The sequence below is a fragment of the Variovorax rhizosphaerae genome, assembly GCF_037889975.1.
Lineage (GTDB): Bacteria > Pseudomonadota > Gammaproteobacteria > Burkholderiales > Burkholderiaceae_C > Variovorax > Variovorax rhizosphaerae.
This window is the reverse complement of record NZ_JBBKZT010000031.1, coordinates 1-56543: the sequence shown is the minus strand read 5'-3', so window position 1 is coordinate 56543 and position 56543 is coordinate 1. Positions and strand designations below refer to the sequence as shown.

Below are 56543 nucleotides of genomic sequence, written 5' to 3'. Positions count from 1 at the left end.
TGGGTGTGCGCGGTGCTTGGCAGTCTGCTGGTGGTGGTGTTCTCGGTGCTGCGGGCGAGCCAGCACGGCCATGGCTTCAGCTTCGAATGGGCGGACCTGATGCTGGTCGGCGCCGTGGTTTGCGCGTCCGTCGGGTACGTGTTCGGCGCGCAAGTCACGCCATCACTGGGGGCAGAGCGGGTGATCTGCTGGGTCTGCGTGATGGCGCTGCCTTTCAGCCTGCCGGCGACGCTGGCGCTGTGGCCGCAACAACCGGTGGCGGCATCGGCCTGGATCGGCTTCACCTATGTCGGCATGTTCTCGATGTGGATGGGCTTCTTCGCCTGGTACCGCGGGCTGGCGATCGGTGGCGCGTTGCGGGTCAGCCAGACGCAGTTGCTGCAGCCCTTCCTCTCGATCCTTGCCGCCGTGCCCTTGCTGGGCGAAGCGCTCGATCTCGTGACGCTGGCCTTCGCAGGCGCCGTCGTGGCAACGGTGGTGGTCGGCAAGAAGCTCTCGCAACCGCGTGCGATCGCGCGCCCCGTCACCGCTGAAGGAACAGCATGACCGCCGAAACCTGGCTGGCCTTCAGCCTCTTCGCCCTGGTGAGTTCGATCACGCCGGGCCCGAACAACACGATGATGCTGGCCTCCGGCGTCAACTTCGGCTTTGCGCGCTCGGTGCCGCACATGGTGGGGATCACCGTCGGCTTCTGCATCATGGTCCTGCTGATGGGCCTGGGCCTGGGCGCGGTGTTCGAGCGCTTCCCGGTGCTGTACACGGTCATGCGCTATGCCGGTGGTGCCTACATGCTGTACCTGGCCTGGAAGATTTTCAGCAGCCGGCCCGCGGGCGATGCCGCACAGTCCGACGCTGCCGAAGTCCGGCCCATGGGCTTCACCGCCGCAGCCGCTTTCCAGTGGATCAATCCCAAGGCCTGGGTGATGGCGCTCGGCGCGATCACCACCTACCTGCCAGCCGATCATTCGCTGTGGCAACTTCTCGCCTTGACGGGCGTGATGGCGGTCATCAACATGCCAAGCACCGGCTCCTGGGCGCTGTTCGGCAGCAGCATGCGCCGCTACCTGCAGCAACCCGCCTTCCTGCGCGCCTTCAACACCGTCGCTGCCCTTGCGCTGGTCGCCTCGCTCTACCCTTTGCTCACCCATTGACTCAATACACAGAACGGAGAACAACATGACCACCACCTGGAAACTGGCCACCCGCGCCGAAAAGATGAACCCGTCGGTGCTGCGCGAGATCCTGAAGGTCACCGAGCGCCCCGGCATCATCAGCCTGGCCGGCGGCCTGCCCTCGCCCAAGACCTTCCCTATCCAGGAATTCGCCGACGCCTGCGCCCACGTCCTGCACACCGACGGCCAGGCCGCGCTGCAATACGCCGCCAGCGAAGGCTACGGCCCGCTGCGCCAGGCGGTGGCGGACATGCTGCCGTGGAACGTCGACCCGGCGCAGGTGCTGATCACCACCGGCTCGCAGCAGGGGCTGGACCTGGTGGCCAAGGTGCTGCTCGACCCGGGCAGCCGCGTGCTGGTCGAGACGCCGACCTACCTCGGCGCCCTGCAGGCCTTCGCGCCGATGGAGCCGGTGCCGGTGAGCGTGGCCAGCGATGACGACGGCGTGATCGTGGACGACCTCGTGGCCAAGGCCGCGGGCAATGCTTCGCAGGAGGCGGCGCGCTTCGTCTACCTGCTGCCCAACTTCCAGAACCCGACCGGCCGCACCATGACCGAGGCGCGTCGCCAGGCCGTGTCGGACGCTGCCGCCAAGGCCGGCCTGCCGATCGTGGAAGACAACCCGTATGGCGAACTCTGGTTCGACGAAGCCCCGCCGCTGCCGCTGGCCGCGCGCAACCCGGACGGCGTGATCTACCTGGGCTCCTTCTCGAAGGTGCTGGCGCCGGGCCTGCGGCTTGGTTTCCTGGTCGCACCGAAGGCGATCTACCCGAAGCTCCTGCAAGCCAAGCAGGCGGTCGACCTGCACACGCCGATCTTCACGCAGCGCATGGTGTCGGCCGTGATGAAGGACAACTTCCTCGCGAGCCACGTGCCGACGATCCGCGCGCTCTACAAGCGCCAGCGCGATGCGATGGTCGCTGCGCTGCGGCGCGAGATGAAGGGCCTGGACGTGCAGTTCAACGTGCCCGTGGGCGGCATGTTCCTGTGGGCGCGCATGCCCGAGGGCATCGACACGGTGAAGTTGCTGCCGCGCGCGGTGGAGCGCAACGTGGCCTTCGTGCCGGGTGCGCCCTTCTATGCCGGCCCGGGCGATTCGCGCACGATGCGGCTGTCTTTCGTGACCGCTAACGTGGACGAGATCGACACGGCCATCGCGGCGCTGGCGGCCACGGTGCGCGAGGTGCTGGCGGAGCTTGGGAAGGCCCAGCCCAAGCCCGCACCCGCCCTTGGCTGATCGCCCTCGAAGGACTGCCCCATGCACATCGCCATCCTCACCTTCGACGGCTTCAACGAGCTGGACTCGTTCATCGCGCTGGGCATCCTCAACCGCGTGAAGAAGCCGGGCTGGCGCGTGACGCTGGCCGCGCCGACATCGTCGGTCACGTCGATGAACGGCGTCACGGTGCAGATCGGTTCCTCGCTGGCGGACGCCTGCGCGGCCGATGCGGTGATTGCGGGCAGCGGCATGCGCACGCGGGAAATCGCGGCCGACGCGGCGGTGATGTCCGCGCTGCGGCTCAACGCCTCGCGCCAGCTGATCGGCGCGCAGTGCTCGGGCACGCTGCTGCTGGCGAAGCTGGGCCTGCTCGGCGCTGTCCCGGCATGCACCGACCTCACGACCAAGCCGTGGGTGCAGGAGGCAGGCGTCCAAGTGCTGGAGCAGCCCTTCTTCGCCCAGGGCAACGTGGCCACGGCGGGCGGCTGCCTGTCGTCGACGTATATGGCGGCTTGGCTCATCGCGCGCGCCGAGGGCATCGATGCGGCAGCGAGCGCCATCCACTACGTGGCGCCAGTCGGCGAAAAGGACGAATGGGTGGAGCGCACGCTGCGCAACATCACGCCCTACCTGCCGACGACTTCGGCCGCCGCGCATCTCGCGGTCACCTGACGCACGGAGGCCGAATGTGATCGACCTCGCAACGTGGAGCTTGTTCGGGGTCGCGGTGCTGGCGCTGTTCGCATCGCCGGGGCCGAACATGGCTTTCGTGCTGTCGCACGGCGTGGCGCACGGGCCGCGTGGCGGGTTTGCGGCGGCACTCGGCATCTCGGCCGCGGATCTGGTCCATACCTTGTGCGCAGCCACCGGCGTCACCGCGCTGGTGGCCGCATGGGCGCCGGCCTTCCACCTGCTGCGCTGGCTCGGCGCGTTGTACCTGCTCTGGCTGGCCTGGCAGGCGCTTCGAAACGGCACCGCGCTACCGCATGACTCCACGCGCGACGGCGGCTTCGGCCGCATCGTGCGGCAGGCCTGGCTCAACAACCTGGTCAACCCGAAGGCGCTGCTGTTCTTCATGGTGTTCCTGCCGCAGTTCGTCGATCCGGCACGCGGCCCGGTGACCGTGCAACTGCTGATGTTGGGCGTGGTGTTGGCGCTGGCCGCCTTGCTGTTCAATACTCTGCTCGGTGCATGCAGCGGGCAGGTCGGGCGCTGGCTGCGGCGTGGACCGAAACCCAGCGCGTGGCCCGGCCGCATGCTCGCGGCGGTGATGCTCGGGCTGGCGGTGCGCCTGCTGCTGCTCGACCGCCCCGCCCGCTGAATCCAACAACCTCGAAAGAACCGACGACATGCTCAACATCTGGGGCCGCATCACTTCCATCAACGTGCGCAAGGTGGTCTGGTGCGCGCAGGAACTGGGGCTGGACTTCCAGCGCACCGAAGCCGGCGGCAAGTACGGCGTCGTGCAGACGCCTGAATACCACGCGCTCAATCCGAATGCGCTGGTGCCGGCCATCGACGACGGCGATGGCGACGATGCCTCGCACGTCAAGCTGTGGGAATCGAACGTGATCGTGCGCTACCTGTGTGCCCGGTATGCCCCCGGCAAGCTGTATCCGGAGCCGCTCCCGGAGCGCTTCGACGCGGAGCGCTGGATGGACTGGCAGCAGACCACCTTCAACCGCGCCAGCGCACCGGCCTTCGTGCAATGGGTGCGCACCGCGCCGGCCGACCGCAACCCGGAGGTGATCGCGAGCTCGGTCCATGCCACCGAGCGGCTGCTCACGATCCTCGATTCGCACCTGGCCACGCGGCCCTACATGCTTGGCGAGAGCTTCACCATGGCCGACATCCCGCTGGGCTGCGAGGCGCACCGCTGGTTCGGACTCCCGCCGACCGAATACACGCGGCCGGCCTGGCCGAATGTCGAGCGCTGGTTCGGTGAATTGCGCTCACGCTCCGCCGCGCGCGGCGTGCTGGACCTCGCATTGGAGTGAACGCCTCATGAAAACCCGCGCCTTCCAGCAAGTCGATGTCTTCACCGCCGTGCCGTACCGCGGCAATCCGGTGGCCGTGGTGCTCGACGGCAGCGACCTCGACGATGCCGAGTTCCAGCGCTTCGCGCAGTGGACCAACCTGTCGGAGACCACCTTCCTGCTGCCGCCGACCGAGCCCGGCGCCGACTACCGCATCCGCATCTTCACGCCCGGTGGCGAGATGCCCTTTGCCGGCCATCCGACGCTCGGCAGTTGCCGTGCCTGGCTCAAGGCCGGCGGCAAGCCGAAATCGACGGAATACATCGTGCAGCAGTGCGTGACCGGACTGGTCACGATCCGCCGCGATGGCGCGCGCCTTGCCTTTGCCGCGCCACCCTTGAAGCGCACGGCGCCGAGTCCGACGATGCTGGCCAAGATCGCGCATGCGCTGGGCCTGAAGTCGGCGCAGATCCTCGCCGCCCAGCAGCTGGACAACGGATCGAACTGGCTCGGCATGCTGCTGGACGAAATTGATTCCGTCCTGGCCCTCACGCCGGACCATCGCGCGCTGAAGGAGCTCGGCGTGAAGGTCGGTGTCGCGGCCATTGCGCAAGCGCCCTCGCCCACCCAGTTGATCGCCCGCTCCAACCGCGAGGCCCGGGCTTTCGGCGGCAGCGCACAGGGCACCGTAGACCTCGAGGTGCGCGCCTTCGCGGCCGCCACCGGCATCGAGGAAGACCCGGTCACCGGCAGCCTCAACGCGGGCCTGGCCCAGTGGCTCATCGCCGACGGGCACATGCCCGAACGCTACCTCGTCGGCCAGGGCCAGTGCCTGGGTCGCGACGGGCGCCTCAGCGTAGAGCGCGACGCCGAAGGCCGCGTCTGGATCGGCGGCGATACGGTGGTCTGCATCGAGGGAGCGGTCACGCTCTGAAGCCATGCGCCATGCCGGCAAGACCGCCCTGCTCGACCACCTCGTGATCGCCGCGCGCACGCTCGACGAAGGCGTGCAGTGGTGCGAGGCGACGCTGGGCGTCACGCCGGGGCCGGGCGGCCTGCATCCGCTGATGGGCACGCACAACCGATTGCTCAAGGTCGCGTCGCTGGCCTTTCCGCTGTCCTACCTCGAGATCATCGCCATCGACCCCGACCGGCGCCCCACTCGCACCGGCAAGCTGCACCGCTGGTTCGACCTCGACGATCCGATGCTGCAGCTTGCGCTGTCGCGCGGCGGGCCGCAGCTCGTGCACCTCGTCGCGCGTGTGCCGAATGCCGCCGCCACGGTGCACGCGCTGGCACACATGGCCACGCACATCGACCGCGGCCACCTCATCGAGGCCTCGCGCGATACGCCGGCCGGCCGGCTCGACTGGCGCATCACCGTGCGCGACGATGGCCAGCGCCTGTTCTATGGCGCCCTGCCGACGCTGATCCAGTGGGGCGCGGTGCATCCGGTCGACACCATGCCGGACGCGGGCCTCGAACTCATCGGCCTGGCGGCCTCGCATCCGCGCGTGGACAGCCTGCGCAGCGCGCTCGAGGCCATCGGCTTCGATGCGATGGCCCTGCAGCAGGGCCCGCCCAACCTCACCGCCACACTGAACACGCCGCGCGGCGTCGTCACGCTTGAATCGAAAGGACATTGACCGTGCTTGCCCTCCACGAACTCGCATTCTTCGCCCTGGCCTCGCTGCTGCTCGCCCTCACGCCGGGGCCGAACATGATCTATTGCGTCTCGCGCACGCTGGTGCAGGGGCGGCGCGCCGGGCTGATCTCGCTGGGCGGCGTGCTGCTGGCCTTCCTCGTGCACTTGGTGGCCGCAGCGCTTGGGCTCACGGCCGTGTTGCTGGCGGTGCCGTTGGCCTTCGACGCGATTAGGCTGGCCGGCGCGGCCTACCTGCTGTGGCTGGCCTGGCAGGCCATCAAGCCCGGCGGCACGGCGCCCTTCGAGCCGCGCTCGCTGCCCGCCGACCCGCCGGGCAAGCTGTTTCGCATGGGCTTCGTCACCAACCTGCTGAACCCCAAGGTGGCGATGTTCTATCTCTCCTTCTTCCCGCAGTTCATTCATCCCGATCGCGGCTCGGTGCTGTGGCAGAGCGCCCAGCTCGGCGCGGTGCAGATCCTCGGCAGCGGCCTGGTCAACACCATGATGATCGTCTTCGCTGCGGCCATCACGGCGGTGCTGTCGCAAAGCTCGGGCTGGCTGCGCGCGCAGCGCTACGTCATGGGCAGCGTGCTGGCCGCGCTGGCCGTGCGCGTCGCATTGACGGAGCGCAAATGAACTTCACGCACGAGGAGATCGAGGCCGCGCAACGCACCGTCTACGCGGCCATGCCGCCGACGCCGCAGTACGTCTGGCCATTGCTCGGCGAGCGCCTCGGCTGCAGGCTCTGGGCCAAGCATGAGAACCACTCGCCGGTGGGCGCCTTCAAGATCCGCGGCGGTCTTTGCTACGTCGAATCGCTGGTGCGCGAGCAGCCTGACGTGCGCCACGTGATCAGCGCCACGCGCGGCAACCATGGCCAGTCGATCGGCTTCGCGGCGCGGCGCCACGGGCTGGCCGCGACCATCGTGGTGCCGCATGGCAATTCGGTGGAGAAGAACGCGGCCATGCGCGCACTCGGCGTCACGCTGGTCGAGCATGGCGATGACTTCCAGGCCGCCACAGAACACGCAGCCGTGCTGGCGCAACGCGACGGCCTGCATCGCGTGCCCTCGTTCGCACGCGAACTGGTGCGCGGCGTGGCGACCTGCTGGGTCGAGTTCTTCGAGGCAGTGAAGCAGGCCGGCGACGTGCCCGATGTGCTGTTCGTGCCCATCGGCCTGGGCTCGGGCTTTGCGGCTGCGGCTGCGGCGCGTGTGCATTGCGAGGTGTCGACACGGCTCATCGGCGTGGTCTCTGCGCATGCGACGGCCTATCGAGATTCCTGGATCGCCGGGCATGCCGTCGATGCGCCGGTGACAACGTTGCTGGCCGACGGCATGGCCTGCCGGTCGCCGGTGCCCGAGGCACTCGAGGTGTTGCGCCGCGAGGCCGATGACGTGGTCACCGTCACCGACGATGAGGTGGCGAGCGCCATGCGGGCCCTCTTCACCGACACGCACAACGTGGCCGAGGGCGCGGGTGCAGCCGCCTTGGCCGCCGCGATGCAGCAGCGCGAACGCTGGCGCAACAAGACCATCGGCATCGCCCTGAGCGGTGGCAATGTCGATGCGACGCTGTTCGCGAATGTGCTCACGACACCGCCTCAAAGCAGTCAAAGTTGACCGTTTGGCTGGGGCATATTCGCCTACAACTTAAGTTATAGAACCAAACTAGTCCCTACAATATCCCCGCCGGACAGTGATTCGCCTCAAAACGGGTCCTGGTTTTTTTCTCTACCTCCCTGGAAGAAAGCCGCCGGACTTCGCGGCCGCCTCGTGCGGCCGCTTTTTCTTTGGGGCGTCGCATTTGCTTTCCGGCTCGTCGCTGCCGGGACAAGCACCCCGCCCGTCCTTTGCCAGAATGGTCCGCATGGGAACCCTCTACCTCGTACGCCATGGGCAAGCTTCATTCGGCGCGGCCGACTACGACAACCTGAGCGCACTGGGGCACAAGCAGTCCGTGCGGCTCGGCGAATACTGGCGCGAGCGCGGCATGCGCTTCGACGCCGTCATCACCGGCACGCTGAAACGCCATCGGCAGACCTGGGAAGGCATTGCCGAGGGGCTGGGCCTTACCGACCAGGATGTGCTGCCGTGGCCCGGCTTGAACGAGTACGACAGCGAGGCCATCGTCGCGACCATCCATCCTGGCGCCTTGCCCAAGGCGGACACACCCGAGCTGTACCGCAAGCACTTCCGCCTGCTGCGCGACGGCCTAACCGGATGGATGCAGGGCAAGACCGAGCCGGTCGGCATGCCCAACTACGTCGATTTCCTGGCCGGCGTGACCACCGCGCTCGACCATGTGCGCGACAAGCACCACGGCGCGAAGGTACTGGTGGTGTCGAGCGGCGGGCCGATCTCGACGGCCGTCGGGCACGTGCTGGGCACCAGCGCCGAGACCACGATCGAACTCAACCTGCGCATCCGCAACACCTCGATCACCGAGTTCGCATTCACGCCCAAGCGCCACATGCTGGTCACCTACAACACGCTGCCGCATCTCGACGGCCCGGCGTACGAGGACTGGATCACCTACTCCTGACGCCGTAGGTGCCGCAATCGGCGCGGTTCGGCGCATGATCGGTCGATGCTTTCAGCCTTCGACATCTTCAAGATCGGCATCGGCCCCTCCAGTTCGCACACCGTCGGTCCGATGCGCGCCGCGCAGCAGTTCGCCAGCAGCCTGGAACGCGACGGCCTCCTCTTCGACACGGCTCACGTGCGCTGCGAGCTGTTCGGCTCGCTCGGCGCCACCGGCGCGGGGCACGCGACCGACCAGGGCGTGATCCTCGGCCTGTTCGGCGACACGCCGGATGGCGTCGATCCGGCCAGTGTGCAGCCCCGGCTCACCGCCTTGCGCAAGTCGGGCCAGCTCCTGCTGCTGGGCCGCCATGCGATCGCCTTCGACCGCGTGCGGGACATCCCTTTCCTCGGCGAGGAGTCGATGCCCGAACATCCGAATGCGATGCGCTTCACAGCGTCAGCGGCGGACGGCTCCGTCCTGGCGCAGCGCTGCTATTTTTCGGTGGGCGGCGGCTTCGTGGTCGAGGGCGGTGCGCACCCGGACGCCGTGCCGGACGTCGCGCGCGACTGGCCCTGGCCCTTCGGCACTGGCGACGAACTCATGGCCCAGACCTGTGCGAGTGGCTTGTCGGTCGCGCAACTCATGATGGCCAACGAATGCGCCTGGCGCCCAGAGGCCGAGGTGCGCGCCGGGCTGCTGCGCATCTGGGCCGTGATGCGGGAATGCGTGCAGCGCGGCTTCGGTGTCGACAACCCGATGGCGACCGCGCCGCTGCCCGGCCCGCTGCGCATGCGCCGCCGCGCGCCCGACCTGCAGCGCGAACTCAGCGCGCAACAGGGCGCAGCCGACCCGCTCGCGGCGATGGACTGGGTCAACGCGTTCGCCATGGCGGTGAACGAGGAGAACGCCGCGGGCGGCCGGGTGGTCACGGCGCCCACCAACGGCGCCGCTGGCGTGGTGCCAGCGGTGATGCACTACTACACGCGCTTCGTGCCGACGGCCAGCGATGAGGGCATCGTCGACTTCCTGCTCACCGCCGCCGCGATCGGCATGCTCTACAAGGCCAACGCGTCCATCTCGGGCGCCGAGGTCGGTTGCCAGGGCGAAGTGGGCGTGGCCTGCTCGATGGCCGCCGGCGCGCTGGCCGCCGTGATGGGCGGCACCCCGGCGCAGGTCGAGAACGCCGCGGAGATCGGCATGGAGCACAACCTCGGCCTGACCTGCGACCCGGTCGGCGGCATGGTGCAGATTCCCTGCGTCGAGCGCAACGCGATGGGCGCGGTCAAGGCCATCAACGCGGCGCGGATGGCGCTGCGCGGCGACGGCAGCCACTACGTCTCGCTGGACGCGGTGATCCAGACCATGAAGCAGACTGGCGAGGACATGAAGTCGACCTACAAGGAGACTTCGCTGGGCGGGCTTGCCGTCAACGTCGTGGAATGCTGAGCCTTGTCGGCACGGTCACCATCGCCAGGCCTGCAGCTCGAACATGGCGGCACAGCGGCGGCAGCGCGGTCGTTCTGACCGATCATGAAGAAGAGCTTGGCACTGCGGCAAAGGCCATGCCGATTTCGCTGGCTGAGCCCTTCAAGGGGACGGGCACGCGTCTTCCGCGACGCATGAAACCGGGGCGAGCACAGCGTTGCCCGTTCGTGGGCACCCACGGAATCGGCTTTGCCGGGCCGTTGGGTGCGCCCCCTTGAGGGGGTGCGCCGCAGGCGCTGCGGGGGTGGGTTTAATTTCAGGCCGTCGTCGGCGAAGGCGAACGCATGCCGCGCGCGCCAGCGCGGGGACGCGCGTAGCGGTCGATCGCCAAGCCGCTCGTGCTGATCTCCGGACGCAGCCCAGTCACCATGTCAGCAACCAGCTTGCCCGACCCGCAGGCCATGGTCCAGCCCAGCGTGCCGTGGCCGGTGTTCAGGAACAGGTTCGGGAATTTCGTGGCACCAATCACCGGCGTGCCGTCCGGGGTCATCGGGCGCAAGCCGCTCCAGAACGACGCGCGCTTGACGTCGCCGCCGGGGAACAGATCGTTGACGACGAGTTCCAGGGTGGCGCGGCGACGCGGGTCGAGCCGCAGGTCGAAGCCGCCGAGTTCGGCCATGCCGCCCACGCGGATGCGGTCGTCGAAGCGGGTGACGGCGATCTTGTAGGTCTCGTCAAGCACGGTCGATTGCGGCGCGAAGGCCGGGTCAACCAGCGGCACGGTCAGCGAATAGCCCTTCACTGGATAGACCGGCAGGTCGAGGCCCAGCGGCGTCAGGAAATCGCGCGAGTAACTGCCGAAAGCCAGCACAAAGCGGTCGGCGGTCAGCACCTGGCCATCGACGCGCACGCCGGTGATGCGCCCGCCTTCGGTCACCAGGCCGTCCACCGACTGGCCGAAGCGGAAGTCCACGCCCAGGCCGCGCGCGAGTTCGTGGAGCGAATTGGTGAAGCGATGGCAGTCGCCGGTCTCATCGTTCGGCAGGCGCAGGCCGCCGGTGAGCCGGTCGCGAGCCTGCGCCAGGCTTGGCTCCACCTGCGCCAGTTGGTCGCGGGTGAGCAGTTCGAACGGGACGTTGCACTCCTTGAGCACGGCAACGTCGCGCTGCACGGCGTCGAGCTGGGCCTGGGTGCGGAACAGTTGCAAGGTGCCGCCGGTGCGCTGCTCGTACTGGATGCCGGTGTCGGCGCGCAGTTGTTGCAGGCAGGCGCGGCTGTACTCGGCCACGCGCATCATCCGTTCCTTGTTGACGGCGTAGCGCTCGGGAGAGCAGTTGCGCAGCATCTGCGCCATCCACTGCAACTGGAACAGGCTGCCGTCGAGGCGCACGGCGAGCGGCGCGTGCTTCTGGAACATCCACTTCATCGCCTTGAGCGGGATGCCGGGCGCGGCCCAGGGCGTCGAATAGCCGGGCGAGACCTGGCCGGCGTTGGCAAAGCTGGTTTCGAGGGCCGGGCCGGCCTGCCGGTCGAGCACCGTGACGCTCGCGCCCGAGCGGGCCAGGTAGTACGCGGTGCTGACACCGATGACGCCGCCGCCAAGAACAATGACTTTCATTGCTGATCCCGAATGTGGTGAGGTATTCGGTAAATTTATGCGGTCCCGTGCCGTGGATTTGATTGAATTTTCCTGGATTTGCAGTGAATATTCCTGCCGCCCCACCTGTTTTGACCTGCTGGAAGTGAAATGACCGAACTCGACCGCATGGACCGCAAAATCCTCGACATCCTCCAGCGCGACGGGCGCATTTCGATGACCGACCTGGCCCAGCAGATCGGGCTCTCCACCTCGCCCTGCTCGGAGCGCGTGAAGCGCATGGAACGCGCCGGCGTGATCACCGGCTACAACGCGCGCGTGTCGCCGCAGGCACTGGGCAAGTCGCTGCTGGTGTTCGTCGAGATCACGCTGTCATCGAAATCCGCCGAGGTCTTCGACAAGGTGCGCGAGGAGTTGCTGCACGTGCCGGACGTCCAGGAATGCCACCTGGTTTCTGGCAGTTTCGACTACCTCGTGAAGGCGCGGCTCGGAGGGATGGACGAATACCGCCGGCTGCTGGGTGATCTGCTGAAGAAGCTGCCGGTGACGGCGCAGTCGCACAGCTATGTGGTGATGGAAGAGGTCAAGGAAACGCTGGCGGTGAGGACGGACAGGTAGCGCTTGGACGGGCTGCGCTCATGCCAACGCCGTCGGAATGCGGACTTGGCCGTACGCAGAGGACGAGAAGTTTGCGCGAAGGACGCGAAAGGACATCCGCAAAAAATTCTTTGGCTTCTTTGCCTCCTGGCTTATTTCGCGTCCTTCGCGAAACCTTTGCGTCCTTCGCGTACGGCCAAGTCCGTTCCCGTATTCAAGGCGTCCCGATCACGCCTGCCACACCCCGTAGCCCAGCGACCGCAACCGGATGCCGAGTTCCACCTCCATCAGCGCCGCCTCGTCGCGCTTCATCGGGTTGTAGCGTTCGTACAGCGCTGGCAGCAGCCGCAGGCCGTGGTCGCGCACGAACACGTTGGCCTGGATGCCGGCCTTGTGCTTGTCGAAGCGGATGTCCGGGTCGAGGCCGGTCATGCCGACATAGACGAAGGGCTTGCCGAACTGGTAGTCGGGGTTGGCACGGCGAAAGCGCGGGCTGTTCCAGACCGGGTCGTCCAGTTCGACGACGTAGACGTGATAGCGCGGCTTGCCCAGGACATCCTCCCCCAAACGCCCGCGCGTTCAGCCCTTGTCGCTGGCGTGCTCTTTCATCTTCGCCAGCGCCACCATCAACGCAGCGCCGCCGAGCGTCTTGATCAGGCCCGAATGCTCGGCGTAGAACTGGCTCACCTGGTCGACAACGCCCGGATGCGCCTGCTCGGCATGGGCCGCGATCTCGGTGACCTGCGCTGGCGAGAGCTGCGATGCCTGGTCGGGCGTGACCTGCGTCTGGCCGGGCGCCAGCACACGGCCCAGCGCCCCACCTGCAATCGCGGCGGCCGCAGCCGGGCCGAGGGTGGCCAGGATCTGGTTCAGCACACCCGCCTGCTGGTTCGGCGAGGAGTTGCCGAACATCTGGCCGACCATGTTGCCGAAGGGCGGCGTCTGGTCGGAACGCATGGCTGCCGCGAGGCCGGCCCCGACCTGGTCCTGCGATGCGTGTTGGGTCACCTGGTCGAAGTGCGTCTCGGCATTCGCGGCGTTGGCGCCGCTGCCCGCACCCGACATCACTTGTTGCAGGATGTCCAGCAATCCCATGATGTGCTCCTTTGGCCCCGGCGACGTGCCGGGAGCCTGCCATTCTCAGGCTTTGCGCTTGATCATGCCCCACACGAAAAGCAGCACGATCGCGCCCACCACCGACATGATGAAACCCGCGGCCTCGCCCGGGCCATACCAGCCCATGAACCGGCCGAGGTAGCTGGCGAGCAACGCGCCGGCAATGCCGATGATGGTGGTGAAGATGAAGCCGGCGGAGTCGTCGCCCGGCTTGAGCGCACGCGCAATGAGCCCTGCGATGAAGCCGATCACGATGGTCCCGATGAGTGAAAGCATGGAATTCCCCTTGTGAGCAGGTGGATGGTTCGACGTTGCCGTCGGCGGCGCGGGCCATGATAAGCCGCGTTGGCCGGGAACGGGCCGGGCAGGCGCATGGCGTCGAGCGCGTCCTACAACCAGAAGGGGAAAGCGGGGCTAAAAAGACCCATGCTCGAAAAACTCCCCGACGCCATCGGCCAGGCCCTGCATGAGGTGCGCGCCGGGCTGGACCAGATCGTCTTCAACACGCTGGGCCTGCGCACTGGCATGGCCACCATCGAGGTCAGCAGCTTGGCGTTTGTCGACCATGCACCGATTCCTGCGCGCTACACCGCGGACGGCGAGGGCATGTCCCCGCCGCTGGCTTGGCGCGGCCTGCCGTCGGAAGCCATCGCGGCCGTGCTGCTGGTGGAGGATGCGGACTCGCCGACGCCGCATCCGCTGGTCCACGCCATCGTCGTCGATCTGCCCGTGACGGACGGCGTGATCGCCGAAGCCGCGATGCCCAGCGCCGACGTGGCCGGCGTGGGCCTGCATGTCGGCCGCAATTCGTTCCTGCAGGCGGCATGGCTCCCGCCCGATCCTCCCCCCGGGCATGGGGTGCATCGCTATGCGTTCCAAGTGTTCGCGCTGCGTGATGGCGAGTCGTTTTCAGACACGCCGGGCCGCGAGGAAGTGATCGACCGCCTGCGCGAGCGCGCCGTTGCGAGCGGATTGCTGATCGGTACCTGCGAAAGGGCCGACACGTCCATCCAGGACCCGCTCTCGGATACCGTCGCGTCCGTCACGCAGTTGGCCGGCTGAATTGGCCCACCCCCGCAGCGCCTGCGGCGCACCCCCTCGAGGGGGCGCACCCAGCGGCGTGGCGAAGCCAGTTCCGCGGGTGCCCGCGAACAGGCGGCACCGTGGAAAGCCGGTCAAGCGCCCGGCAGCATTCGCCCGACCTCACGCGGGTCGAGGCCGTACATCTCGGCGAATTCCGCCACCGTCTTGCCGCTGGCGGCAAAGGCGCGCTGCAGTGCCTCGCGCTTGGCCGTTTGTGCCGAGAGTTCGGCGAAGGCTTCGTCGGTGAGTTCGTTGTTGGCCGGGTCCTGGCTGCGCACCAGGGCCTGGTAGTCCTCGCGCGGGAGGCCGGACTTCTCGAAGGCATCGAGGATGCGCTTGCGCGTCTGCGGGCGCAGGTCGTCGGCGGTGCGGGCCTGGCGGCGCTTGAACACTTCGAGGATGGCGTGGTGCACATGCTCGGGCGCCACGTCTTCGACCGGCTGGCCGTCGAGGCCATGGCGCTTGTCGCCGGCGGCCACGCGTTCGAGGTACTTGGTCGAACGGGTGTGCAACGCGAGCGCCACCTTGAGTTCGTCCTTCTTCAGCACCTCGGGATGCTTCTCCAGCAGCGCCTGGAACACGCCGCGCTGCAGCGGCAGGAAGCGGGCGCCGAACAGGTCTGGATAGAGCCCGAACAGGAGTTCAAGTGCCGGGTGCGTCTTGCGCGGGCCCTTCTGGGCTTGCTGCGGCTGCTTGCCTTGTTGCGGCTGTGGTTGGGTTGGAGGCTGTTGCGCGCCTTGCGCTTGTGGCGCGCGGCCAGCCGGGCGCGGCTTGCGCTTCTTCTTGGGCGCGCGGGGCGCTTGGGGTTCGGGGGTGTCGGTCATCATGCGGGCCCGATTGTCGCCGCTCGCGCGCATCCGGGCTCACCCATGCATTTTCCAACGGCGATGCCAGCCGCAACCCATTCGTGGGCACCCGCGGAATCGGCTTTGCCGGGCCGCTGGGTGCGCCCCCTCGAAGGCGCTGAGGGCCGCGGCTCCGAGCCTGCCTGCGCAGGCTTGGCCGGGCCCAAGAGCAGCCGCCTCTGGCGGGCCGCCAGAAGCGCCGCAGGCGCTACGGGGGTGGGCTCAAGCTCACGAGCGTCGACAGGGGCAGGCGCGAAACCTCCGCGAGCAGAAGCGCCAGTTGCGCCGCAGCCGCATCGACCACCTTGCGTCCCTTCTCCGCCGTGGCCGCCGCGGCATTGCCGGCCGCGCCCTGCGGGTTGTAGTCCTGCATGGCCCAGCCGAGCTTGGCACTCTTGCCGTTGCCGAGGATGGCGTAGTCGGCGGCGCGCTGCTGCGAAGTCGACTTGAAGTCCCGTGCTGCATCGGTGCGCACCAGTGGTGCGTGCAACGCCAGCATCATCGAGGTCTCGATCTCGCCGGCATGCACGCCGAAGCGATGCTCCTGCGCGCTGAACTGCGCGTTGGCCTCGCCCAGCGGCAGGTTGAACCAGCTCACGCTGTAGACGATGAGGTCGTGCGCCTCCCGCAGTTCGCGCGCCACGATGTCCATGGCGCCGACATGCCCGCCATGCGCGTTGAACAGCACCAGCTTGCGCACGCCGGCGCGCGCCACGCCAGCACCGATGTCCTTCCACAGCCGGATCAGCGTCTCGGCCGAAAGGGTGAGCGTGCCGGCGAAGCGCGCGTGCTCGGGGCTCAGGCCGATCGCCTGCGTGGGCAGGAACAGGACGGGCAGATCCTGCGGAAGTTGCGGCAACGCGGCGCTGACGATGCCATCGACCAGGCAGGTGTCCACGCCCAGCGGCAGGTGCGGGCCATGCTGCTCCGTCGCGCCCAGCGGCAGCACTGCCACCGTGCGCGCCGGGTCGAGCGCAGCGAAGTCGCGCGTCGTGAGTTCGGCCCAGAAGCGGTGGGGTGTGGTGGCGGTGTCCATCATGCGGCGGATCTTAGGCGAGGGACCTGGACAGTGTGGCCCTCAAGGACGTGTGAAGCTTTCGTAGCGAGGGCGCCGAGGTCGGGTCGAGGCGCGGAACCGTACTCCATTCCGGTGACGACAAAGTGGCGGCAGGGGCTGACAACTGCCCGAAAGCACTTGTCATGCCGGAGCCAACACCGGACGCCCGAGATCGGTGGCCGCAGTAGAAGGTCTCATGCCTTCTTCACCGCTTGGGGCGGTCGCGCTCCACGTACGCAGTGGCGGCGATGACGCTGTCGAACACGGCCGGCGCGATGGTGCGGGTCAGCGCGCGGGTCAACTGCATGCGCCGGAAAGCGCCGCCCGCATAGCGTGATACCCGCGAGTAGAAGCGCTCCTCCATCTCCGCGACCATCCGCGCATAGGCCTCCGCCACGCTGTCGTCGAGCCTGAAGCCGTCGTAGTTGACGATGACCGGGACCTTGCGGCCGATCGCCTCGCAGCACGCCGACACGGCCTCGCGGATCCGCGCCACATCGTCAACGCTGCGCACATGCAGATGCTGGAAGTGCAGGAACAGCAGGTCGCGCTGGGCATCGTGCTTGACGCGCCCGCTCAGCTCCAGGTCGAGCAACTGGCCGCGCAGCCCGATGGTCTCGGTGTGAAAGATGCGCGCATCCATTGTCTTGGGCGTGTCGATGATCGGACGGAAGCTCATGTGGGCCAGGATGTCGCGCTCGATGTCGATGCCCGGCGCCACCTCGGCCAGCTGCAGGCCCTTCGGCGTGAGTTCGAACACGCAGCGCTCGGTCACGTAGAGCACCCGCCGGCCCTGCGCCGCCGCATGCTTGCCGGAGAAGGTGATCTGCTGCACAGCCGAACAGAACTTGCGCGCCCGGCCTTCCTGCACGATGCGCAACTGTCCGTTCTCCACCGCCACCTCCAGCCCGCCGGCCGTGAAGGTGCCCGCCAGCACCAGCGTGCGCGCGTTCTGCGAGATGTTGATGAAGCCGCCCGCCCCAGCCAGCTTGGGCCCGAAACGGCTGACGTTGACATTGCCCTCCGCATCGCACTCGGCCATGCCCAGGCAGGCCATGTCCAGGCCGCCACCGTCGTAGAAGTCGAACTGCTGGTTCTGGTCGACGATCGCCTCGACGTTGAGGCCCGCGCCGAAGTCCAGCCCGCTCGCAGGCATGCCACCGACGATGCCGGGTTCGGCCGTCAGCGTGAACAGGTCTAGCACACGCTCCTCGTTCGCCACGGCCGAGACGCCCTCCGGCATGCCGATGCCGAGGTTGACCACGCCATCCACCGGCAACTCCATCGCGCAGCGCCGGGCGATGATCTTGCGTTCGTCCAGCGGCAGCGGCTTGATGTTGTCGAGCGGCACCTGGATCTCCGAGGCGAAGGCCGCCGAATAGGCCGTGCCGTAGGTCTGGTGATGGTTCTCCGGCTGCGCCACGACCACGCAATCCACCAGCGTGCCGGGGATGCGCACCGCGCGCGGGTCGAGCGAGCCGTTGCGCGCGATGCGCTCGACCTGCGCAATCACGACGCCGCCCGAGTTGTGCGCCGCCATCGCCATGGCCAGGTTGTCGAGCGTGAGGGCCTCGCGCTCCATCGTGATGTTGCCGTGCTCGTCCGCGGTGGTGCCGCGAACGAACGCCACGTCGATCTTGAAGGCCTTGTAGAACAGCCATTCCTCGTCGTCGATCTCCATCACGCGGACCAGGTCCTCGGTGGTCACCGCATTGACCTTGCCGCCGCCCAGGCGCGGATCGACGAAGGTGCCGATGCCCACCTTCGACAGCGTGCCAGGCTTGCGCGCCGCGATGTCGCGGTAGAGCTGCGAGATGCAGCCCTGCGGCAGGTTGTAGGCCTCGATGCGGTCCTCCACGGCAAGCCGCGCGAGTTGGGGGATCAGACCCCAGTGGCCGCCGATCACGCGGCGCAGCAGGCCGTCGTGCGCGAGCTGGTTCAGGCCCCGGTCGCGTCCGTCGCCCTGTCCGGCGGCAAACACCAGGTCCAGGTTGCGTGGCTCGCCGGTCTCGACGAAGCGCTTGGCCAGCGCCAGCAGCAATTCATCGGGCGTACCGATGCCGACGAAGCCCGAGGTCGCGAGCATGTCGCCCGCGGCAATGACGGCCACCGCATCGGCGGCCGAAACGATCTTGTTGCGCATGTTGTGTCTCCGTCTCAGTCTCAGTACAGGCCGGTCAGGTAGTACACCGCGATCGCGACAAAGACCGCCGCGGTCTTGATCAGCGTGACCGCGAAGATGTCCTTGTACGAGGTCTTGTGTGTCAGCCCGGTGACGGCCAGCAGCGTGATCACGGCGCCATTGTGCGGCAGCGTGTCCATGCCGCCGCTGGCCATTGCGGCGATGCGGTGGAACACCTCCAACGGGATGTTGGCCGCATGGGCGGCGCTGATGAAGGTCTCCGACATCGCGGCCAGCGCGATGCTCATGCCGCCCGAGGCCGAGCCGGTGATGCCGGCCAGCGTGGTCACGGTGATGGCCTCGTTGACGAGCGGATTCGGAATCGCCTTCAGCGCATCGGCGATCACCGTGAAGCCCGGCAGCGCCGCGATGACGCCGCCGAAGCCGTATTCCGATGCGGTGTTCATCGAGGCCAGCAGCGCACCCGAGACGGCCGCCTTGGTCCCGTCGGCAAAGCGCGCCTTGACCGGCTTGAAGGCGAACACCAGCACGGTCAGGATGCCCAGCAGCAGCGCCGCTTCGACGGCCCACACCGCCGCGATCTTGCCGATGTCGGTGACCAGCGGCTTGCCCAGCCCGGCCAGGTCGGTGGTGTGGCTCGCGCCGTACCACTGCGGGATCCAGATCGTGAAGACCTTGTTCATCACGCCGACCACGACCAGCGGCAGCAACGCGACGAAGGCGTTCGGCAGCTTTTCGGTGGCGAAGGTTTCGGGTTCGTTCAGGTGGTTCTGGCCGTAGCCTTCACCGGCTGCCAGGGCCTGGCGCCGGCGCCAGCCGAGGTAGCTCATGCCCACGCCGAGGATGAAGACCGAGCCGATCACGCCGAGCCAGGGCGCGGCCCAGGTGTCGGTCTTGAAGAAGGTGGTCGGGATGATGTTCTGGATCTGCGGGCTGCCGGGCAGCGAGTCCATCGTGAAGCTGAACGCGCCCAGCGCGATGGTGCCGGGGATGAGCCGCTTGGGAATGTCGCTCTGTCGGAACATCTCGGCGGCAAACGGGTACACCGCGAACACCACGACGAACAATGACACGCCGCCATAGGTCAGTACCGCGCAGACCATCACGATCGCGAGCATGGCCCGCTCGCGCCCGACGATGCCGATCACCGCCGCGACGATGGCCTTCGAGAAGCCCGACAGCTCGATGACCTTGCCGAACACCGCGCCCAGCAGGAACACCGGGAAGTACAGCTTCACGAAGCCGACCAGCTTGTCCATGAAGACGCCGCTGAACATCGGCGGCACCAGCGAGGGATCGGTGAACAGCACCGCCAGCAGCGCGCACACCGGCGCGAAAAGTATGACGCTGAAGCCACGGTACGCGACGAACATCAGCAGCGCGAGCGCCGCCAGGATGATGAGAAAGCTCAAGGGGTATCTCCCGTTTCATGTAGTTGGTGGTGGAAGCCATGGACAAGGCAATCGACGTGCCAGCCAGGGCATTTGTCGAATGTCGTTATGAATCAACGCCTTGCAGCAATTCGGGCTGCATGCGGTGGTCCGGCTTGCCGGACACTTGCGCAGCGCAGCGCCGCGTCCTTCACTCGTGGCCGCAGGCGATCCGGGATTCCGGACACCGGTCCGCGATCAGCGACGCACGAACGTCACGGCGGTGCCAGATCGGCATGCCGCTTGAGCTTGTCGTAGAGCTGCGAGCGCGAGATGCCGAGCAGGGCTGCGGCCTGCACCTTGGCGCCACCGGCCGCGCGTAACGCGACGGTGATCGCAGCACGTTCAGCGTCCTGCAGGGCCTCGGCCAGCGTCGCGACCGCAGGGCTGGTGGTCGACGCGACCGCCGGACCGGTGTCGACACCCGCGCCCATCGCCTCCGCGATCTGCGCCGTGTCCAGCACGCGGCCCGGTGCGAGCGCGGTCGCCTGCTCCAGCACGTTGCGCAGTTCCCGCACGTTGCCGGGCCAGGCATGGCGCTTCATCATCACGCGCGCCGCATCGGTCAGGAGCCAGCTGCCGCCGTCCACCGGTGGCGGCAGGTCGTCGAGCATCTGCTCGCACAAGGGGTCGATGTCTTCCAGCCGTTGACGCAAGGGCGGCAGGCGCAGCGGCAGCACGTTCAGGCGGTAGAACAGGTCGCTGCGGAAGCTGCCGTCGCGCACCTTGGCCTCGAGATCGCGGCTCGTCGCGGCAACGATGCGCACGTCCACCGACTTGACCTGGTTCGACCCCAACGCCTCGATCTCGCCCTCCTGCAGCACACGCAGCAGCTTGGCCTGGATCGCCAGCGGCATGTCCCCGATCTCGTCGAGGAAGAGCGTTCCGCCGTGCGCCAGTTCGAACTTGCCGGCGCGCGCCTTGCGGTCCGCGCCGGTGAAGGCACCCGGCGCGACGCCGAAGAACTCCGATTCGAGCAGCGCCTCCGGCACCGCGGCCATGTTGACCGCCACGAAGCGTCCGGCGGCACGCGGGGATGCAAGGTGCAGCGCATGGGCCAGCAACTCCTTGCCGGCACCCGTCTCGCCCAGGATCAGCACCGCGCCGTCGCGCGCCGCGAACTGGCGCGCGCGCAGCTTGACGTTGCGCACCACCTCGCTGACGCCGATGAAGTTCGACAAGCGATAGCGCGCCTTCCGTTCATGGGCGAGTGCGGCGTGGGTGTGGTGAAGGCGCGTCTCCAGTGCGCGGAACTTGTCGATCAGCGGGCGCAGGTAGTCGAGCCGGTCGTAGAAGACGAAACCCGCGGCGCCGTCAATTTCACCGGCGGCGTTGCGCAGCGGAAGCCGGCAGACGACGAAGTGCTGTTCGCCGAAGCGCATCAGGTCGAGCAGGATCGGCTTGCCGCTCTGCATCACTTCATTCATGCGGCTTTCCGGGATCACGGCATCGACCGGGCGGCCGACCACGGCGTCCCGCGGATCGAGGCCGAGCAGGCGCACGTACTTGGGGCTGATCCAGGTGATGCGGCCGGCTCGGTCGACGGCCAAAGCGCCCTCGCTCGTCTCGGCCAGCACGGACAGCGCCTCCACCGCGCGCTGTTCGGGCCGCCGCATGGATTCGGCGACCGAGGCGTGCGGGTCTCCGGTTCTCCCTGGTGAGTCTTGCATGCGGTCGATCTTAGGGTTCTGCCACGCTTGAATCAGCAGTCGATACCCTTGGATGCGCCTTGATCGATTGCCGGGTCGCTGCGGCGTTCCTGAACGACTGTGCGCCCACCGCCGTTTCAAGGTTCAATAGCCCCATGGACCTTCAACTCAGCAACCAACACATTCTCATCACCGGCGGCAGCAAGGGCATCGGCTTGGCCTGCGCGCTGGGCTTCCTGCGCGAAGGCGCGCGCGTGAGCCTGGTGTCGCGCGACCTGGCCAACCTGCAGCGCGGCGAGCGCGAACTGGTCGCGCAGTTCAGCGCGGCCGGCGACCATGTGGCGCTGCATGCAGCGGACCTTCGGCAGCCGGCCGGCGCCCTCGCCGCGCTGGATGTCGCCGAGCTGAACTTCGGCCCGGTCGACGTGCTCGTCAATTCGGCCGGCGCCGCCAAACGCACCGCCCCTGAAGACTTGGACGCGACGGCTTGGCACGAGGCCATGGACGCCAAGTACTTCACCTACATCCACATGCTCGACCCGATGATCAAGCGCATGGGCCAGCGCGGACGCGGCGCGATCGTCAACGTGATCGGCGCGGGCGGCAAGGTGGCCAGCCCGATCCACATGGCCGGCGGCGCGGCCAATGCCGCCCTGATGCTGGTGAGCGCGGGCATGGCTGCCGCCTATGCGGCCAAGGGCGTACGCGTGAACGCGGTGAACCCCGGCCTCACGCTCACCGCGCGGCTGCAGGAAGGGCTCATCGCGGACGCCAAGGTGCAGGGCATCGGCACCGACGAAGCCTTGAGCCGCGCGACCGCACGCCTGCCGCTGGGCCGCATCGCCACGCCGGAGGAAATCGCGAATGCGGTGGTGTTCCTCGCCTCGCCCAAGGCCAGCTACATCACCGGCGCCGTGCTGGCGATGGATGGCGCGGTGACGCCAATGATCTGAGCGGGTCGGCGACGATGTTCTCCCACGTCTTCGTCAGCGTCGGCGACTTCGAACGCGCACTGGCCTTCCACGGCGCAGTCATGGACACCCTCGGCGTGGCCCTTCGCTTCTGCGAGCGCGACAAGCCCTGGGCGGGATGGCACAGCGCCGGCAATGCGCGTCCACTCTTTGTGATCTGCCAACCCTTCGACGGCCGGCCGCACGATCCGGGCAACGGGCAGATGGTGGCCTTCGCGGCGCCGGACCGGGCCACCGTGCGCGCCGCGCACCGCACGGCGCTGGCGCATGGCGGCACCTGCGAGGGGCCGCCCGGCCTGCGCCCGCACTATCACGCGAACTACTACGGTGCGTATTACCGCGACCCGGATGGCAACAAGTTCTGCGTCGCGTGTCACGCGCCCGAGGACGAGGGCTCTGGCGCCGGCTCTTCCTGAGTCTCGACCGGCGCCAGCATCGTGCCGCGGCAGCTCGGCGCGCCGCAGCGGCAGGGATAGTCTTCCGGCGAAGATCCCTCGTCAGCCGTCAGGCAGTAGTCGATGAACAGTTCCTCGCCCGCATCGACCGCCTGCAGCGTCTGGAACTTGAGGATCAGCTTGCCTGCGTCGTCGTATTCCTCCACCGCCTCGCAGTTGGGTTCGCACGAGTGGTTGAGATGCCGCGTCGCATTGCCGCCCTTGGCCCCATCGATGGTCTCCTGGTTGGAGAGGGTGAACAGGTAGGTCAACTGGTCGTTCCAGTCCTTGGCCGCGATCTGCTTGGGCGTGTAGCGTCGGCCTTCGTAGAGACCGATCAATGCAAGCGCCGGCAGGGGCCGCGTGGCGAAGGCACCGAGGCCATGCACGCCACTGGGCGAGACTCTGATTAAGGGGGTGGAGGAAGGGGCGTGCTTGGACATGGGCATGGTTCGCTGGACATGCAAGTTTCGCGCACATTGCCCCACTCACGAAGGCGAACGAACGGGCTATTTTTCCTTCGACACCCGCCACACTGCATTGCCCACGTCATCCGCCACCAGCAGCGCCCCGGACTTGTCGAGCGCAACGCCGGCCGGACGGCCCCGGGCCTTTTCATCCGCATCGAGGAAGCCGGTCAGGAAGTCCTTCGGCGGACCACTCGGCTTGCCCCCGATGAAGGGCACGAACACCACCTTGTAGCCCGACTTCGGCTCGCGGTTCCAGGATCCGTGCTCGCCGATGAAGGCGCCATTGGCAAATTCGGGCGGCATCCGCGCATCGGAAAACACCAGGCCCAGCGGCGCGACGTGGGTGCCGAGCGCATAGTCCGGCGCGATCGCCTTGGCCACCAGGTCGGGCCGCTGCGGTTGAACGCGCGCGTCGACGATGCCGCCCCAGTAGCTCCACGGCCAGCCGTAGAACGCGCCGTCCTTCACCGAGGTGAGGTAGTCGGGCACCAGGTCGCTGCCGATCTCGTCGCGCTCGTTGACCACGGTCCACAAGGTCTTTGTCTCCGGCTCGAAGCGCATGCCATTCGGGTTGCGCAGGCCGCTGGCGAAGAGCCGCTTGGCACCTGTCCTGGTTTCGACCTCCCAGATGGCGGCGCGGCCCTCTTCGGCGGGCAGGCCGTTCTCGCCGACGTTGCTGTTGGAGCCCACGCTCACGTAGAGCTTGCTGCCGTCCTCGTTGGCCACGACGTTCTTGGTCCAGTGGTGGTTGATGCCGGCGGGCAGGTCGGTGACCTTCACCGGTGCGGCGCTCGCGGTGGTCTGGCCGCCCGTGTACGGCACCTTCACCAACGCATCGGCATTGGCGATGAACAGTTCGTTGCCCACCAGGGCCATGCCGTAGGGCGACATCAGGCCCTTCAGGAAAATCGTGCGCACTTCCGCCACGCCGTCGCCGTCCGCGTCGCGCAACAGGGTGATGCGGTTCGGGCTCGGCACCCCGGCGCCGGCGCGCTTCATGATGATCGATTGCACCTTGCCCTTGATGCGGACCGCGAGACCGTCGCCGCCATCGTGCGCCCCTTCGGGCTTGGGCGGCGTGTTGCTCTCGGCCACGAGCACATCGCCGTTGGGCAGCGTGTAGAGCCAGCGCGGGTGGTCAAGGTTGCGCGCCAGCGCCGCCACCTTGAAGCCGGGCTGCGCCGCGACCGGCCCCTGCGTATCGGTCCAGCCGATGGCGTTGGCGATGTTGACGGTGGGGAACATCGTCTTGTTCGGCGGCGGCAACTCGGGCCGGGTGCCCACGCCCGCCTCGAAGGGCAGCCGCGCGGTTTCGCCGCAGCCGACCAGCAGCGACGCGGCGAGGAATGCGGCCAAGGGCAAGGTGGGTCGAGGTCGGGTCATGCGTTTCTCCGGGAATGTCGTGTCGAGCGAATGCTCTACTGTGGCGCGGACCCGCCAATGACGCCTGTCGGCAGCGGGCGCATTCTGGCGTGGTCGCATGCGGAACGCCACGCCGCTACCATCGAGCCATGACCGACGACCTGTTCCGCACCGACGCCTACCTGCGCGAGTGCCAAGCGCACGTCCTGCGCATCGATGAATCCGGCATCGTGCTGGACCGCACCGTGTTCTATCCGCTGGGCGGCGGGCAGGCCGGCGACAGCGGCGTGCTGGCCCTGGCCGACGGTCGCATCCTGGCCATCGCCGACACGCGCAAGGCCAAGGACGCCGAGGGCAAGCCGACCGACGAGATCGTCCATGTGCCCGCGCCCGACCAGTCGGACCTGCTCGCCGCGCTGAAGCCCGGCGACACGGTCAGCGCAAGCCTTGACTGGGCACGCCGCCACAAGCTCATGCGCTTCCACACCTCCACGCACCTGCTGTGCCACTTGATTCCGTGGCCGGTCAACGGCTGCTCGATCACCCCGGAGTACGCGCGGCTCGATTTCCACATGACCGACCCACTCGACAAGGAAGCGCTGAGCGCCGGCCTCGCGCGGCTGGTCGGCGCGTCGCATCCGCTGGTGGTCGGCGCGATCACCGACGAGGAACTCGACGCCAACCCGGCCCTGGTCAAGAGCATGAGCGTGCAGCCGCCGCGTGGCACCGGCACCGTGCGCACGATCCGCATCGGCGGGGAGGAGCAGATCGACTTCCAGCCCTGCGGAGGAACGCATGTGGCGAACACCGCCGAGATCGGCGGCGTGGTCGTTACGAAGATCGAGAAGAAGAGCGCCACCAGCCGTCGTGTTGTGCTGGGTTGGGCCTGATGCCCTGCTTCAACAATTGCTGCGCATGGGATCGCGATTCCTGCACCATGGCGGCGCCGCGGATCCCGGCGGCACCTGCTCGCAGGAACTTGCTCGCAGCGCCCCGGCTCCCATGGAGCGCATGACCATTCTCCGCCCCTCTCTTGCTGCGCTCCTCGCGGCATGTATCGCAGCCGCCGCGCCGGCTGCAGCCCAGTTGGCGCCCAAAGTCGGCCCGGTGGTCACGACGCCCCACGTACGCGCCGAACTGGTCGCGCAGGCCCCCGAGGGCGTCGCACCCGGCGCGCCTGTGCGCCTCGGCCTGCTGATCACGCACCAGCCCGAATGGCACACCTACTGGAAGAACGCCGGCGATTCCGGCCTGCCGACGGAGCTGGCCTTCAAGCTGCCGGCCGGCTTGAGCGCCGGCGACATCGCCTGGCCGGTGCCCAGGAAGATTCCTGTCGGCACGCTGGCCAACTACGGCTATGAAGGCACCGTCCTGCTGCCGGTGCCGGTGACCGTCGCGCCGGACTTCAAGCCTCCAACCTCCCTGACGGGCGCGGCGGGCGCCGACATCCGGCTCAAGGCCTCCTGGCTGGTGTGCCGCAAGGAATGCATTCCCGAAGAGGGCGAGTTCGCGCTGTCGCTGCCGGTTCAGGGTTCGACCGCGCTGCACAAGGCCGATTTCGACGCCGCGCAGGCGGCCGAGCCCGTGGCGCTCGCCAAGCCTGGCGCGGTCGAGATCAGCAGCAACACGCTGCAGGTCAGGATCGACGGCCTTCCAACTGCGGCGCGCGGCAAGACGCTGGAATTCTTCCCCGAGACCACCGACGTCATCCACACCGCCGCCGTTTCCGGCAAGGACTGGACGCAAGCCTGGCAAGGCGACACCTGGACCGCGACCGTCCCGCTGGCCGACCAGCGCGGCGCCAGCCCCGCCGACATGCCGATCGTCGTGGCGCTCGCCGCCGCAGACAGGCAAGCGGGCCAACCGGTCGCCTGGCGCGCCGAAGCCCCCGTCTCGGGCACGTGGCCGACCCAAGCGACTCGCGCGCAAGTGTCGCCAGCCCTGCAGGCTGCGCTGAATGCCAACACCGCCAATGCACCTTCGTCATCGTCGGTCGCACCCGTCGCGCAGGCTTCGGCCAGCTTCTGGATGGCACTGGTCGGCGCGCTGCTCGGCGGCCTGCTGTTGAACCTCATGCCCTGCGTGTTCCCGGTGCTCGCCATCAAGGTGCTGGGCTTCGCCCGCCACGCCGGCGACCGCCGCGGGCACCGCACGGCGGGCCTGGCCTATACGGCCGGCGTCATGGTGTCGATGCTGGCGCTCGGCGCCGCAATGCTGGCATTGCGCGCGGCCGGCTCCCAACTGGGCTGGGGCTTCCAGCTCCAGTCGCCCGCCGTCGTGGCGGCGCTGGCCGCGCTGTTCACCGTGATCGGGCTCAACCTCGCAGGCGTGTTCGAGTTCGGCAGCATGGCGCCGTCGCGCGTCCGGTCCGCCGAAGCCAGGCATCCGGTGGTCAATGACTTTCTCTCCGGCGTGCTCGCCGTGGTCATCGCATCGCCCTGCAGCGCGCCCTTCATGGGCGCATCGCTTGGCCTGGCCATCGCCTTGCCGGCCGCGCAGGCGCTGCTCCTGTTCGCGGCGCTGGGGCTGGGCCTTGCCTTGCCCTACCTGATGGCCGCCTTCGTGCCAGCGGTCGCGATGCTGCTGCCCAAGCCCGGCCGCTGGATGCAGACGCTGCGCCGGCTGCTCGCCTTTCCGATGTTCGCGACCGTCGCCTGGCTGGTCTGGGTGCTCGGCCAGCAGAGCGGCATCGACGGCGCCGGCGCCCTGCTCGCGCTGCTGGTGTGCCTGGCCTCGGTGGTATGGGCCTTGACCTTGCGGGGCCGTTCGCGCGCCATCGTCGCCACGCTGCTGATCGTGGTCAGCGCCTTGCTGACAGGTGCGATCGGTCACAACGTGCTGCGCGTCGTGGAACCGGCTGCGCTGGCTGCTTCTGCGCCTTCAGGGGAAGCCGCGCGCTGGCAGAAGTGGTCGAGCGAGCGTGTCAGCGAATTGAATGGCGGCGGGCGCCCGGTCTTCATCGATTTCACCGCCGCCTGGTGCGTCACCTGCCAGTACAACAAGCGCACGCTCGCCGATACCGCTTTGCTCGCAGATTTCGACGCCCGCAACGTGGCGCTGCTGCGCGCCGACTGGACCCGCCGCGACCCCGCCATCACCGCCGCACTCGCCGCCCTGGGCCGCAACGGCGTGCCGGTGTACGTGCTGCAGGCCCCCGGCAAGCCGCCGGTGGTGCTGACGGAAATCCTCGGCAAGGACGAGGTGCGCGCGGCGCTGGCGGCCCTGTAGGCGACCGGATGGCGCGTCAAGTCGCGGCGCCATCACCCCGATGCGGTACGGGTTGTCACATCCACGTGAGAAAAACGTCCTAAGCTGTGGCCGTTGTTCAATTTTCAATCAGGGGACCTGCAGACGATGTCATCCCTTCAAGACTCCATTTCCTCGCGCTCCGCCAGCGCGGCCCGGCGGGCGCGAGCGGCCCTCGACCGTGCATCCCGCCGCGCCATCATGGCGGCCGCCGTCGCCCTCGGCGCCACGATGCTGATGGGTACGGGGGCCCACGCGGCACCCTCCGTTGGCCAGCCGGCACCGGAATTCGTCGCCGTCGATACCGCCGGCAAGCAGCATCGGCTTTCGGATTTCGCGGGCAAGTTCGTGGTGCTGGAATGGACCAACCCAGGCTGCCCCTTCGTCCGCAAGCACTACGGCAGCGGCAACATGCCGGCCACGCAGAAGGCGGCGACGGCCAAGGGCGCGGTCTGGCTCTCCGTGAATTCGACCGAGCGCGCGTCCGGCGACTACCTGAAACCCACCGCGCTCGACAGCTGGATGAAGGACCACGGCGCCGCGCCCACCGCCGTGCTGATGGACGAGGACGGCGTGATCGGCCAGGCCTACGGCGCGCGCACCACGCCGCACCTGTTCATCATCGACCCCAAGGGCGTGCTCGTGTACGCGGGCGGGATCGACAGCATTGCCTCGTCGCGACCGGACGATATCGCGCGTGCCACCAACTACGTGAACCAGGCGCTGGGCGAGGCCTTCGGCGGAAAACCGATCTCGGCCGCGGCGACGCGTGCCTACGGCTGCTCGGTGAAGTACAAGGCCTGAAATAGACCCACCCCCGAGCGCGCCTGCCGCGCCGGGGCGGCCGACAGCGGCGGCTGCTCTTGCAGGTCGTCCAAGCCTGCGCAGGCAGGCTTGGAGCCGAGGCCCTCAGCCCCCAAGCGGGCGCACCCAGCGGCCCGGCAAAGGTTCGATGGTTTCTGTCCAGCACTTGGGCTGAACCGATGATCATCAAAGGGTTTCTCAGAGCGCCGGTGCCGCGGGTGCCCCCGAACAAACATTGCCCTGTGCGTCATCGATCTCGACCGCGCCCCCGGCGGCGACAATGGGCGCATGCCCTTCGCCCCCCTGCATAACGACACCTTCCTGCGCGCCTGCTGGCGCCAGGCGACTGACCACACCCCCGTCTGGCTCATGCGCCAAGCCGGACGCTACCTGCCGGAATACCTGGCCACGCGCGCCAAGGCGGGCAGCTTCATGGGGTTGGCCACCAACGTGGACTACGCCACCGAGGTCACGCTGCAACCGCTGGAGCGCTTTCCGCTCGATGCGGCCATCCTTTTTTCCGACATCCTGACAGTGCCCGATGCCATGGGCCTCGGCCTGTCGTTCGAAGCCGGCGAGGGCCCGCGCTTTGCACGGCCGGTGCGCGACGAGGCGGCAATTTCGGCGCTGCAGCCGCCGGACCTGGACAAGCTCCGCTACGTGTTCGACGCGGTCACTTCAATCCGCCGCGCGCTCGATGGGCGCGTGCCACTCATCGGCTTTTCCGGCAGCCCGTGGACGTTGGCCTGCTACATGGTCGAAGGCGCGGGTTCCAGCGACTATCGACTGGTCAAGACGCTGATGTACAGCCGCCCCGACCTGATGCACAAGTTGCTCGCGCTGAATGCCGATGCAGTCGCCGCCTACCTCAACGCCCAGATCGATGCCGGCGCACAGGCGGTGATGGTCTTCGACAGCTGGGGCGGCGTGCTCGCCGACGGCGCCTTCCAGGAATTCAGCCTGGCCTACACGGCACGGGTGCTCGCGGGCCTGAAGCGCAACGGCGTGGATGGCCAGCCCGTGCCCCGCATCGTCTTCACCAAAGGCGGCGGCCTGTGGCTCGACGCCATGCGCGGGCTCGACTGCGAAGTGCTGGGCCTGGACTGGACCGTGAACCTGGCCCGCGCACGCGCGCTCGTCGGCGAAGGCGGCGTCGGCGCCAAGGCTCTGCAGGGCAATATCGATCCGAATGTGCTGTTCGCGCCGCCGGCCCGGATCGAGGAAGCGGTCGCCAAGGTCCTGCAGGATTTCGGTGCGCCGCATACCGATCGCACCACCACCGGGCCGACGCACATCTTCAACCTCGGCCACGGCATCAGCCAGTTCACGCCCCCCGAGAATGTCGCAGCGCTGGTGGCCGCGGTTCAGGGGCAATCGCGCGTGGCAAGAGGGGTGCGAAGCCCTGGATTGTGACCCAATGTAATTGGGTCGTGTGGAACATTTGCGTTTGTCAAGACACTTTCGACGCGGGTGACAGACTTATGCACAAAAGATGTTTAGCGAGGGAAGCAATCGTCACGCGGATGTGGCAACTTATCACTGGACAGATAGCGCACGTAAGTTATTGATTTATATGGAAATTGCGTTTTGCTTTTTTTCCGGGCATTCCAGTGAAAGCCTTGATCCACGTGGGTTTGGAGAGTGTTGGGTCGGGATATCAACAAAGTTATCCACAAAATCTTTGGACACTGTCCAAAGCGCAAGCAAATCAACGACTTAACTCGTTTTGCTCCAAGCTGCTTTAAGAGCGCCCCAGACGTGCGCACTGCCATGAAGACAGGGGCGGGAGATTCCGCAACTGGGGTTTCCGCTGCCCTGACCGGGCATATTTGCAAAAATATGCATCCCGGTTGGCGTTTGGACGTGGCTGTCCAGACCCCTGCGCACAGTGCGCTCGGAAGCCTTTTGTCTTACGCAAGCACCGTGCCGATGTCGCCCGGCACGCTGGTGCGGCTTCCCCTGGGGCGCCGCGAAGTGCTGGGCGTGGTCTGGGCCTGCGCCGAGCGAACGACCGACGACGACACGCGCGAACTCAAGGCCGTGGCGGGCGCGCTGGACGCACTGCCGCCGCTGTCCGAGAGTTGGCGCGACCTGGTGTCGTTCGCGGCCCGCTATTACCAGCGGTCGCTCGGCGAAGTCGCGCTGGCAGCACTGCCGCCGCAGTTGCGCGAGCTCTCGAGCCAGCAACTCGCGCGGCGCCTGAAGCGCCGTGCGGCGGCGCCTCAAGGCGAAGCGGCATTGCCACCTCACCCTGTTCCTCCAGAGGGCGCGGGCCTGGCGCAGCTTGGCCCTGGGGGCGCTCAAGCCGACGTGGCTTTGCCAGCTCGACTGGATCCCCCTAGGGGGGCGGGCTTGGCGCAGCCCGGCCCTGGGGGCCATGTCCCCGCTGTCGAAATCGAACCCGATGCCGCTCTTCCGGTCGACCTGAGTGCGGAACAAACCGCCGCCCTGGCCCGCTTCGAGGCTGGAAACGGCCCCTTCCTGCTTTTCGGTAGCACCGGCAGCGGCAAGACCGAGGTCTATCTGCGCGCCGTGGCCGCCCTGCTCGCTCGCGACGACGCGGCGCAGGCGCTGATCATGGTGCCCGAGATCAACCTCACGCCCCAACTCGAGGCAAGAGTCCGCGATCGCTTCGAGGCACGCTTCGGCGCTGGCGCCGTCGTGTCGCTGCACAGCGGCATGACCAACCCGCAGCGCCTTGCGAGCTGGTTGGCAGCGCACGCTGGCCAGGCGCGCATCGTGCTGGGCACGCGCATGGCGGTGTTCGCCTCGATGCCGTCCTTGAAGCTGATCGTGGTCGACGAGGAACACGACCCGAGCTACAAGCAGCAGGAAGGCGCTCGCTATTCGGCGCGCGACCTGGCCGTGTGGCGCGGCCAGCGCGAATGCGCCAAGGTCATCCTGGGTTCGGCCACGCCGTCGCTCGAGAGCTGGCACCACAGCCGCCCCGCCGAGAGCGACGACCCCGGTGGACGCTACGTGCGCCTGTCCATGCCAGGCCGCATCGGAGATGGGGCGCTGCCGACGGTGCGCGGCGTCGACATGAGCCTGCAACCGCGGAAGACCGTGCTGTCGGGCGCGCTGCTCGAAGCCATCGGCCAGCGCATCGCGCGGGGCGAGCAGAGCATCGTGTTCCTGAACCGCCGCGGCTACGCGCCCGTGCTGGCCTGTGCCGATTGCGGCTGGAAGAGCGAATGTCCGTACTGCAGCGCCTACCGCGTGTTCCACAAGATCGACCGCACGCTGCGCTGCCACCACTGCGGTTTCACCGAGCGGGTGCCGCGCGCCTGCCCAGCTTGCGGCAACCCGGACATCGCGCCGGTCGGACGCGGTACCGAGCGGCTCGAGGAACATCTGGCCGAGTTGTTCGAAGCCGTCAAGCGACCTGACGGCAGCGCCGTGCGCATCGCGCGCATCGACGCCGACAGCACGCGCAAGCAAGGCGCACTCGCGCAACGGCTGGCCGAGGTGCACAGCGGCGAAGTGGATGTGCTGGTCGGCACGCAGATGATCGCCAAGGGCCACGACTTCCGCCGCGTGACGCTGGTGGCGGCGGTCAACCCGGACGGTGCGCTGTTCTCCAGCGACTTCCGTGCGCCGGAGCGCCTGTTCAGCCTGTTGATGCAATCGGCGGGACGCGCCGGGCGCGACGCCAGCTACCTTGCCACGCGGGGCAGCACCGCCGAGATGTGGATCCAGACGCATCACGGCGGCCACCCACTGTTCCAGGCGCTCAGGCGGCATGACTACCCGGCTTTCGCCCGACAGCAACTCGACGAGCGGCGCGCCGCCGGCATGCCGCCCTTCGCGTTCCAGGCGCTGGTGCGGGCCGACGCTCGCACGCAGGAGGCTGCGCAGGAATTCCTTCATGCCGCCAACACCGCAGCGGAGGCACTGTCTCACGCAGCGCAAGTGGCGCGCTACCCCGCGGTGCCGCTCGCGATACAACGCGTGGCCAACGTGGAGCGCGCGCAGATGCTGGTCGAAAGCGCCTCGCGCATTGCGCTGCAGCGCTTCCTGGCCGACTGGCAGCCGCTGCTGCACGCCCTGCGCCGGGAGCCGGTCGGCAAGGGCGTGATTCGCTGGCTCATCGACGTCGACCCGCACGCCATTTGAAGCGGTGGATCTTTCGGCTGCGGCCCGCCGGTCCATGGCCTGTGCTGTGGGCGCCGGCATGGCAAGCGCATCGCGCAGTTGTCAGCCTCGACGCAACTTCGTCGTCACCGTACTGGGCTACGGCTTCGCTGTGCGAGACCTCGGCGCTCTCGCTACAAGATCTTCACGCCGTCAAGACGGCGCGATCATTGCTTTTCAACTGCAAGGGTTGACCTTGAATTCCACGCGTCGGTCGAGTGCATCTACTGCGTTGTCAGTGCCACTGCCGACGATATTCTCGCGATAGCCCTTGCCATCGGGCTTGGTGCGCTCGGCCAGGACCGGCGACCTGGCGATCAGTTGGTCGCGGATGTAGCTGCCGCGCTGCACCGAGAGGGTGTCGTTGAACTCCTGCGAGCCGGTGCGGCTGGTATGGCCGACGACGGTCATGCAGACCTTGGCATCGGTGGCCTTGGTCGCGACTTGGGTCAGCCACATGCCGTACTGTCCGCTCACCGCCGGGTCGGGCCAGAACACCGTGCTGCCAGGGGTGAACAGGAACTTCACGCCCAGTTGCTTGCTGTCGAGTCCATAGGAAACGACCTTGCCGAACGCCGCCTCGGCCTCCGGCATGCGATTGAGCTTGACCAGCGACAGGTACACGCCGGTCAGCACGCGCAACTGGTCACCCGTGGGCATCGCGCTGGCAGCCGTGTACTGGGCCAGAGCGTCGGCATAGCGGCCGGTGGCATAGGCCTCGGCGGCGACGTTGATGGCAGGCGCCACCACGACGTGCTCCATGTAGTAGGGGTCCGCTTTTTCTCCCGGCGGCATCGCCGTGGTGCGGACGTAGCCATTGACCACCTTGTCCTTGACCAGCACCGGGTTGTCCTGGTCGGTGGCCAGCGGCGTGCCGTCCAACCCATCGTCACGCGCGACGGTGGTGGCTTGCGCCGCGACCTTGCCAGTGCGCAGTTCCGTCAGCGCCAGCTTGATCTGCACCGGCGTGCCTGGCTTGCCGACCGTGCGGGTGACGGTGCCGGTCAGCAGGTAGGTCGCCTTGGCAAAGTTGAGGCCTTCGAAGGGAACCACTTCCAGGGTGTCCTTCGTTGCGCCCAGCCGCTCGGTCACGCGCTTCTGCAAGAGCTGCGTGGTTTCGGTGCGCGCGCCGATCGCGACGTCGATCATCGGGTCGACCATCACGGTGCGCTTGGGCTCGAGCTTGGAGAGGAAACTCGGCAGCGCCTGCGTCTGGGCCACCAATGCGTCGGTGGCCTGCGCGATGGCCTGGTCGAGGGGCTGCACTGTGTTGGATGTGCTTGCCCTTGGCACGGCGCAGCCGCCCAGGGCCAGCGACAACAGCACGGCTGCGGCGGTGAGCGCGAGTTGTTGTCGTTCGGCGAACTTGGTTCTGGTCTTGGCGTTGGTCATCGATGGCATTCCCTTTTTAAGTAATTGGTTTCCTCGGCGTTCAGGGGGCCGAGCGAGGCGGATTGAATGATTTCGGTACAGCGGGCGCGGCCTCCTGCGCTCCTGGCGGGTGTTGACTGCGCGATGCGCTCCGGTCTGCCCGGCTGGCCGTGCGCTTCTGGAGGGGAAGGTGCCGGCACGGGGGGCGCAACGGCAGCCGCCTTGCCTTGGGCGTCTCCGCCGGCGGGCGCGGGCAGCGCCGCCGCGTGCTTCGCGGCCACGGTGGCGGACGGCGCGAGTTCGTGCGATGGCTTCGGCAAATTCACCGTCGGGGTGGATGCGGTAACTTGTGTGCGACCCGAGCCTGGCGCCGCGATTGCCGGTGCCGGGAGGGCCTGGGCGCGCGCTGCGGCAGGCGGTTCGGAAGCCGACGCTTGGCTGAGGGGCTCTGGCGCAGGCAACGCCGGTGCCGGGGTCGGCTGCGCGGCTGGCACCGCTGGCGTCGATGCGACAGGAGCTTTGGCCGGGGCCGTCGGTGCGGGCGCGCTTTGCTTGGCGGCAGCGGGCTGCAGCTTCGACACCATCGGCGGAGGCGTGGAGGAACCCAGGCGGTAACCGATGGCGGCAAGCACCAGCACGAAGGACATGCCCATCAGCACGTACACCGGCATCCTTGAACGAGCCGGCTTCTGGCGCGCCCAACTCGGCAGCGCCGCGGCTGCGCTGCCGGCGTCCCGTGAAACGATGGCGCCGACGGGTGGGGTAGCGTTCTCCGTCCCGCTTTCTGGTGCCGGCCCCGACGCCAGGTCGAACTCCTGTTCCGGCATCGGGGCTGATGCCGGCACCGGCTTCCGGGCAATCGTCGCCAATGCGGCGGGGGCCATTTCCGCAGGCTCGCGCAGGGGCCTCGCCACGCCTGGTGCGGTCGGCGCCGCCAGGGACACTGGCAAGGCGGCCTGCGCGAACTCGAAAGTTGGCGAGATGTCCAGGGTCGCCGGTACCAATCCTGGCGCTGCCGGCGTCCCCAACTGTTCTGGCGACCGGCTCGCTGCCACGTCGAGCGTCGGCTCGATCCGCCCATTGGCGGGCAGCGCGCTTTGGAACTTGGCCTCGCCCGGCGCGTCCACCGGCTCGCTTCCGCTTCCGCTTCCGCTTCCGCTTCCGCTTCCGCTTCCGCTTCCGCTTCCGCTTCCGCTTCCGTTTCCGTGCCCGGTCGCATCGCAATCCAGCCTGGCAAGGAACGCAGCCACGTTTTGCGGTCGGTCCGCGGGCCGAATGGCGAGCGCGCTGTCGATGGCAGCAAGCAGGGTCGGACTGAACCGCCCCCTGGCCACCTTGGAGAGGGGCTCCAGGCGGTCGTCCTTGATCCGGTCGACCGAGGGCTGGGGTGGCTTGCCGGTCACGGCGGCATAGACGACCGCGGCCAATGCGTACAGGTCAGTCCACGGACCCTGCTTCAGCAGCGGTTCCTCCGCGTACTGCTCGATGGGCGAGAAGCCCGGCTTGACGACTGCGCCCAGGCCATTGGTGAGGTTGCCGATCACGCGCCGCGCGGCGCCGAAATCGAGCAACATGGGTCCGCTGTCGGTCAACAGGATGTTGTCAGGCGCAACGTCCCGGTGATAACAATTGACCGCGTGCATCGCGGCCAGTCCGTCGAGCAGCGGGCGCAGCAGGCGCCGCAGTTCGTCTTCGTCGGGCGAACGGCCCAGCGCCGCCAGTTCGTCCGCGAGCGTCGGCCCCTGGCAGTAGGGCATGGCCATGTACGCAGTGCCATTGCCTTCCCAGAAACGCACAACCTTGACCAGCGCCGGATGATCGAAGCGCGCCAGCAGCCGGGCTTCGTTGACGAAACTGCGCAGCCCGACACCGAAGGCTTCGCGAGTGCGATGCGATCTGGCCGTGACATAGGGCGACAAGGGCGCCCGGACGGCGAGGCTCTCGGGCAGGTATTCCTTGATGGCGACGTGCCGCTCGAGCAGGTGGTCGAATGCAAGGTAGACGATGCCGAAGCCACCGCGGCCGACCAAGCCGATGACCTCGTATCCGCCAAGCCGCGTGCCCTCGCGCAGCACGGTGTCTCCTGCCAGCGCCTCGGCATCGGAACGGGCGTTGGCATCCGCATCGGCATCAACGAAGCCGCCACCCACCCGGCCGGCGTCGGCATCGCCATCCAGCATGTCGATAGGCACGGTGCGCTGGTGCACCAAGTTCGGCGTCGTCATGACGCCGCCCACCGACGATGCGCGCACACCCTGCTCTTCCGAGCGAACTTCCGTCGCTTGCATGTAGCTCCCTGTTAATCGCAGGGCACTCTAGCAGTGCGCACTAACCAAGGCACTCGCTCTTTGTCACGCTTGGAAGGTGAATCTGCAGGCCCGGACATGCCGTTCGGCCGATGCGTGAACTTTGCCTGTCCTACAGACGCCGGGCATGCAGAAGCACATGATGCGGCCCATGCCTGCTCAATTTCGCCGGATGGTCGTGCTGTTGTGCCTTGCGATGTTGCCGTGGGCCGTCCACGCGCAGGATGCGGCGTCGCTGCAGCGCAAGCACGCCTCGCTGACCGCGCAGCTCGCCAACAACCCGTTCAAGCGGCCGCTGGTGCTGGAGTCGTCGGAAAATTCAAATCGACTCGCAGGCGATATCTACGCCGTGATCGACCAGTCATTCGCCGATGTGAGCCGGTACCTGCAACTGCCGGCGAGCTGGTGCGATGTGCTGATGCTGCATCTGAACACCAAGTACTGCGCCGCCGCGAAGGCAGGCGCAGACACATCGCTTTCGGTGGCGCTCGGCCGGAAGTTCGACCAGCCGTTGGCGGACGCGCAGCGCGTCAAGTTCGTGTGGCAACCGGTGGTGGCCGAGAACGACTACCTCAACGTGGGGCTGGCTGCGGCCGAGGGGCCGCTGTCGACACGGGACTACAAGATCGTTCTGGAATCCGTGCCGCTGGAAGGTGGCAAGAGCTTCATCCATCTGTCGTATTCGTATGCCTACGGCACCGCAGCACGGCTGGCGATGCAGGCCTACCTGAGCACGATCGGCAGCGACAAGGAAGGTTTCACCGTCACCGGGAAGGACGACAAGGGTGCGCCCAAGCATATCGGCGGCGTGCGAGGTGTGGTGGAGCGGAACACGATGCGCTACTACCTCGCAATCGACGCGTTCCTTGACGCGCCCGCATCATCTCAACTCGAACCGCGGCTGGCGGCGTGGTTCGATGCTACCGAGCGGTATGCCCTGCAATTGCACGAAACCGAGCGTGCCGACTACCTGGCCATGAAACGCAACGAATACCAGCGCATGAAGAGCGGCGGCTCCTGACTCCTTGCGCTCGAACTCAGGGAACCGCGACCGGTTCCTTGGTCATGTGCACGTATTGCAGATGGTCGGCGCGGCGGCGGCGCGACCACGGCCATGCCACAAGCAACACGACCGGAACGGCCAGCGCGAGTGCCCAGCCCGCTCGCAATGCGCCTTCATGCCAAAGCAAGCCCGCGCCGGCAGCCCAGGCAAGGCCGAAAAACCAACGAAGAAGCGTAGCCATATGTTCCTCCAAGGAGCGTTCAATCCATTCTGCCAGCCGGCCTGAGAACTTAGGTACACGCCAAATGGACGATGTTGGACTGTTGCAGCAGCAGATGCGCGCGTTGTGTAGGAAATTTTCTGAAACATCGATTGACGCAGGCCTACGGCTCAGCAAGCTGTCAGTATGCACGAACGAGATCGGTTGAATAATTGGCGGAAATGCACTTGAAATTCCCGAAGAAACTTGCTCTGGCGTTCGCTTTCTCAATCACGGGCACTGTCCCGCTGGCGGCGGAAATCGAACTCGAGGGCAGCCGGCTGATCGTGTCCGGGATGCTGGATGGCGCCGCCTTGCCGGAATTCGTCATGCATGTGAACAACAGCCGTGTGCGCACGGTGATGTTCGACAACTCGACGGGCGGCAGCGCAGAAGTGGCGGAGGCCTACGCGCAGGTGATTCGCAGCAAGGGTTTGTCGACCGAGGCACGCGGTCAGTGCCAGGCGGCCTGCGCCTATGCCTTTCTCGCCGGCAAGGAACATCGATTCGGGCGCGGCGGACAGGTCAATGCCCTGTTGATCCCGCTGCCGCGCAGGCCGACGCCCGCGGAGCTGGCAACGGGCGGGTGGCGCAGCGACGAAGCACGGCACGCAGTGGCACCCGCACCCATGCCGGCAACCGCAGCCGAGACGGTCAACGTCGCAGCGGCCGCGCCCGCGAGCGCCAGTACCGGCGCCCCGACCCCGGCCTCGGACGCCGGCCCCGCACCGGCACCCGCAAAGGAAGCGTGGCTGCCAGGCAAGGGCATGCTGTTCACTTCGACGCCGACCTTTTTCGGACGGGTCTACAACACTTACTACTGCGACGGCAACCAGGGCGCCGACCTCTCGCGCTGCGAACGGGTTTCGGATGCCGACCCGTACAAGCTTGGCGTGCTGACGCAATAGGCGGCTTGGCGCCGCGTTCGCTTCGAAGTGGCTTCGCCATCTCGCCCCCGCGAGGGAGCGGGGCGGGCTCGCCCGCCCTGAGGCTCAGCGCTGCGCGGCCGTCGCCGGGTGCAGCCAGCCCACCGCCAGGGGATAGGTGAAGAACGCGGCCACCGTCGTCCACAGGATGATGCGTGCGATGCGGCCGTTGTCGGCGCCGAAACGCTCGGCCAGCATCGATACGTTGCTGGCGCTCGGCAACGCGGCCAGCAGTACCAGCGCCACCATTGCCGAATGACTCAGCGGCAAGCCGGCGGCCATGGCCAGGCGCGCCACGCCGAACATCAGCAACGGGTGCACGAACAGCTTGGCAAGCACCACCGGCAACACCTCGTGCACCGCGTCGGCACGCCGTCGGCCCCGGGCCAGCAGCGCCGAACGCGCCAGCACCGTGCCGATGGTGAACAGCGCCACGGGTGAAGCGGCATCGGCCAGCATCGCCACCGTGCGGTCGAGCGGGCCCGGCAGCCGCCACGACATCGCCGATGCCAGGCCGCCGAGCAGGATCGACCAGGGCATCGGATTCAGCAGGATGCCGCGCAGCGCGTGGCGCAGGGCCCGCGCGACGCCGGGACGCCCCGCGGCGGGACTGCGCCCTTGCGGAGCCGCGAGGACGCGTGAGCGCCGGGTGTGGAGGTCTTCGTCGACGCGCGGGCGCGTCTGCGGGCTCTCGTTTGCCGCACGGTCGTTGCCAGCGTCCAGCCGCGACAGCGCAATGCAAAGCGAGGAGGTGACCACCATGTCGAATATCAGCGTGATGATCACCGGCCCCGCCGACGACGCGCCCAGGATCGCGCCCAGCAGCGGCATGCCCATGAAGCCGGTGTTCGGGAAGGCCGCGACCAGCGCGCCGAAGGAGGCATCGTTCCAGCCGATGCGGCGCCGGCTCGCCAGCACCACGGCGCAGACGGTCAGCAGGCTGCAGAAGCCCCAGACCAGCGCCACGCTCGCGTCGAGCAGTTGCCCGATCGGCGTGCCCGCGCCGAAGCGGTACAGCATGCACGGCAGCGCGAAGTACAGGACGAAGATGTTCAGCCCCGGGATCGCCTGCAACGGCAGCACCCCGCGCCGCCCGGCCGCATAGCCGGCCGCGATCAGCGCGAAAAAGGGGAAGGTGACGAGGAAGACGTCGATCACGGCGGCGATTGTCGCTGGCGAGGTGCGCGGCCAGACGACTTTGCAATCAAGCGCAGAAAAAGGCGGAGCGCGGCAGACAGTGCTATGGAACAGCTATCCAACGCAGTCATGCGCTTGATTGCGACGTCGTATCAGAGTTGCAGGGAGAGCAGGGAGGCCAGGTGCTCCATCGCCTTCTCGTGCAGCGGCCGGTCGCGCCAGGCTTCGAGGGTGATGCGCTTCGACTGCTTCAGGTCGGCCTCGAACTGCATGGTCTGCGCGGCGGCGAAATCGGCGTCGTAGATGTTGAGATTGGCCTCGTCGTTCAACCGGAACGAGCGGTTGTCGAAGTTGGTGGAGCCGACCGACACCAGCAGCCCGTCGACCGTGAACACCTTGCAATGGAACATGGTCGGCTGGTATTCGCTGATCTGCGCGCCGGCCTCCAGCAACGGGCCCCAGCCTGCACGCGAGGCGCCGCGCACGGTCTGCGAATCCATGATCGGGCCGGGCGTGATGATGCGCAACCGCACGCCGCGCTTCATCGCCTCGACCAGCGCGGCAGTGGTGAGATCGTCGGGCACGAAGTAGGCGCTCGACAGGTCGATGGTCTTCGTCGCCGCGGCGATCGACAGCAGGTACATGAGGTGCATGCTCTCGCTGCCGCCCGAGGGCGAACTGCTGAACACCTGCGCCCGGCCCCCACCCACGGCGGTCAACGCCGGGAAGTAGCGCTCGCCATGCAGCACCTCGCCCGAGGCCTTGATCCAGTTGTCCATGAACACGGCCTGCATCTGGGCCACCACCGGGCCTTCCGCCTTGTAGTGCGAGTCGCGCCAGTGATCGGCGTCCTGGCCGTTGCCCGTCCATTCGGGCGCGATGCCGACGCCGCCGGTGAAGCCGACGCGGCCGTCCACCACCAGCAGCTTGCGGTGCGTTCGGTTGTTCATGCGCGCCATGTCGTACCAACTGGGCTTGTGGAACTTGCGGATCTGCACGCCGGCGCCTTCCATCTCCTTGAGGAAGTTCTCGTCGATCTTGGCGCTGCCGACCCAGTCGAGCAGCACGTGGATCTTCACGCCAGCCTTGGCACGCTCGGTCAGCGCGTCGGCGAAGGCGCGGCCGATGTCGCCGGACCAGTAGATGTACGTTTCGAAGGTGATGCTCTGCTTCGCGCTGCGGATGGCGGCCAGCATTGACGGGAAGATCCTGTCGCCGTTGTAGAGCGCCTCGAAGCGGTTGCCCTCGAGGATCGGCGGGCCGAGCAGCACGCCGAGGGCGCGCTGGTACTGGGCGTCCTGCAGCGCGTACTCGCGGTGCACCTGTTCCTCGAGCTTCTTCTCCCCGCTCGTGAAGTTGAGCACCAGCAGCGTGGCCGCCAGCGTCAGCAGGAAGGTCCAGGCGATTGTTTTTAATTGTTGTCTCACAGCGCCAAAACCTAGCACAACATGTAACCGGACGTTGTAGGCCAGCCCAGTATCATTGCGCGCTTTCCCGTCTGGTTACCCCCTCCCCCATGTCTTCCGGTCTCAATCCTGCCCAGCAGGAAGCCGTCAACTATGTGAGCGGCCCTTGCCTCGTCCTCGCGGGCGCGGGTTCGGGCAAGACGCGCGTGATCACGATGAAGATCGGTCGGCTGATCCAGATCGGGCTGGAGCCCAAGCGCATCGCCGCCATCACCTTCACCAACAAGGCCGCCGCCGAGATGCGCGAGCGGGCCAAGCACCTGATCGGGCGCGACGCCAAGCATGTGATGGTCTGCACCTTCCACGCGCTGGGCGTGCGCATGATGCGCGAGGACGGCGCGGTGCTCGGCCTGAAGCCGGCCTTCAGCATCCTCGATGCCGACGACGTCACCAAGATCCTGAAGGACGCGGGCGGCACCACCGATGCGGCCACGGCGCGCATCTGGCAATGGACCATCAGCAAGTGGAAGAACATGGGCTTGAACTCGGCGCAGGCCGAGGCGCAGGCGGCTGACGACAACGAGCGGGTCATCGCGCGCATCATGGCGCGCTACGAGGAGCGGCTGGTCGCCTACCAGAGCGTCGACTTCGACGACCTCATCGGCATGCCGCTCAAACTGCTGACGGACTTCCCCGAAGTGCGCGCCAAGTGGCAGGCCGCGCTGGGCCATGTGCTGGTCGACGAGTACCAGGACACCAACGCCACGCAGTACGAAGTGCTGAAGGCGCTGGTCGGCGAGCGCGGGCGCTTCACCGCGGTGGGCGACGACGACCAGTCTATCTACGGCTGGCGCGGCGCGACGCTGGACAACCTGAAGAAGCTGCCGGTCGACTTCCCGAACCTCAAGGTCATCAAGCTCGAGCAGAACTACCGCAGCACCAGCGCGATCCTGCGCGCGGCCAACAACGTGATCGGGCCCAATCCGAAGCTGTTCCCGAAGACGCTGTTCAGCGAGTTGGGTGAAGGCGAACCGGTGCGCATCGTCGATGCCGACAGCGAGGCGCACGAGGCCGAGCGCGCAGTGGCCCGCATCCAGGGCCTGCGCGCGGGCACCGGAGGCGACCTCGCAAGCCCTTCGCAGCACAAGGAGTTCCGCGACTTCGCGATCCTCTACCGCGCCAACCACCAGGCGCGCGTGTTCGAGCAGGCGCTGCGCAAGGCGCAAATTCCGTACAAGGTGTCGGGCGGGCAGAGCTTCTTCGACCGGGCCGAGATCAAGGACCTCTGCGGCTGGTTCCGCTTGTGGGTCAACCAGGACGACGACCCGGCCTTCCTGCGCGCCGTGACCACGCCCAAGCGCGGCATCGGCCACCAGACGCTGCAGAGCCTGGGCGTGTTCGCATCGCAATACAAGATCAGCCTGTTCGAGGCGTTGTTCAGTTCCTCGCTGCCCAGCGTGATGGCCAAGCGCGCGCTGGAAGGCCTGCACGAGTTCGGCCGCTACATCAACGAGCTCGAATACAAGGCCCGCCAGACGCACGGCGCCGAGGACTCGCGCGCCTTCATGATGGAATGGCTCAAGGAGATCGACTACGAGAAGCATCTCTACGACGGCGAGGACAGCGAGCAGGCTGCCGCCGCGCGCTGGACCAACGTGCTGGAGTTCGTCGACTGGATGACGCAGCGTGCCGGCGGCACCATCGACGACACCAGCGGCGCGATGGAAGTGAGCGAGCGCAAGAGCCTGCTCGAGGTGGCGAAGACCATCTCGCTGCTGTCCACCATCAGCGAGCGCGAGCAGGACCAGAACGTGGTCACGCTCTCGACGCTGCATGCGTCCAAGGGCCTGGAGTGGCCGCATGTGATGCTGATCGGCGTGACCGAGGGCCTGCTGCCCTTCAAGCTCGACGACGACAACGGCCGGCAAGAGAAGATCAGCGACGACACGCTCACGCGCCTGCAGGAAGAGCGCCGCCTCATGTACGTGGGCATCACGCGTGCGCAGCGCAGCCTGGCCGTGAGCTGGACCAAGAAGCGCAAGAAGGGCCGCGAGATGGTGCCGTCCATCCCGAGCCGCTTCATTGCCGAGATGGCGCTCGACAAGACCACCGCCAGGGAGGACCCGCGCGAGAAGCTCAAGGCCCTGCGCGCGGAATTTGCCAAGCGCGCGGCGGACGGTGCGGCCGCAGCGGCGGCTGCTGCTGCGCCATGACGGGAGTGCGTTGCGTGCGTTGGATCGCGAGCCTCGCGATCGCGTGGGCGGGATGGACAGGCGCCATGGCACAGAAGCCGGAAGCCATGCCATCAGCCCCCATAGCCGCCGAGTGCCCCCCAGACACGCAATCGCTCCCACTGGAAGCCCTGTTCGGCAGCTGGGAAATGCGCATCGACGGCCAGCCTGGCACGGCCATCGTCGACATGGCGCGTCATCCCGACTACGCGGGCGTGCGCGGCACCGTCACGCGTGAAGGCTCGCAGGCGCCGTCGCAGATCGCCGGGGACATCGATGATGAGGGCCTGCTGACCATCGACCAGTCAGACGATGGCCATGCCATCACCGCGGTCTGGTCCGGCAGCATGCAGCCCGGTTCATGTGGGAAAGTCTTCGAAGGGACGTGGCGCAAGGCCGCCGACGAGCGTGGCACGAACTTCGTGCTGCGCAAGCTTTCATCCGCGCGTGGCAACACGACGCCTTCGACTCAACAATGAACAGACCTTTACTGGCCCTGCCCGCGGCGTTCGCGGTGCTGGGCCTCAGCACTATGTCATCGCAGGCCGCGGAGCAACCGCCCAGCCCCTTGTCCGAATCCCAATTGACTTGGCAAGCATGCCAGGGCCTCGTCGGCAAGGACGAGGCGCGCCTGGCCTGCTTCGACCGCTGGGCCCAGCAGCAGACCTTGCCGGCCGCGGCCGTGCCCGCGGCACCGGTGGTGCTCGAGACCACGCCGCCGGCGCCTGTCGATGCCAGCATGCCGGCCACGCGCGTCGTCAGCGTGGCCTCCGAGGAAGGCTGCCGCGACCGGCAGTACTCGACGTTGTCGCGCTTCTGGGAACTGGAGAAGGGTTCCGATTGCGGCACCTTCACCTTCCGCGGCTACCGGCCGCTGGACGTGTCCTTTGCCATCGCCGATGGCAAGCCGAAGATCCCCACCTCGCCCGCAGAAGGCCACACCGGCACCTACATCGACTACCAGGCGCAGGAGATGCGCATCGGCCTGTCGGTGCGGACCAAGCTGGCCCAAGGGCTTCTCACTGGCAATGACCCGGACAAGAAGGATTCGCTCTGGTTCGCCTACTCGCAGCAGTCGACGTGGCAGGTATTCAACTCAGACATCTCGCGCCCCTTCCGCACGACCGACCACGAGCCCGAGATGATGTACGTCTACCCGACCGACGTGGCCTTGCCCGGCGGCTGGCGCTGGCGCTATGCGGGGCTCGGCATCGCGCACAACTCGAACGGCCAGAGCCTGCCCCTGTCACGCAGCTGGAACCGCTACTACCTGATGGCCGGCGTGGAACTGGACGAACGCTTCACCTTGACCGGCCGCATCTGGAAGCGCATCAACGAAGGCGCGGCCACCGATGACAACCCCGACATCGAGGACTACATCGGCCGCGCCGAACTCACCGGCAGCTGGAACATCAACCGCGAGAACATGGTGTCGGCGACGGTGCGCAACAACCTGCGCAGCGACGGCAAGGGCTCGATCCGGCTGGAATGGTTCAAGGTGGTTGGCGACCCGGCCAAGAGCAACCTGCGCTTCCACACGCAGTTGTTCCACGGCTACGGCGACACGCTGGTGGACTACAACCGCAAGCGCACGGTGTTGAGCGTGGGGTTGAGCCTGGTGGACTTCTGAGCTTGCCGATCCGGCGCGGCGGCTCTACCGTGCCGCCCGGTTCATCGACACCAGCGTATCGGTCTCGTCCACCACCCTTTTTCCTCCGGCGAAAAGGCCCAGTTCGGTCTTGATGCTGTACATGGTCTTCGGATCGACCCACCAAGTCCCGCCGCCCGTGCGGGCGCCGCTGGCATTTGTCAGGTAGCCCTTTCCCTCGACCCGATAGGCCGTGAAGCGACCCGCGGGCACCGTGATCTCTTCCATGCGGACCACATGGGCGTCCCAGAAGTGGTGGGTGATGACGCCCCTGTCGTCCGTGTTCTTGTAGGCTGATCGCCACTTTCGGCCCACGCCGATGTCCGCTGGCGAGATCACGGAGGCCGGGTCCTTGCGACCGAACCGGCTCTGGATGATGCCGCCCATCTGGTCCAGGATCTGCCCCGAGGCGAACACCACCTTCAGGTCATCGGCGGAGACAACCCGTTCGACCACGGTCTTCTTCGTGAACGACAGTCGGTCATGGCGTTCGAAGGTCAGTTCATCGCCCACCTCGTAGCGACGTGCGCCGCTCTTGAGCGCCACGACCTCGTTCTTGCCGGGCTGCGGTTCGATGACTGGCGCCTGCAACTGGTCGAGCCGGTACTGAGCCTGTTCGCTGATGTAGCCGGTGGGATGCGCAGCCAGGAAGGCGTAGAAGTCCTCCGGATTCCTGGATTCGCGGATGCGGTCCCAGTCCGCCTTCTCGGCGTCGAACTCGGTGCGCTGCTGCGCCAGTGCTTCCAGGCTGCCCGGATCCAGCGGCTTGCTGACCACGGTCACCGTCGGGCGGTGGAAGTAGAAATCCTCCTCGAGGCTGGTGGACTCCCAAGGAATCTGCCTTCCACGACTCTGCTTGCGCACCTGCGTCCGCACGCGCTTGAACACATCCTCAATGCGCGTCTCCGGCATCTTCAGTTCCGCAATGAGATGTTGCGTGTACAGGCCATGACCCGACGCCTCCGAGCCGTCGAGCGCGACGTTGCCCGGCGCCGTCGCATAGGCCAGGAACGTGCCCGGTGGCGCATCCAGCGGCGCCAGGCCCTTGCCGCTGGCCGTGGCTGCGAAGGGGTTGTCCCGGCAGGCGTCGAGCACCACGATGTTCATGCGCGTGCCCGAGTCCTTGAAGGCGGCCATCACATGCTCGACGTCGACGGCCTGCGTGGGCACGTCGTCGGCCTTCGCCAGATTGGCGTCGACCGGGATCATGTAGTTGCGCCAATCGAGTTGCAGTCCGTGCCCGGCGTAATAGAACATGGCCACGCCCTGCTTTCCCTTCAGGGCGCGCCTGGCGGATTCGATGCCCGCGGTCATCTGCTCCCTGGACGCATCGTTGACCTCGATGACCTCGAAGCCCAGGTCGCGCAGCGCACGGCCCATCGCGCGCGCGTCGTTGAGCGAATTGAGCAACGGCGCCACGACGTAGGCTGCATTGCCGATGACCAGCGCCACGCGCACATGCTTCGGTGCTTGCGCTTCCGCTGCGCTGAGCACCAGCGCGGACGCGGCGCCCACCAGGGTGAGCGAGCGCAACCACCTGATCGGGCGCGCGGGGCGTACCGACGGGGCTCGGTAGGGAACACGGACTGGCATGGCCGTCTCCGTTCTTTCGGCAGGGTGCCGATGGGAGGCATTCTGTGGGTGCACAGGTGTTCCCGCAAGCCGCTCGGCCATCGGCCATAGGCCCTTGGTCGGACGGCGAGACGTTGTCAAAGCAGTACGCTTGAACTACTGTTCAAAGGCCAGACAGGGGAGGCTGCGCGAGCGTTGTTCGCGTGGCGTCTGCCGGAATCAACCCGGTCACGGAGGATCCCATGCCCCTGTTTCTCATCGAGCGCAACTTCGGAGAGCAGCTCGAACTCAACGTCGATGGCGTCACGGCCATCACGAGGATCAACGGCGAGGAAGGCGTGAACTGGCTGTTCTCCTTCCTGAGCGCCGACAAGCGCAAGTCCTATTGCCTCTACGAAGCCACCAACCCGGAAGCGATCCGCGAGGCCGCACGGCGCGCGAACGTGCCCGCCGACGTGATCATCGAGGTCTCGCAGTTCAATCCGGAGCGGATGCTCGCAGCTGCGGCCTGAAGGACTCCCCAGTCGATGTGGCTTTGTTCTCTCGAATGGGTCCCCGTCGGGGGACGGGTTCGGCGCAGCCCGGGCCCGGGGGTCCGGTAGTCAGGCCGACGGCGCCGCTGGTCAGGACTGACTATTCCGCCGGGTTGGGGTGATCCGTACAACGGCAGCGTGGTTCAGCGTTCAGACGAACGCGCCATCTACCGGAGAAACATCATGCTCAACCCCGAGTCCCTGACCCAGTTTTCCGCCACGCTGCGCGGTCGCGTCGTGCAAGCCGGCGATGCCGACTACGACGAATCGCGCAAGGTCTACAACGCCATGATCGATCGCACCCCGCGCCTGATCGTGAAATGTCGCGATGTGGCGGATGTCATTCGCAGCGTCAACTTCGCACGCGACCATTCGCTGCTGCTGGCGGTGCGCGGTGGCGCGCACAACGGCGGCGGGCTGGGCACCTGCGATGACGGGCTGGTCATCGACCTGTCGGGCCTCAAGGGCATCCGCGTAGACCAGCAAGCCCGCACGGTGCGGGTCGACGGCGGCTGCACCTGGGGCGAGGTGGACCATGCCACGCACGCCTTCGGCATGGCCACGCCCTGCGGGATCATCAGCACGACCGGCGTCGGCGGCCTCACGCTTGGCGGCGGCCTGGGTCACCTGTCGCGCAAGTGCGGGCTCACGGTCGACAACCTGCTGGAGGCCGACGTGGTGCTGGCCGACGGCTCAATGGTCACGGCGAATGCCGAGTCGCACCCCGACCTCTACTGGGCGCTGCGTGGCGGCGGCGGCAACTTCGGCGTCGTGACCTCCTTCGTGTTCCGGCTGCATCCGGTGTCGATGGTGGTCGCGGGGCCGACCTTCTGGGACCTGGACAAGTCCGCCGAGGTGCTGCAGTGGTACCGCGACTTCATCGCCAAGGCGCCGGAAGACCTGAACGGCTTCTTCGCCTTCACCTCCGTGCCGCCGGCGCCGCCCTTCCCGGAGGCGCTGCACGGCCGGCCGGTGTGCGGCGTGGTGTGGTGCTACACCGGGCCGGCGGAGAAGGCCGATGAGGTCTTCAAGCCTGTGGCCGAGTTCAATTCGCCGCTGTTGCATGGCGTGCAGCCGATGCCCTTCCCGGCCTTGAACAGCGCCTTCGACGGGCTCTATCCGCCGGGGCACCAGTGGTACTGGCGCGCCGACTTCGTCAACGCGCTGTCGGACGCGGCCATCGCCGAGCATGCGCGCTTCGGCGCCCAGATGCCGACGGGGCAGTCGACCATGCACCTCTATCCGATCGACGGCGCGGTGCACCGGGTCAAGTCGTCCGACACGGCGTTCGCCTACCGCAATGCCAACTTCGCCCAGGTGATCGTCGGCGTGAGCCCCGATCCGCAGGACGCACCCAAGATCACCGCCTGGACCAAGAACTACTGGGAGGCCCTGCATCCGCATTCAGCCGGCGGCGCCTACGTGAACATGATGATGGACGAGGGCGAGGATCGGATTCGTGCGTCCTATCGCGACAACTACCCGCGGCTGGCTGAGATCAAGAAGCGGTATGACCCGGAGAACCTGTTCCGGGTGAACCAGAACATCCGGCCCAGCAAGGAGGCGGTTGCGCTGGCTACTCACTGAGACGCTCAGTCATGCGGGGCGTTCCCCTGCGTCCCACCGATCCACCCGCCGAGCGAAAGACCGCACCATACGGCCCGGCAATGCGCCCGGGCATCGCGTCAGGCCTGCATGGCTCCGGCCGGCCGAAGACGAATCGGCACTGGCAAGCGGTCGAACGCGCCGCTGTCGGCATGCAGGATGCACAGCAAGGCCTTCTCCAGATCAAGACCACGCGCGGTGCGTTGACCTGAGCCGCCACGTCCCGGCGAAACCACTGAAACCGGACGACCCATCGCCAGCGCTGTCAGTTGATCTGTGTGTTGCGCATCTCCGACTGCTCGAAAAAGCTGCCGGTGAGGTCGACGTGCTCACCGGACAAGCCGTCGGCCTGGATGGTGGTGCCAGTGCAATCCAGCACATCGACGCTGGACCAGTGGCTGTGGTCGAAGGTCAGCCCGTTCCACTGGCACCGGTTGAACTTGCAACCACTGAACCGGCTGTTTTGAAACTGAGCCTGGGTGAAGGTGCAGTTGGTGAATGTGCAACCGGTGATCGAGATGCTGGAGAAATCGCAGGCCGTGAAGGTGCAGCCGACGAATTGGCAGCCAGTCCAGCCTGCTTGCTTGAAGGTCGTCGCGCTGAAGCTGCTGCCGGTGAAGGTGGAGGTGGCGAACTGGGCGGGGTTGAGATCGAGGCCTGCGTAGGCGCTGCTGTCGCTCTGACCGGCCAAGCCGGCCGGCGAGCCACCGATGCCTTTGCGCCAGAGGTCATGGGCGCGGATGATCATTTGAGCCGACATTTGGGATATTTTTACGATCGTCAATCGCGAACGCTGTAAGCGTTCCAGTCGGATATATCGATACCATTTTCGTCGGTGAGATCATTGCACGTGAATTCGATTGGATTACCGCTTGGATCGAGGATACACCCAATGTAGTTGCCTTTGGTCTTTATCACAAAGTCGAACTCAACCCCTCGCCCCTTTAATTGAGCACAATAGCTCGGAAAGTTCTCTGAAATAGAGAATTCAAATATCGAATCTCTTTCCTCCTTCAGCTCTCCGTGTGCATATCTAAGTCTAATTGCAAAATTGCAATCTTCATTTTCAAGAGATAAAGTGCCATCCGTGTTCTGAGAAAATCCAAGAATGTCCTGATAGAATTTTTTCATGTCTTGCATTTTTTTCTTTGCGACCAGAACAAACGAAACTATTTTCATCAGCGAACCCCTCCTTATTTTCACTTTTGCAACAGGCCTTGAGCTTTTTTGGCTTCTGTTCGCGCAGAATCAATGGCGCATTTATCGCCATCATTCATGGCGAGTTTCGTTCTCTTCAATACTTTCTTTTCCGACGCATAATATGGACTTCTATTTTCCACTGCATCGAACCGATGTCGATGAAGCTCCATACTCAATTGAAGGGTCCTCCTCAAAATTCGGGGCGATTCACTTTGAGACCTCCGAAAGCCCTCAAAACACCCTCAAATCAGCAAAAAACGGCTTCGGGAATCACTGTCCAACGCACGATGTGAAAAACGACCCTTGCCGCAGAGGATGGCTCACGCTGGCGGAGAGAATTTCAACAGCCTACTATGCGTTCCCCCGTCAATGCTTCGCGTTGCACCTCGCGATGCACCACGCATGACTCGGGGACGTCAATGCTTCGCTACTTCTTTGTCGTCAGCGACTTGCCCCCTTCTACTCCCTGCCGATCTCCCGGCCCACCACTTCGGATTTGAGGCCGCCCTCTAATATCGTTTGTATGTGCTCCAAGTCGATATGTCTCCACCTTCTTCGTCATCAAATTCATTGCACGTGATTTCTATTGGATTGCCGCTCGGATCAATAATGCGGCCAAAGTAACCACCTTTGGTCATGACCACCACTTCAAAAGCAACCCCGAGCTCCTTCAATTTAATGCAATAGCTGGGGAAATTCTTGGGGATGGAGTATTCAAATAGGGGGCTTTTTTCTCCTTTTGATTCCGCTCTTGCATATCTAAATCTAACATCAAATTTGCAATTGTCTCTTTGAAACAAGAAGGTGCCGTCCTCATTTGGGATGAATCCAAGAATTTCTTGATAAAAATCCTTCGTTTCTTGCATTTTTTTCTTAGAAACGGAAATAAAACAAATTACTGACATTATCGAGTGCCTCCATATCTGCCTTTGGCAGTTGGTCTTGAGCTTTGCTCCGATTCGTTTCGCGCGATATTGGCGACGCACTTGTCGATTTTATGCACTTTTGCCCCTGTTCGATTTAACACTTTTCGTTCAGCTGCGTAATGGGCACTTCTGTTGGCTGTCGAATCGAGTCCGATGTCTATAAAGCCATAACCATCGGCCACTCGATCACGAATCCATTTCGCGTTTCCGCCGACGGTCTTTTGCTCCCACTCTTTTGATTCTTGCTCGAATTCGTTGGCGCCAGACCCATCTACTACTCCATTCCAATCCTTTTTTATGGTTCTGAATTCATGGCACGGAAACTTCTTTTTCATTGCTGCAGCATAGGCCTCCACGGCAGCCTGTCCCTCCCCAATAACCACATATTTCTCTAATCCAAGCGGGTCGGCCCATTCAATCGGATTTGGCGCAAATTCCTGGTGGTTGAAACCTCCAGCCAACTTAATGGGGTCGCTCGATATGAATCGACCACTCGTTGGATCGTAATACCGATACCGGTTGTAGTGCAGCCCGGTCTCTTCATCAAGGTACTGCCCCTGGAACCGGATCGGGTTGACAATGCCTGATCTTCTGGCCGCCTCAGAGATGACTTCCTTCGCCTCGCCCCAAGCCTTGTAGCTCGCACTCCAGGCGATGTTGCCCTCGTGGTCGGTGAGTTCCTGCGGCGTGCCGAGGTGGTCGCACTGGTAGAAGGCAATCTCTTCCCTCGTGAAGGCGCTTGGCTTCGGTTCCTGCTGGCCATTCCACAGGGGATCCTGCTCGATGTCGTATCTGCCCCCGTTGGCCTGCATCAGCGCCTTCACATCGGTGGTGGCGCTCAACTGGATCGCTTGCGGCCTCCTTGCCTGCACCAGCGGCACGAAGCTGTCCTTCTCGTGGATGTAGTGGACGGTGTCGGCTTGCGTGTCTTTTCCTGCCCTTGTGGTGCTCTCGAAGGCCAGCACATCCCCGTCCCAGCCGAAGATGGTTTCACCCGCTGCGCTGGTCTTGCCGATGCGCCGTCCCAGCGGGTCGTAGCGGAAGGTGGTTTCGCCTTCTTCCGTCTTCGCACTCACCATGCGGTTGAAGCCGTCCCAGCCGAAGGTGGTCTTGCGGGCGTTGGCGGTGCGCTCGATCAGGTTGCCGCGCGCGTCGTGGGTGTAGTGGGTGCCTGCGTAATCTTTCAGCAGGTTGTCCATCAGTTTGGATGCGGCCACCATGCGGATGCGCTGGGCCTTCGATGGTGCGGCCGAGCCGCCTGCGCTGGCTGGGTCGAAGGCCACCGGGTCGGCGATGTTGCCGGCCGGGTCGAACGCGAAGATCTCCTTGCCCAGACGGCCATTGGCTTCGAGGAGCCGCCCGATGGGGTCGTACCTGTATTCGAGGCGGCCCCTGCGGCTGTCGCCGATGATGGTGAGCTGGCCGGCCTTGTCGTAGTGGTAGTTGCGCTCGATGACGGGGGCGGGGCTTGAGCGGGTAAGAGTGACTGGCGGTGTGCCCCGGTGCAACTGTTGCGCGAGCAGGCGTCCGGCCGGGTCCCAGCGCTGGCTCTGGTGCAGCCCGTTGTGCTGGGCCCGGCTGACCTCGCGGTGCAGGTCATCGCGCTCGAAGGCGAGGATGTCCTCGCCGTCCAGCAGGAGGCCGTGCACATGGCCCGAGCCGTAGCTCAGCCACTCGGTGACGTGGCCGTCGGGGCGGATGGTGCCGATGCGCTGGTTCAGTTCGTCGTAGCGGTGCTGCCAGACGGCAGTGCGCCGGTGGAGCAGATCAGCGTGGTGTTCGCGGGTGAGGTTGCCGGCCTCGTCGTGGAACCACTGGAGCTTGGCGTGCTGGTTCCTTGCTTCGACGAGGCGGCCGTTGCGGTCGTAGCCGAAGGTCTCGGACTGGTCGTTGACCTTGCGTTCGGTGAGGCGGCCCAGGGGGTCGAACTGCAGGTGGGTGCGCAGGTCGGCTTCAGTGACTACGGCCAAGACGCCCGTGGTGTCTTCGTAGCGGTACTTTGTGGGCTTACCGTCGAAGCCGATTTCTTCCAGCAGGCGGCCCACGGGGTCGTAGGCGAAGCGGTAGTGGGCGCCGTTCTCGTTCTGCAACTGAGTCAGGCGACCCAGCTTGTCCCACTGGTAGGCCAGCGTATGGCCGGCGGCGTCGGTGCGGCCGGCGATCTGGCCGGTAGGGGTGTAGCGGTAGCGGGTCTGGCGTTGCAGGGCGTCGGTATGGGCGAGAAGGCGCCCTTCGGCGTCGTGCGCGAACTGCTCCTTGGTGGCATCAGGGAGGGTGACGCTTTCGAGCTGGCCGGGGTGGTTGGCGGCTTCCTGGGTGGCCGCGGCCAGCGTCTGCTCGGTGAGGGTGGTGTAGCGGTACTGGGTGGTCTGGCCAGCAGCGTCGGTGCTGCTGGCCAGGCGCCCTCGAGCGTCGTAGTCCCAGCGGGTGGTCTTGCTGGAGCAGTCGGTGTAGCTGGCGAGTTGGCCGCTGGGGGTGTAGGCGAGTTTCTTGATGCCGCCCTTGGCGTCGGTGATGCGCACGGGGCGACCGGCCTTGTCGTACGCATACCGGGTGACGTGGCCCAAGGGGTCGGTCTCTTCGGTGAGGTGGCCTTGAGGGTTGTAGTCGCGCTTCCAGACGCCGCCTTCGCCGTCCATGAGGCCCGTGAGGCGGTGGCTCTTGTCGTACTCGAAGTGAACGCGGCTGCCGTCGGCGCGGGTGTGGCGCTGCAGGTTGCCGTTGGGGTTGTAGACGTAGTCGTCGGTGCTGCCGTCGGGATGGACGTGGCGGGTGACGTTCTTGGCCTCGTCGCGGAAGAACCATTCCTGCTGGCCGTCGGGGTGGACGATGCGGTAGGTGTAGCCCAGGATGTCGTAGTAGTACCAGGTCTCGTGACCAAGGGCATCGGTGACGTAGGTCAGGCGGATGTTCTTGTCCCATTCCAGCCGGGTGTCGAGGCTGCCGTCATCGGCCCATTCGCGGATGGCCTTGGCCTGCGCTCCGTTGCCGTCGTACTGGAGGTTCGTTCCGCGGCCGGTGCGGTCGGTGTAGCGAGTGACGAGGTGGTGGCTGTAGCGGTAGGACCAGCTCGCACCGTTCTCGTCCTGCGCGGCGATGAGGTCGCCGGACGCGTCGTAGGTGTAGGCGGCGAGTTGGCGGACGACCTGGCCGTCCTTGAGTTCCCAGACGGACTCGATGCGGCCTGTGGTGGCGTCGGGGCGGAGGCCGACGTGAGCGAGGGTCACATCGCCTTGCTTCGAGAGGATGTCGCTGAGGATCTCTTCGCCGGTGGAGGCCAGCACGTGGTCGTAGCGCAGGCCGATGGCGGCGCCGTCGCGGGCGTGCTGGGCGATCAGGCGGAAGTGTTTGCCGGCCTTGCCTGTGACCAGTTCGTAAGTCTCGCGCCAGTCGGGTTGCTCGCCTGCGGGCATCGTCTTGCCGAAGTCCACCACGAGCAGGGTTTCCGAGAGGCGCATCGCGGTGATCTGCTCGATCTCGTTGCGATGGCTCTGGCCGACGGCCAGCGCTGGCAAGCTGTGGCTGCGGCCGTCGGCGGCGCGGTAGGTCAGTGCCGAGGACTGTGCGTTGACCCCTTCGACATCGATGCGCGTGGTGAAGGGCGTCAGCCAACGTGCGCCGAGGCAGCCCTTGTCGTAGGCCGCCAAGTCGCTGTGTAGGTCCGGGTCCACGCGATGGGCAAGGGCGCAGCGAGCACGAAGTCGCTGTGGCTGAAGCTCTCGCGTCCGGTGGCCAGACTGATGGCGCCGCCCTTCTTTGCAGGCGCGGGGCAGTTCTTGCAGGGATCCGGGTTGCCTTTGGCGGGAGCCTGGTTGCCGTTGGCGCCCAAGGCGCCCGCCGACCTGTCAGCTTCAACCTTGGAGCCCTTCTTGTGGGGCACGAGGGCGGCACGTTTGACCTTGTACGCACGTGATGCGGCGAGCAGGTGCTGCAGCAACCACATGATGGACTTTTCTACCTCGGCGCTGGCCATCGCCGTCAACTGCTCGCGCAGCAGGCCCTTGAAGTCGGTCAGGGCACGAATCACGGTCTCGACCACGGCCTTGGCGCTCGCCGGCAAGCGACTGGCCGCGACCTTGACCGCGTAGTTGGCCGTCTGCCTGGCATAGCGGTCGGCCGCGGCCAGCATGCGCGCCCAAGTGCTTTCTTTCTTGGGGTTGTACACAGCGCTCTCGGCTGTGACGGGCGCGGCGATCCTGAACAGGTCTTCGCCACCCGTGCAGCGGCGCAGCACGCTGATTAGGTCATCGATGACCGCTTCGGCCTTCTTGGCGCAGTCCTCGAGGATCTCGGGCAGCTTGTCCACCGCGCCTTGAGCGAATTTGTCGATCTCGCCGGCGATGGTGTCGTTCAGGTGGGACACCAGCACGGCGATGAGTGCCTCGCCGACGTTCCTTGCGCTGTTGAACTGCTGGCGCACGAGGTGCAGCGCGGGCCGCAGGCTCATTCGAGCGGCCGCGGTGGCGGGCAAGGGCAGCACGCCGATCAGGTTGATGCCGAGACTCACCCAGTCGAGAAATTCGGTGCTCTTCTTCTGGATCACCTGGCGCACGAGCGTGACGATGTCCGTGACAACGTCGATCAGCGCCATGATGTTGCCGATCACCGGCAGGCTGCCGGCCACGGTGCTCAGGCGCTTCAGGGTGATGTAGCCGTCGCTGATCTCGCGCAGCCATTGGTCGAACTTGGCGGCGCCCTCGCCGATGTCCTCGGGGGCAATGGTGTTGAGCGGGGCGACCGCGGTCTGGCGCTCGCGCTCCTTCGTCTCCGGCGGCGAGGCCGGGGCTCCCTGTTCTGCCATTTTTGTTTTATCCCTGAACTTGCTTCTGATGTCGGCGCCGCTCTTGGGCGGTCGCCCCCTGACTCACACTACCCGTCACTCGGCTGATTACTCAACCCACCACTTGACCCGCCATTCAACCCGCGAAGCCAGGCGTCTGTCCGGGCATGGTTCGGATGCTGCCAGTGGCTTGGCTCGCACCGGCGCTCGGCAACGCACCCGGCAACCTTGCCTTTGACGACATGATCGGCCCCGCGAAGCCTTCCACCGTCCCGGGAACACCCGCGTTGCCGGCAATTCCGGAAGCAGCCCCTGCCGCCAAGCCGACAATTTGCCCCGCCTGTCCCAACACAGCCTTGGCACCGCCTTGCTTCACGGCCTGCACCGCACCGGCGGCTTGCTGCGCCATGCCGGCGGCTTGGCCGATCTGTCCGAGCGCTCCGGCCGCATTGCTCAGAGCTCCAAGGCCGCCGCTTGATCCTCCAGTCGCGCTCCCCAAGGCAGGGGCGCCTTGCCACAGTCCGGCTGCACCAGCACCAGCACCACGACTACCACCGACACCACTGGCGCCACCTGCATTGCCTGCCGCAGTCCCCGGACCCGCGTTGTCTGCCAATGCCTTGGCCGGCCACTTCTCCGAATCCGGGAAGTGGCTCGCCTCCTCCCAAGGATCCCTCGGGTCCTTGCCGAACACCACCTTGGCCGTTCCGATGGGCAGCCCCGCCACGCTCGCAAACCC

Annotated in this window: 52 protein-coding genes and 1 pseudogene (1 of these 53 running past the window's edge); 30 read left to right on the top strand and 23 right to left on the bottom strand. The window is 66.5% G+C overall.

From position 1 onward, the window contains the following. The 12 genes from WKW82_RS36215 to WKW82_RS36160 form a co-directional block, all read left to right on the top strand. A protein-coding gene (locus tag WKW82_RS36215; RefSeq protein ID WP_340348003.1) for a DMT family transporter crosses the window boundary here: on the top strand, positions 1-546 show its 3' portion. 390 nt of this gene lie to the left of the window's left edge; 546 of the gene's 936 nt are visible here — the last part of the coding sequence; its start codon lies beyond the left edge, outside the window; it ends in the stop codon at positions 544-546. Continuing rightward, positions 543-1151 carry a LysE family translocator gene (locus WKW82_RS36210; protein ID WP_340348002.1) on the top strand — a complete coding sequence of 203 codons (609 nt, stop codon included), beginning with the start codon at positions 543-545 and terminating at the stop codon, positions 1149-1151. Before WKW82_RS36215 ends, WKW82_RS36210 begins: the two co-directional genes overlap by 4 nt. A gap of 25 nt (positions 1152-1176) precedes the next feature. Next, the gene (locus tag WKW82_RS36205; RefSeq protein WP_340348000.1) at positions 1177-2409 is read left to right on the top strand and encodes an aminotransferase-like domain-containing protein; all 1233 of its coding nucleotides are present in this window, start codon (positions 1177-1179) and stop codon (positions 2407-2409) included. Between the two features lie 21 nt (positions 2410-2430). After that, on the top strand, positions 2431-3063 hold the full coding sequence (locus tag WKW82_RS36200; protein WP_340347998.1) for a DJ-1/PfpI family protein: 633 nt from the start codon (positions 2431-2433) through the stop codon (positions 3061-3063). A 16-nt stretch (positions 3064-3079) separates the two neighbouring features. Continuing rightward, positions 3080-3712 carry a LysE family translocator gene (locus WKW82_RS36195; RefSeq protein WP_340347997.1) on the top strand — a complete coding sequence of 211 codons (633 nt, stop codon included), beginning with the start codon at positions 3080-3082 and terminating at the stop codon, positions 3710-3712. A gap of 28 nt (positions 3713-3740) precedes the next feature. Continuing rightward, on the top strand, positions 3741-4388 hold the full coding sequence (locus WKW82_RS36190) for a glutathione S-transferase N-terminal domain-containing protein (RefSeq protein WP_340347996.1): 648 nt from the start codon (positions 3741-3743) through the stop codon (positions 4386-4388). Between the two features lie 7 nt (positions 4389-4395). Continuing rightward, positions 4396-5301 (top strand): PhzF family phenazine biosynthesis protein, encoded by a 906-nt coding sequence (locus WKW82_RS36185; protein ID WP_340347995.1) that lies wholly within the window; start codon positions 4396-4398, stop codon positions 5299-5301. 4 nt (positions 5302-5305) lie between these two features. Beyond that, the gene (locus WKW82_RS36180) at positions 5306-6013 is read left to right on the top strand and encodes a VOC family protein (RefSeq protein WP_340347994.1); all 708 of its coding nucleotides are present in this window, start codon (positions 5306-5308) and stop codon (positions 6011-6013) included. A 2-nt stretch (positions 6014-6015) separates the two neighbouring features. Next, on the top strand, positions 6016-6648 hold the full coding sequence (locus WKW82_RS36175; protein WP_340347993.1) for a LysE family translocator: 633 nt from the start codon (positions 6016-6018) through the stop codon (positions 6646-6648). Continuing rightward, positions 6645-7634, top strand: a complete 990-nt coding sequence (locus tag WKW82_RS36170) for a threonine dehydratase (protein ID WP_340347991.1) — start codon at positions 6645-6647, stop codon at positions 7632-7634. The genes WKW82_RS36175 and WKW82_RS36170 overlap by 4 nt, the downstream gene beginning before the upstream one ends. A 247-nt stretch (positions 7635-7881) precedes the next feature. After that, positions 7882-8556: a histidine phosphatase family protein gene (locus WKW82_RS36165; protein WP_340347989.1), complete on the top strand. Its 675-nt coding sequence runs from the start codon at positions 7882-7884 to the stop codon at positions 8554-8556. 45 nt (positions 8557-8601) lie between these two features. Beyond that, a complete protein-coding gene (locus WKW82_RS36160) occupies positions 8602-9984 on the top strand; it encodes an L-serine ammonia-lyase (RefSeq protein ID WP_340347987.1) in 1383 nt (460 codons plus the stop codon). 295 nt (positions 9985-10279) lie between these two features. On the opposite strand, the gene WKW82_RS36155 is transcribed toward WKW82_RS36160, so the two are convergent. Continuing rightward, on the bottom strand, positions 10280-11581 hold the full coding sequence (locus tag WKW82_RS36155) for a D-amino acid dehydrogenase (protein WP_340347986.1): 1302 nt from the start codon (positions 11579-11581) through the stop codon (positions 10280-10282). A 129-nt stretch (positions 11582-11710) separates the two neighbouring features. Between WKW82_RS36155 and WKW82_RS36150 the strand changes: the two genes are divergently transcribed. After that, on the top strand, positions 11711-12178 hold the full coding sequence (locus WKW82_RS36150) for a winged helix-turn-helix transcriptional regulator (RefSeq protein ID WP_340347984.1): 468 nt from the start codon (positions 11711-11713) through the stop codon (positions 12176-12178). Between the two features lie 207 nt (positions 12179-12385). Here the strand turns inward: WKW82_RS36150 and WKW82_RS36145 are convergent, their stop codons facing one another. Genes WKW82_RS36145 through WKW82_RS36135 form a run of 3 tightly spaced genes read right to left on the bottom strand, consistent with a single transcriptional unit; the run spans position 12386 to position 13549 of the window. Further along, positions 12386-12724: a hypothetical protein gene (locus WKW82_RS36145; RefSeq protein ID WP_340347983.1), complete on the bottom strand. Its 339-nt coding sequence runs from the start codon at positions 12722-12724 to the stop codon at positions 12386-12388. A gap of 12 nt (positions 12725-12736) precedes the next feature. Next, positions 12737-13252 carry a hypothetical protein gene (locus WKW82_RS36140; RefSeq protein WP_340347982.1) on the bottom strand — a complete coding sequence of 172 codons (516 nt, stop codon included), beginning with the start codon at positions 13250-13252 and terminating at the stop codon, positions 12737-12739. Between the two features lie 45 nt (positions 13253-13297). Beyond that, the gene (locus tag WKW82_RS36135; protein WP_340347981.1) at positions 13298-13549 is read right to left on the bottom strand and encodes a GlsB/YeaQ/YmgE family stress response membrane protein; all 252 of its coding nucleotides are present in this window, start codon (positions 13547-13549) and stop codon (positions 13298-13300) included. A gap of 150 nt (positions 13550-13699) precedes the next feature. On the opposite strand from WKW82_RS36135, the gene WKW82_RS36130 reads away from it, so the two are divergent. Next, positions 13700-14335 (top strand): YbhB/YbcL family Raf kinase inhibitor-like protein, encoded by a 636-nt coding sequence (locus WKW82_RS36130; RefSeq protein WP_340347980.1) that lies wholly within the window; start codon positions 13700-13702, stop codon positions 14333-14335. A 113-nt stretch (positions 14336-14448) separates the two neighbouring features. Here WKW82_RS36130 and WKW82_RS36125 read toward each other — a convergent pair whose 3' ends face one another. From WKW82_RS36125 to WKW82_RS36105, 5 genes are all read right to left on the bottom strand, one after another. Next, entirely contained in the window at positions 14449-15180 is a 732-nt protein-coding gene (locus tag WKW82_RS36125; RefSeq protein WP_340347978.1) for a ProQ/FINO family protein, read from the bottom strand. A 229-nt stretch (positions 15181-15409) separates the two neighbouring features. After that, positions 15410-16240, bottom strand: a complete 831-nt coding sequence (locus WKW82_RS36120) for a creatininase family protein (RefSeq protein ID WP_340347977.1) — start codon at positions 16238-16240, stop codon at positions 15410-15412. Positions 16241-16463: 223 nt separating this feature from the next. Further along, on the bottom strand, positions 16464-18401 hold the full coding sequence (locus WKW82_RS36115; RefSeq protein ID WP_340347976.1) for an acyl CoA:acetate/3-ketoacid CoA transferase: 1938 nt from the start codon (positions 18399-18401) through the stop codon (positions 16464-16466). A 20-nt stretch (positions 18402-18421) separates the two neighbouring features. Further along, a complete protein-coding gene (locus WKW82_RS36110; RefSeq protein WP_340347974.1) occupies positions 18422-19813 on the bottom strand; it encodes a GntP family permease in 1392 nt (463 codons plus the stop codon). A gap of 233 nt (positions 19814-20046) precedes the next feature. Further along, a complete protein-coding gene (locus tag WKW82_RS36105; protein ID WP_340347973.1) occupies positions 20047-21501 on the bottom strand; it encodes a sigma-54 interaction domain-containing protein in 1455 nt (484 codons plus the stop codon). Between the two features lie 134 nt (positions 21502-21635). On the opposite strand from WKW82_RS36105, the gene WKW82_RS36100 reads away from it, so the two are divergent. Continuing rightward, positions 21636-22433, top strand: coding sequence for an SDR family oxidoreductase (locus WKW82_RS36100; protein WP_340347972.1), 798 nt, complete (start codon positions 21636-21638; stop codon positions 22431-22433). Between the two features lie 14 nt (positions 22434-22447). Next, a complete protein-coding gene (locus WKW82_RS36095) occupies positions 22448-22867 on the top strand; it encodes a VOC family protein (RefSeq protein ID WP_340347971.1) in 420 nt (139 codons plus the stop codon). On the opposite strand, the gene WKW82_RS36090 is transcribed toward WKW82_RS36095, so the two are convergent. Together WKW82_RS36090 and WKW82_RS36085 are read right to left on the bottom strand one after the other, a co-directional pair. Next, positions 22825-23328: an SET domain-containing protein gene (locus WKW82_RS36090; protein WP_340347969.1), complete on the bottom strand. Its 504-nt coding sequence runs from the start codon at positions 23326-23328 to the stop codon at positions 22825-22827. The genes WKW82_RS36095 and WKW82_RS36090 overlap by 43 nt on opposite strands. A gap of 66 nt (positions 23329-23394) precedes the next feature. Next, positions 23395-24738: a PQQ-dependent sugar dehydrogenase gene (locus tag WKW82_RS36085; RefSeq protein WP_340347968.1), complete on the bottom strand. Its 1344-nt coding sequence runs from the start codon at positions 24736-24738 to the stop codon at positions 23395-23397. Positions 24739-24866: 128 nt separating this feature from the next. On the opposite strand from WKW82_RS36085, the gene WKW82_RS36080 reads away from it, so the two are divergent. The 5 genes from WKW82_RS36080 (at position 24867) to WKW82_RS36060 (ending at position 32883) form a co-directional block, all read left to right on the top strand. After that, positions 24867-25607 carry an alanyl-tRNA editing protein gene (locus WKW82_RS36080; RefSeq protein ID WP_340347967.1) on the top strand — a complete coding sequence of 247 codons (741 nt, stop codon included), beginning with the start codon at positions 24867-24869 and terminating at the stop codon, positions 25605-25607. 121 nt (positions 25608-25728) lie between these two features. Then, complete coding sequence (locus WKW82_RS36075) at positions 25729-27945, top strand: protein-disulfide reductase DsbD family protein (RefSeq protein ID WP_340347966.1); 2217 nt, start codon at positions 25729-25731, stop codon at positions 27943-27945. Between the two features lie 126 nt (positions 27946-28071). Beyond that, positions 28072-28767, top strand: a complete 696-nt coding sequence (locus tag WKW82_RS36070; protein ID WP_340347965.1) for a redoxin domain-containing protein — start codon at positions 28072-28074, stop codon at positions 28765-28767. Between the two features lie 288 nt (positions 28768-29055). Continuing rightward, entirely contained in the window at positions 29056-30180 is a 1125-nt protein-coding gene (hemE, locus tag WKW82_RS36065) for a uroporphyrinogen decarboxylase (RefSeq protein WP_340347963.1), read from the top strand. Positions 30181-30606: 426 nt separating this feature from the next. Then, complete coding sequence (locus WKW82_RS36060; protein ID WP_340347962.1) at positions 30607-32883, top strand: primosomal protein N'; 2277 nt, start codon at positions 30607-30609, stop codon at positions 32881-32883. 195 nt (positions 32884-33078) lie between these two features. On the opposite strand, the gene WKW82_RS36055 is transcribed toward WKW82_RS36060, so the two are convergent. After that, positions 33079-34293 carry an OmpA family protein gene (locus WKW82_RS36055; protein ID WP_340347960.1) on the bottom strand — a complete coding sequence of 405 codons (1215 nt, stop codon included), beginning with the start codon at positions 34291-34293 and terminating at the stop codon, positions 33079-33081. After that, positions 34290-36560 (bottom strand): serine/threonine protein kinase, encoded by a 2271-nt coding sequence (locus tag WKW82_RS36050; RefSeq protein WP_340347959.1) that lies wholly within the window; start codon positions 36558-36560, stop codon positions 34290-34292. The genes WKW82_RS36055 and WKW82_RS36050 overlap by 4 nt, the downstream gene beginning before the upstream one ends. 169 nt (positions 36561-36729) lie before the next feature. On the opposite strand from WKW82_RS36050, the gene WKW82_RS36045 reads away from it, so the two are divergent. Continuing rightward, the gene (locus WKW82_RS36045; protein WP_340347958.1) at positions 36730-37599 is read left to right on the top strand and encodes a hypothetical protein; all 870 of its coding nucleotides are present in this window, start codon (positions 36730-36732) and stop codon (positions 37597-37599) included. 16 nt (positions 37600-37615) lie between these two features. On the opposite strand, the gene WKW82_RS36040 is transcribed toward WKW82_RS36045, so the two are convergent. After that, positions 37616-37822 carry a hypothetical protein gene (locus WKW82_RS36040; RefSeq protein ID WP_340347956.1) on the bottom strand — a complete coding sequence of 69 codons (207 nt, stop codon included), beginning with the start codon at positions 37820-37822 and terminating at the stop codon, positions 37616-37618. 206 nt (positions 37823-38028) lie between these two features. On the opposite strand from WKW82_RS36040, the gene WKW82_RS36035 reads away from it, so the two are divergent. Beyond that, complete coding sequence (locus tag WKW82_RS36035) at positions 38029-38748, top strand: hypothetical protein (RefSeq protein WP_340347955.1); 720 nt, start codon at positions 38029-38031, stop codon at positions 38746-38748. Between the two features lie 84 nt (positions 38749-38832). On the opposite strand, the gene WKW82_RS36030 is transcribed toward WKW82_RS36035, so the two are convergent. Continuing rightward, complete coding sequence (locus WKW82_RS36030; RefSeq protein WP_340347953.1) at positions 38833-39924, bottom strand: AEC family transporter; 1092 nt, start codon at positions 39922-39924, stop codon at positions 38833-38835. A 131-nt stretch (positions 39925-40055) separates the two neighbouring features. Then, on the bottom strand, positions 40056-41330 hold the full coding sequence (locus tag WKW82_RS36025; protein WP_340347952.1) for a phospholipase D-like domain-containing protein: 1275 nt from the start codon (positions 41328-41330) through the stop codon (positions 40056-40058). An 89-nt stretch (positions 41331-41419) separates the two neighbouring features. Here WKW82_RS36025 and WKW82_RS36020 point away from each other — a divergent pair, with 89 nt between their 5' ends. From WKW82_RS36020 to WKW82_RS36010, 3 genes are all read left to right on the top strand, one after another. Next, positions 41420-43522 carry an ATP-dependent helicase gene (locus WKW82_RS36020; RefSeq protein ID WP_340347950.1) on the top strand — a complete coding sequence of 701 codons (2103 nt, stop codon included), beginning with the start codon at positions 41420-41422 and terminating at the stop codon, positions 43520-43522. A 167-nt stretch (positions 43523-43689) separates the two neighbouring features. Beyond that, positions 43690-44019 carry a hypothetical protein gene (locus WKW82_RS36015; RefSeq protein ID WP_340347948.1) on the top strand — a complete coding sequence of 110 codons (330 nt, stop codon included), beginning with the start codon at positions 43690-43692 and terminating at the stop codon, positions 44017-44019. Continuing rightward, positions 44016-45170 (top strand): phospholipase A, encoded by a 1155-nt coding sequence (locus WKW82_RS36010; RefSeq protein WP_422823672.1) that lies wholly within the window; start codon positions 44016-44018, stop codon positions 45168-45170. Before WKW82_RS36015 ends, WKW82_RS36010 begins: the two co-directional genes overlap by 4 nt. 24 nt (positions 45171-45194) lie before the next feature. Here the strand turns inward: WKW82_RS36010 and WKW82_RS36005 are convergent, their stop codons facing one another. Further along, positions 45195-46781: a caspase family protein gene (locus WKW82_RS36005; RefSeq protein ID WP_340347947.1), complete on the bottom strand. Its 1587-nt coding sequence runs from the start codon at positions 46779-46781 to the stop codon at positions 45195-45197. A gap of 221 nt (positions 46782-47002) precedes the next feature. Here WKW82_RS36005 and WKW82_RS36000 point away from each other — a divergent pair, with 221 nt between their 5' ends. The 3 genes from WKW82_RS36000 to WKW82_RS35990 all read left to right on the top strand — a co-directional run bounded on the left by WKW82_RS36000 (position 47003) and on the right by WKW82_RS35990 (position 49110). Next, positions 47003-47272 (top strand): DUF4242 domain-containing protein, encoded by a 270-nt coding sequence (locus tag WKW82_RS36000; RefSeq protein ID WP_340347945.1) that lies wholly within the window; start codon positions 47003-47005, stop codon positions 47270-47272. Positions 47273-47476: 204 nt separating this feature from the next. Further along, positions 47477-48880, top strand: coding sequence for an FAD-binding oxidoreductase (locus WKW82_RS35995; protein WP_340347943.1), 1404 nt, complete (start codon positions 47477-47479; stop codon positions 48878-48880). Positions 48881-48891: 11 nt separating this feature from the next. After that, positions 48892-49110 (top strand): hypothetical protein, encoded by a 219-nt coding sequence (locus WKW82_RS35990; RefSeq protein ID WP_340347941.1) that lies wholly within the window; start codon positions 48892-48894, stop codon positions 49108-49110. Between the two features lie 53 nt (positions 49111-49163). Here WKW82_RS35990 and WKW82_RS35985 read toward each other — a convergent pair whose 3' ends face one another. Together WKW82_RS35985 and WKW82_RS35980 are read right to left on the bottom strand one after the other, a co-directional pair. Continuing rightward, positions 49164-49646, bottom strand: a complete 483-nt coding sequence (locus WKW82_RS35985) for a pentapeptide repeat-containing protein (protein ID WP_340347939.1) — start codon at positions 49644-49646, stop codon at positions 49164-49166. A 32-nt stretch (positions 49647-49678) separates the two neighbouring features. After that, positions 49679-50029 carry a VOC family protein gene (locus WKW82_RS35980; protein WP_340347938.1) on the bottom strand — a complete coding sequence of 117 codons (351 nt, stop codon included), beginning with the start codon at positions 50027-50029 and terminating at the stop codon, positions 49679-49681. Here WKW82_RS35980 and WKW82_RS35975 point away from each other — a divergent pair. Further along, on the top strand, positions 50028-50504 hold the full coding sequence (locus tag WKW82_RS35975) for a hypothetical protein (RefSeq protein WP_340347937.1): 477 nt from the start codon (positions 50028-50030) through the stop codon (positions 50502-50504). The genes WKW82_RS35980 and WKW82_RS35975 overlap by 2 nt on opposite strands. Positions 50505-50607: 103 nt before the next feature. Here the strand turns inward: WKW82_RS35975 and WKW82_RS35970 are convergent, their stop codons facing one another. From WKW82_RS35970 to WKW82_RS35955, 4 genes and pseudogenes are all read right to left on the bottom strand, one after another. After that, a complete protein-coding gene (locus WKW82_RS35970; RefSeq protein ID WP_340347935.1) occupies positions 50608-50964 on the bottom strand; it encodes a VOC family protein in 357 nt (118 codons plus the stop codon). A gap of 38 nt (positions 50965-51002) precedes the next feature. After that, complete coding sequence (locus WKW82_RS35965) at positions 51003-54695, bottom strand: RHS repeat-associated core domain-containing protein (RefSeq protein ID WP_340347933.1); 3693 nt, start codon at positions 54693-54695, stop codon at positions 51003-51005. Continuing rightward, entirely contained in the window at positions 54629-55825 is a 1197-nt protein-coding gene (locus WKW82_RS35960) for a DUF6531 domain-containing protein (RefSeq protein WP_340347932.1), read from the bottom strand. The genes WKW82_RS35965 and WKW82_RS35960 overlap by 67 nt, the downstream gene beginning before the upstream one ends. 115 nt (positions 55826-55940) lie before the next feature. Then, positions 55941-56543, bottom strand: a pseudogene (locus WKW82_RS35955) (type VI secretion system tip protein VgrG); the annotation flags it as partial.

Coding starts and splice junctions, on each gene's coding strand:
- WKW82_RS36055 (WP_340347960.1), bottom strand. CDS start 34,293: ATGACCAACGCCAAGACCAGAACCAAGTTCGCCGAACGACAACAACTC.
- WKW82_RS36060 (WP_340347962.1), top strand. CDS start 30,607: ATGCATCCCGGTTGGCGTTTGGACGTGGCTGTCCAGACCCCTGCGCAC.
- WKW82_RS36015 (WP_340347948.1), top strand. CDS start 43,690: ATGCGCATCGACGGCCAGCCTGGCACGGCCATCGTCGACATGGCGCGT.
- WKW82_RS35995 (WP_340347943.1), top strand. CDS start 47,477: ATGCTCAACCCCGAGTCCCTGACCCAGTTTTCCGCCACGCTGCGCGGT.
- WKW82_RS36090 (WP_340347969.1), bottom strand. CDS start 23,328: ATGTCCAAGCACGCCCCTTCCTCCACCCCCTTAATCAGAGTCTCGCCC.
- WKW82_RS36040 (WP_340347956.1), bottom strand. CDS start 37,822: ATGGCTACGCTTCTTCGTTGGTTTTTCGGCCTTGCCTGGGCTGCCGGC.
- WKW82_RS36150 (WP_340347984.1), top strand. CDS start 11,711: ATGACCGAACTCGACCGCATGGACCGCAAAATCCTCGACATCCTCCAG.
- WKW82_RS36005 (WP_340347947.1), bottom strand. CDS start 46,781: ATGCCAGTCCGTGTTCCCTACCGAGCCCCGTCGGTACGCCCCGCGCGC.
- WKW82_RS36200 (WP_340347998.1), top strand. CDS start 2,431: ATGCACATCGCCATCCTCACCTTCGACGGCTTCAACGAGCTGGACTCG.
- WKW82_RS36170 (WP_340347991.1), top strand. CDS start 6,645: ATGAACTTCACGCACGAGGAGATCGAGGCCGCGCAACGCACCGTCTAC.
- WKW82_RS36130 (WP_340347980.1), top strand. CDS start 13,700: ATGCTCGAAAAACTCCCCGACGCCATCGGCCAGGCCCTGCATGAGGTG.
- WKW82_RS36075 (WP_340347966.1), top strand. CDS start 25,729: ATGACCATTCTCCGCCCCTCTCTTGCTGCGCTCCTCGCGGCATGTATC.
- WKW82_RS36020 (WP_340347950.1), top strand. CDS start 41,420: ATGTCTTCCGGTCTCAATCCTGCCCAGCAGGAAGCCGTCAACTATGTG.
- WKW82_RS36185 (WP_340347995.1), top strand. CDS start 4,396: ATGAAAACCCGCGCCTTCCAGCAAGTCGATGTCTTCACCGCCGTGCCG.
- WKW82_RS35970 (WP_340347935.1), bottom strand. CDS start 50,964: ATGCAAGAAACGAAGGATTTTTATCAAGAAATTCTTGGATTCATCCCA.
- WKW82_RS36050 (WP_340347959.1), bottom strand. CDS start 36,560: ATGCAAGCGACGGAAGTTCGCTCGGAAGAGCAGGGTGTGCGCGCATCG.
- WKW82_RS36120 (WP_340347977.1), bottom strand. CDS start 16,240: ATGATGGACACCGCCACCACACCCCACCGCTTCTGGGCCGAACTCACG.
- hemE (WP_340347963.1), top strand. CDS start 29,056: ATGCCCTTCGCCCCCCTGCATAACGACACCTTCCTGCGCGCCTGCTGG.
- WKW82_RS36115 (WP_340347976.1), bottom strand. CDS start 18,401: ATGCGCAACAAGATCGTTTCGGCCGCCGATGCGGTGGCCGTCATTGCC.
- WKW82_RS36070 (WP_340347965.1), top strand. CDS start 28,072: ATGTCATCCCTTCAAGACTCCATTTCCTCGCGCTCCGCCAGCGCGGCC.
- WKW82_RS36160 (WP_340347987.1), top strand. CDS start 8,602: ATGCTTTCAGCCTTCGACATCTTCAAGATCGGCATCGGCCCCTCCAGT.
- WKW82_RS36105 (WP_340347973.1), bottom strand. CDS start 21,501: ATGCAAGACTCACCAGGGAGAACCGGAGACCCGCACGCCTCGGTCGCC.
- WKW82_RS36010 (WP_422823672.1), top strand. CDS start 44,016: ATGAACAGACCTTTACTGGCCCTGCCCGCGGCGTTCGCGGTGCTGGGC.
- WKW82_RS36080 (WP_340347967.1), top strand. CDS start 24,867: ATGACCGACGACCTGTTCCGCACCGACGCCTACCTGCGCGAGTGCCAA.
- WKW82_RS36100 (WP_340347972.1), top strand. CDS start 21,636: ATGGACCTTCAACTCAGCAACCAACACATTCTCATCACCGGCGGCAGC.
- WKW82_RS36045 (WP_340347958.1), top strand. CDS start 36,730: ATGCCTGCTCAATTTCGCCGGATGGTCGTGCTGTTGTGCCTTGCGATG.
- WKW82_RS36165 (WP_340347989.1), top strand. CDS start 7,882: ATGGGAACCCTCTACCTCGTACGCCATGGGCAAGCTTCATTCGGCGCG.
- WKW82_RS36000 (WP_340347945.1), top strand. CDS start 47,003: ATGCCCCTGTTTCTCATCGAGCGCAACTTCGGAGAGCAGCTCGAACTC.
- WKW82_RS36190 (WP_340347996.1), top strand. CDS start 3,741: ATGCTCAACATCTGGGGCCGCATCACTTCCATCAACGTGCGCAAGGTG.
- WKW82_RS36155 (WP_340347986.1), bottom strand. CDS start 11,581: ATGAAAGTCATTGTTCTTGGCGGCGGCGTCATCGGTGTCAGCACCGCG.
- WKW82_RS35980 (WP_340347938.1), bottom strand. CDS start 50,029: ATGAAAAAATTCTATCAGGACATTCTTGGATTTTCTCAGAACACGGAT.
- WKW82_RS36085 (WP_340347968.1), bottom strand. CDS start 24,738: ATGACCCGACCTCGACCCACCTTGCCCTTGGCCGCATTCCTCGCCGCG.
- WKW82_RS36180 (WP_340347994.1), top strand. CDS start 5,306: ATGCGCCATGCCGGCAAGACCGCCCTGCTCGACCACCTCGTGATCGCC.
- WKW82_RS36125 (WP_340347978.1), bottom strand. CDS start 15,180: ATGACCGACACCCCCGAACCCCAAGCGCCCCGCGCGCCCAAGAAGAAG.
- WKW82_RS36210 (WP_340348002.1), top strand. CDS start 543: ATGACCGCCGAAACCTGGCTGGCCTTCAGCCTCTTCGCCCTGGTGAGT.
- WKW82_RS35975 (WP_340347937.1), top strand. CDS start 50,028: ATGTCTTGCATTTTTTTCTTTGCGACCAGAACAAACGAAACTATTTTC.
- WKW82_RS35960 (WP_340347932.1), bottom strand. CDS start 55,825: ATGGCAGAACAGGGAGCCCCGGCCTCGCCGCCGGAGACGAAGGAGCGC.
- WKW82_RS35990 (WP_340347941.1), top strand. CDS start 48,892: ATGCGGGGCGTTCCCCTGCGTCCCACCGATCCACCCGCCGAGCGAAAG.
- WKW82_RS35985 (WP_340347939.1), bottom strand. CDS start 49,646: ATGATCATCCGCGCCCATGACCTCTGGCGCAAAGGCATCGGTGGCTCG.
- WKW82_RS36095 (WP_340347971.1), top strand. CDS start 22,448: ATGTTCTCCCACGTCTTCGTCAGCGTCGGCGACTTCGAACGCGCACTG.
- WKW82_RS36140 (WP_340347982.1), bottom strand. CDS start 13,252: ATGGGATTGCTGGACATCCTGCAACAAGTGATGTCGGGTGCGGGCAGC.
- WKW82_RS36135 (WP_340347981.1), bottom strand. CDS start 13,549: ATGCTTTCACTCATCGGGACCATCGTGATCGGCTTCATCGCAGGGCTC.
- WKW82_RS36205 (WP_340348000.1), top strand. CDS start 1,177: ATGACCACCACCTGGAAACTGGCCACCCGCGCCGAAAAGATGAACCCG.